The organism is Ferranicluibacter rubi, from assembly GCF_011603255.1.
Taxonomy (GTDB): Bacteria; Pseudomonadota; Alphaproteobacteria; order Rhizobiales; family Rhizobiaceae; genus Ferranicluibacter; species Ferranicluibacter rubi.
This window is the reverse complement of the sequence record NZ_JAANCM010000013.1, coordinates 113655-169520: the sequence shown is the minus strand read 5'-3', so window position 1 is coordinate 169520 and position 55866 is coordinate 113655. Positions and strand designations below refer to the sequence as shown.

Annotated in this window: 55 protein-coding genes and 1 pseudogene (2 of these 56 running past the window's edge); 22 read left to right on the top strand and 34 right to left on the bottom strand. The window is 62.8% G+C overall.

Annotated features, from left to right (window positions below):
• The 5 genes from G8E10_RS21680 to G8E10_RS21660 form a co-directional block, all read right to left on the bottom strand.
• Positions 1-980 carry the 5' portion of a carbon-nitrogen hydrolase family protein gene (locus G8E10_RS21680; RefSeq protein ID WP_167130631.1) on the bottom strand. Its footprint begins 10 nt before the window's first position, so 980 of the gene's 990 nt are visible here — the first part of the coding sequence; it begins with the start codon at positions 978-980; its stop codon lies off the left edge, out of view.
• A gap of 177 nt (positions 981-1157) precedes the next feature.
• Entirely contained in the window at positions 1158-1856 is a 699-nt protein-coding gene (locus G8E10_RS21675) for an alpha/beta fold hydrolase (RefSeq protein ID WP_167130630.1), read from the bottom strand.
• Positions 1857-1931: 75 nt separating this feature from the next.
• The gene (locus tag G8E10_RS21670; RefSeq protein ID WP_132447716.1) at positions 1932-2345 is read right to left on the bottom strand and encodes a GNAT family N-acetyltransferase; all 414 of its coding nucleotides are present in this window, start codon (positions 2343-2345) and stop codon (positions 1932-1934) included.
• A gap of 499 nt (positions 2346-2844) precedes the next feature.
• Positions 2845-4662 (bottom strand): methyl-accepting chemotaxis protein, encoded by a 1818-nt coding sequence (locus G8E10_RS26250; protein WP_110801751.1) that lies wholly within the window; start codon positions 4660-4662, stop codon positions 2845-2847.
• A 236-nt stretch (positions 4663-4898) separates the two neighbouring features.
• Positions 4899-5228, bottom strand: a complete 330-nt coding sequence (locus tag G8E10_RS21660; protein WP_167130629.1) for a hypothetical protein — start codon at positions 5226-5228, stop codon at positions 4899-4901.
• Between the two features lie 305 nt (positions 5229-5533).
• Here G8E10_RS21660 and G8E10_RS21655 point away from each other — a divergent pair, with 305 nt between their 5' ends.
• The gene (locus G8E10_RS21655) at positions 5534-5710 is read left to right on the top strand and encodes a hypothetical protein (protein WP_167130628.1); all 177 of its coding nucleotides are present in this window, start codon (positions 5534-5536) and stop codon (positions 5708-5710) included.
• A gap of 140 nt (positions 5711-5850) precedes the next feature.
• Here G8E10_RS21655 and eutC read toward each other — a convergent pair whose 3' ends face one another.
• Positions 5851-6642 carry an ethanolamine ammonia-lyase subunit EutC gene (eutC, locus tag G8E10_RS21650; protein WP_167130627.1) on the bottom strand — a complete coding sequence of 264 codons (792 nt, stop codon included), beginning with the start codon at positions 6640-6642 and terminating at the stop codon, positions 5851-5853.
• 1 nt (position 6643) lies between these two features.
• Positions 6644-8026, bottom strand: a complete 1383-nt coding sequence (locus G8E10_RS21645) for an ethanolamine ammonia-lyase subunit EutB (RefSeq protein WP_343289843.1) — start codon at positions 8024-8026, stop codon at positions 6644-6646.
• 352 nt (positions 8027-8378) lie between these two features.
• On the opposite strand from G8E10_RS21645, the gene G8E10_RS21640 reads away from it, so the two are divergent.
• Positions 8379-11084, top strand: coding sequence for a glycosyltransferase (locus tag G8E10_RS21640; protein ID WP_343289842.1), 2706 nt, complete (start codon positions 8379-8381; stop codon positions 11082-11084).
• Positions 11085-11214: 130 nt separating this feature from the next.
• Here G8E10_RS21640 and G8E10_RS21635 read toward each other — a convergent pair whose 3' ends face one another.
• The 6 genes from G8E10_RS21635 to G8E10_RS21610 are packed head-to-tail and all read right to left on the bottom strand — an operon-like array spanning position 11215 to position 17555.
• Positions 11215-11970: an ABC transporter ATP-binding protein gene (locus G8E10_RS21635; RefSeq protein ID WP_167130624.1), complete on the bottom strand. Its 756-nt coding sequence runs from the start codon at positions 11968-11970 to the stop codon at positions 11215-11217.
• Positions 11967-12800 (bottom strand): ABC transporter ATP-binding protein, encoded by an 834-nt coding sequence (locus G8E10_RS21630; RefSeq protein ID WP_110733810.1) that lies wholly within the window; start codon positions 12798-12800, stop codon positions 11967-11969. The genes G8E10_RS21635 and G8E10_RS21630 overlap by 4 nt, the downstream gene beginning before the upstream one ends.
• A complete protein-coding gene (locus G8E10_RS21625; RefSeq protein ID WP_167130623.1) occupies positions 12797-13726 on the bottom strand; it encodes an ABC transporter permease in 930 nt (309 codons plus the stop codon). Before G8E10_RS21625 ends, G8E10_RS21630 begins: the two co-directional genes overlap by 4 nt.
• Entirely contained in the window at positions 13723-14796 is a 1074-nt protein-coding gene (locus G8E10_RS21620; protein ID WP_165910703.1) for an ABC transporter permease, read from the bottom strand. Before G8E10_RS21620 ends, G8E10_RS21625 begins: the two co-directional genes overlap by 4 nt.
• Positions 14797-14805: 9 nt before the next feature.
• On the bottom strand, positions 14806-16449 hold the full coding sequence (locus G8E10_RS21615; protein ID WP_167130622.1) for an ABC transporter substrate-binding protein: 1644 nt from the start codon (positions 16447-16449) through the stop codon (positions 14806-14808).
• A 44-nt stretch (positions 16450-16493) separates the two neighbouring features.
• Complete coding sequence (locus tag G8E10_RS21610) at positions 16494-17555, bottom strand: dipeptidase (protein WP_132662728.1); 1062 nt, start codon at positions 17553-17555, stop codon at positions 16494-16496.
• A gap of 308 nt (positions 17556-17863) precedes the next feature.
• Here G8E10_RS21610 and G8E10_RS21605 point away from each other — a divergent pair, with 308 nt between their 5' ends.
• Positions 17864-19078 carry an alpha/beta hydrolase gene (locus G8E10_RS21605; protein WP_281517724.1) on the top strand — a complete coding sequence of 405 codons (1215 nt, stop codon included), beginning with the start codon at positions 17864-17866 and terminating at the stop codon, positions 19076-19078.
• A 108-nt stretch (positions 19079-19186) separates the two neighbouring features.
• Here G8E10_RS21605 and G8E10_RS21600 read toward each other — a convergent pair whose 3' ends face one another.
• From G8E10_RS21600 to G8E10_RS21590, 3 genes are all read right to left on the bottom strand, one after another.
• Complete coding sequence (locus G8E10_RS21600) at positions 19187-20230, bottom strand: Gfo/Idh/MocA family protein (protein WP_165916961.1); 1044 nt, start codon at positions 20228-20230, stop codon at positions 19187-19189.
• 8 nt (positions 20231-20238) lie between these two features.
• Positions 20239-21024, bottom strand: coding sequence for a ThuA domain-containing protein (locus G8E10_RS21595; RefSeq protein WP_167130621.1), 786 nt, complete (start codon positions 21022-21024; stop codon positions 20239-20241).
• A gap of 171 nt (positions 21025-21195) precedes the next feature.
• The gene (locus G8E10_RS21590) at positions 21196-21528 is read right to left on the bottom strand and encodes an SMR family transporter (protein ID WP_422038017.1); all 333 of its coding nucleotides are present in this window, start codon (positions 21526-21528) and stop codon (positions 21196-21198) included.
• 137 nt (positions 21529-21665) lie between these two features.
• Between G8E10_RS21590 and G8E10_RS21585 the strand changes: the two genes are divergently transcribed.
• From G8E10_RS21585 to G8E10_RS21570, 4 genes and pseudogenes are all read left to right on the top strand, one after another.
• Positions 21666-21920, top strand: coding sequence for a type II toxin-antitoxin system ParD family antitoxin (locus G8E10_RS21585; protein ID WP_132662726.1), 255 nt, complete (start codon positions 21666-21668; stop codon positions 21918-21920).
• Positions 21920-22213: pseudogene (locus G8E10_RS21580) on the top strand (type II toxin-antitoxin system RelE/ParE family toxin). Before G8E10_RS21585 ends, G8E10_RS21580 begins: the two are co-directional and overlap by 1 nt.
• Before the next feature lie 341 nt (positions 22214-22554).
• The gene (locus G8E10_RS21575; protein WP_167130648.1) at positions 22555-22950 is read left to right on the top strand and encodes a globin domain-containing protein; all 396 of its coding nucleotides are present in this window, start codon (positions 22555-22557) and stop codon (positions 22948-22950) included.
• Positions 22951-22953: 3 nt separating this feature from the next.
• Entirely contained in the window at positions 22954-23328 is a 375-nt protein-coding gene (locus G8E10_RS21570; RefSeq protein ID WP_167130620.1) for a DUF423 domain-containing protein, read from the top strand.
• An 86-nt stretch (positions 23329-23414) separates the two neighbouring features.
• Here G8E10_RS21570 and hmuQ read toward each other — a convergent pair whose 3' ends face one another.
• From hmuQ to G8E10_RS21550, 4 genes are all read right to left on the bottom strand, one after another.
• On the bottom strand, positions 23415-23729 hold the full coding sequence (gene hmuQ, locus G8E10_RS21565) for a heme-degrading protein HmuQ (protein ID WP_132662724.1): 315 nt from the start codon (positions 23727-23729) through the stop codon (positions 23415-23417).
• Between the two features lie 252 nt (positions 23730-23981).
• Complete coding sequence (locus G8E10_RS21560; protein WP_132662720.1) at positions 23982-24389, bottom strand: DUF2325 domain-containing protein; 408 nt, start codon at positions 24387-24389, stop codon at positions 23982-23984.
• Positions 24390-24542: 153 nt separating this feature from the next.
• Entirely contained in the window at positions 24543-25466 is a 924-nt protein-coding gene (locus G8E10_RS21555) for a cell envelope integrity TolA family protein (RefSeq protein ID WP_110801768.1), read from the bottom strand.
• A gap of 43 nt (positions 25467-25509) precedes the next feature.
• Positions 25510-25956, bottom strand: coding sequence for a hypothetical protein (locus G8E10_RS21550; protein WP_110801964.1), 447 nt, complete (start codon positions 25954-25956; stop codon positions 25510-25512).
• A gap of 174 nt (positions 25957-26130) precedes the next feature.
• Between G8E10_RS21550 and G8E10_RS21545 the strand changes: the two genes are divergently transcribed.
• The 6 genes from G8E10_RS21545 (at position 26131) to G8E10_RS21520 (ending at position 31094) form a co-directional block, all read left to right on the top strand.
• The gene (locus G8E10_RS21545) at positions 26131-27186 is read left to right on the top strand and encodes a hemin-degrading factor (RefSeq protein ID WP_110801769.1); all 1056 of its coding nucleotides are present in this window, start codon (positions 26131-26133) and stop codon (positions 27184-27186) included.
• Between the two features lie 11 nt (positions 27187-27197).
• The gene (locus tag G8E10_RS21540) at positions 27198-28118 is read left to right on the top strand and encodes a heme/hemin ABC transporter substrate-binding protein (RefSeq protein ID WP_281517723.1); all 921 of its coding nucleotides are present in this window, start codon (positions 27198-27200) and stop codon (positions 28116-28118) included.
• Positions 28105-29277, top strand: coding sequence for a FecCD family ABC transporter permease (locus G8E10_RS21535; protein ID WP_425530863.1), 1173 nt, complete (start codon positions 28105-28107; stop codon positions 29275-29277). The genes G8E10_RS21540 and G8E10_RS21535 overlap by 14 nt, the downstream gene beginning before the upstream one ends.
• A gap of 5 nt (positions 29278-29282) precedes the next feature.
• Positions 29283-30095 (top strand): heme ABC transporter ATP-binding protein, encoded by an 813-nt coding sequence (locus G8E10_RS21530; RefSeq protein ID WP_167130646.1) that lies wholly within the window; start codon positions 29283-29285, stop codon positions 30093-30095.
• A gap of 145 nt (positions 30096-30240) precedes the next feature.
• A complete protein-coding gene (locus tag G8E10_RS21525; RefSeq protein ID WP_167130618.1) occupies positions 30241-30600 on the top strand; it encodes a hypothetical protein in 360 nt (119 codons plus the stop codon).
• A gap of 71 nt (positions 30601-30671) precedes the next feature.
• Positions 30672-31094 (top strand): phage holin family protein, encoded by a 423-nt coding sequence (locus tag G8E10_RS21520; RefSeq protein ID WP_110801772.1) that lies wholly within the window; start codon positions 30672-30674, stop codon positions 31092-31094.
• A 75-nt stretch (positions 31095-31169) separates the two neighbouring features.
• Here the strand turns inward: G8E10_RS21520 and G8E10_RS21515 are convergent, their stop codons facing one another.
• The 3 genes from G8E10_RS21515 to G8E10_RS21505 all read right to left on the bottom strand — a co-directional run bounded on the left by G8E10_RS21515 (position 31170) and on the right by G8E10_RS21505 (position 33594).
• The gene (locus G8E10_RS21515) at positions 31170-32666 is read right to left on the bottom strand and encodes a sensor histidine kinase (protein WP_110801773.1); all 1497 of its coding nucleotides are present in this window, start codon (positions 32664-32666) and stop codon (positions 31170-31172) included.
• A 170-nt stretch (positions 32667-32836) separates the two neighbouring features.
• A complete protein-coding gene (locus G8E10_RS21510) occupies positions 32837-33391 on the bottom strand; it encodes an RNA polymerase sigma factor (protein ID WP_092985587.1) in 555 nt (184 codons plus the stop codon).
• 8 nt (positions 33392-33399) lie between these two features.
• Entirely contained in the window at positions 33400-33594 is a 195-nt protein-coding gene (locus tag G8E10_RS21505; RefSeq protein ID WP_092936330.1) for a NepR family anti-sigma factor, read from the bottom strand.
• A 140-nt stretch (positions 33595-33734) separates the two neighbouring features.
• On the opposite strand from G8E10_RS21505, the gene G8E10_RS21500 reads away from it, so the two are divergent.
• The gene (locus G8E10_RS21500) at positions 33735-34529 is read left to right on the top strand and encodes a response regulator (RefSeq protein WP_110801774.1); all 795 of its coding nucleotides are present in this window, start codon (positions 33735-33737) and stop codon (positions 34527-34529) included.
• A 178-nt stretch (positions 34530-34707) separates the two neighbouring features.
• Positions 34708-35739, top strand: a complete 1032-nt coding sequence (locus G8E10_RS21495) for an HWE histidine kinase domain-containing protein (RefSeq protein ID WP_343289841.1) — start codon at positions 34708-34710, stop codon at positions 35737-35739.
• 305 nt (positions 35740-36044) lie between these two features.
• Here the strand turns inward: G8E10_RS21495 and G8E10_RS21490 are convergent, their stop codons facing one another.
• The 9 genes from G8E10_RS21490 to G8E10_RS21450 all read right to left on the bottom strand — a co-directional run bounded on the left by G8E10_RS21490 (position 36045) and on the right by G8E10_RS21450 (position 46187).
• Positions 36045-37622: an FGGY-family carbohydrate kinase gene (locus G8E10_RS21490; RefSeq protein ID WP_167130617.1), complete on the bottom strand. Its 1578-nt coding sequence runs from the start codon at positions 37620-37622 to the stop codon at positions 36045-36047.
• Between the two features lie 115 nt (positions 37623-37737).
• The gene (locus tag G8E10_RS21485) at positions 37738-38427 is read right to left on the bottom strand and encodes an HAD family hydrolase (protein ID WP_167130616.1); all 690 of its coding nucleotides are present in this window, start codon (positions 38425-38427) and stop codon (positions 37738-37740) included.
• A gap of 7 nt (positions 38428-38434) precedes the next feature.
• A complete protein-coding gene (locus G8E10_RS21480) occupies positions 38435-39919 on the bottom strand; it encodes a mannitol dehydrogenase family protein (RefSeq protein ID WP_167130615.1) in 1485 nt (494 codons plus the stop codon).
• Positions 39920-39968: 49 nt separating this feature from the next.
• Positions 39969-40742 (bottom strand): L-iditol 2-dehydrogenase, encoded by a 774-nt coding sequence (locus tag G8E10_RS21475; protein WP_132447739.1) that lies wholly within the window; start codon positions 40740-40742, stop codon positions 39969-39971.
• The gene (locus tag G8E10_RS21470; RefSeq protein ID WP_110801779.1) at positions 40739-41740 is read right to left on the bottom strand and encodes an ABC transporter ATP-binding protein; all 1002 of its coding nucleotides are present in this window, start codon (positions 41738-41740) and stop codon (positions 40739-40741) included. Before G8E10_RS21470 ends, G8E10_RS21475 begins: the two co-directional genes overlap by 4 nt.
• Positions 41741-41785: 45 nt before the next feature.
• Positions 41786-42610 carry a carbohydrate ABC transporter permease gene (locus tag G8E10_RS21465; protein ID WP_110728447.1) on the bottom strand — a complete coding sequence of 275 codons (825 nt, stop codon included), beginning with the start codon at positions 42608-42610 and terminating at the stop codon, positions 41786-41788.
• 13 nt (positions 42611-42623) lie between these two features.
• The gene (locus G8E10_RS21460) at positions 42624-43496 is read right to left on the bottom strand and encodes a carbohydrate ABC transporter permease (protein ID WP_110733778.1); all 873 of its coding nucleotides are present in this window, start codon (positions 43494-43496) and stop codon (positions 42624-42626) included.
• Between the two features lie 265 nt (positions 43497-43761).
• Positions 43762-45084: an ABC transporter substrate-binding protein gene (locus G8E10_RS21455; RefSeq protein WP_110728449.1), complete on the bottom strand. Its 1323-nt coding sequence runs from the start codon at positions 45082-45084 to the stop codon at positions 43762-43764.
• A 149-nt stretch (positions 45085-45233) separates the two neighbouring features.
• A complete protein-coding gene (locus tag G8E10_RS21450; RefSeq protein WP_167130614.1) occupies positions 45234-46187 on the bottom strand; it encodes a sugar-binding transcriptional regulator in 954 nt (317 codons plus the stop codon).
• A 177-nt stretch (positions 46188-46364) separates the two neighbouring features.
• Here G8E10_RS21450 and G8E10_RS21445 point away from each other — a divergent pair, with 177 nt between their 5' ends.
• Together G8E10_RS21445 and preA are read left to right on the top strand one after the other, a co-directional pair.
• Positions 46365-47729 carry an NAD(P)-dependent oxidoreductase gene (locus tag G8E10_RS21445; RefSeq protein WP_167130613.1) on the top strand — a complete coding sequence of 455 codons (1365 nt, stop codon included), beginning with the start codon at positions 46365-46367 and terminating at the stop codon, positions 47727-47729.
• A gap of 12 nt (positions 47730-47741) precedes the next feature.
• Complete coding sequence (preA, locus tag G8E10_RS21440; protein ID WP_167130612.1) at positions 47742-49055, top strand: NAD-dependent dihydropyrimidine dehydrogenase subunit PreA; 1314 nt, start codon at positions 47742-47744, stop codon at positions 49053-49055.
• 78 nt (positions 49056-49133) lie between these two features.
• On the opposite strand, the gene mqo is transcribed toward preA, so the two are convergent.
• Positions 49134-50837 (bottom strand): malate dehydrogenase (quinone), encoded by a 1704-nt coding sequence (gene mqo, locus G8E10_RS21435; protein WP_167130611.1) that lies wholly within the window; start codon positions 50835-50837, stop codon positions 49134-49136.
• Between the two features lie 336 nt (positions 50838-51173).
• On the opposite strand from mqo, the gene G8E10_RS21430 reads away from it, so the two are divergent.
• Positions 51174-52868, top strand: coding sequence for an adenylate/guanylate cyclase domain-containing protein (locus G8E10_RS21430; protein WP_167130610.1), 1695 nt, complete (start codon positions 51174-51176; stop codon positions 52866-52868).
• Positions 52869-52890: 22 nt separating this feature from the next.
• Here the strand turns inward: G8E10_RS21430 and G8E10_RS21425 are convergent, their stop codons facing one another.
• The gene (locus tag G8E10_RS21425) at positions 52891-53556 is read right to left on the bottom strand and encodes a TetR family transcriptional regulator C-terminal domain-containing protein (protein WP_132662698.1); all 666 of its coding nucleotides are present in this window, start codon (positions 53554-53556) and stop codon (positions 52891-52893) included.
• Positions 53557-53829: 273 nt separating this feature from the next.
• Between G8E10_RS21425 and G8E10_RS21420 the strand changes: the two genes are divergently transcribed.
• The 4 genes in view from G8E10_RS21420 to hydA are tightly spaced (at most 38 nt apart) and all read left to right on the top strand, a layout consistent with a single transcriptional unit that may run on beyond the window.
• Positions 53830-55080: a Zn-dependent hydrolase gene (locus G8E10_RS21420; protein WP_167130609.1), complete on the top strand. Its 1251-nt coding sequence runs from the start codon at positions 53830-53832 to the stop codon at positions 55078-55080.
• Positions 55081-55118: 38 nt separating this feature from the next.
• A complete protein-coding gene (locus G8E10_RS21415; protein WP_165910708.1) occupies positions 55119-55331 on the top strand; it encodes an antitoxin MazE-like protein in 213 nt (70 codons plus the stop codon).
• Positions 55328-55708, top strand: coding sequence for a type II toxin-antitoxin system PemK/MazF family toxin (locus tag G8E10_RS21410; protein ID WP_167130608.1), 381 nt, complete (start codon positions 55328-55330; stop codon positions 55706-55708). The genes G8E10_RS21415 and G8E10_RS21410 overlap by 4 nt, the downstream gene beginning before the upstream one ends.
• Positions 55705-55866, top strand: partial view of a dihydropyrimidinase gene (gene hydA / locus G8E10_RS21405; protein ID WP_167130607.1) — the beginning only. It continues 1293 nt past the right edge of the window; only the first 162 of its 1455 coding nucleotides appear in the window; it begins with the start codon at positions 55705-55707; its stop codon lies off the right edge, out of view. The genes G8E10_RS21410 and hydA overlap by 4 nt, the downstream gene beginning before the upstream one ends.

Below are 55866 nucleotides of genomic sequence, written 5' to 3'. Positions count from 1 at the left end.
TTTCTGTCATCACTTCTCGGATCACCTTCTATGTGATGAGGAGTATAGAGATCGTTGCGAGCCTTTCGCCGCCACGGCCGCGCATGGCTCTCCGGGTTGGTTTTAATATCTGCAACGACGATAGCGGGTAACCCGTTCATAGGGCACTGCACCGCCCACTGCCCATTCGGCGAAGCGATGCCCGAGGGAGCGGCCGTGCTCTGAGGTGCAAGGGTAGAATAGCTGACCCAGTACGTATTACTCGCGGCATGCCCCAACACCTCAGCGGCAAATGCCAGAGCATTGGAAGGGCTTTCTCCTGCTGTCGAGAACAGGACACAATCGACATCAAGCTTCTCGTACTCGATGAATATCTCGGGATAGTGCGCTTCCATGCCGACCGCGCAGCCGAAACGGACGCCATCCACCTCAAAAGTCACAGGGGTCTTCCCAGGCGGGTACATGAACGAGATTTTCGTGTTGGATAGCAAGCGCTCATCGTAGCGCGTCACCAACTCCCCACGATCAGAAAGAACATATAGGCTGTTATGCGGCCGGTGCGGCGAGGTGAGTTGATGGACGGAACCGAATATCGTCCAAAGTCTAAGCTCGCTCGCAAGTCTCCTGGTCGCTTCCAGCTCCTTGTGCAAAGCCCCCCATTCGAAGCGCGTCCAATCAGAAGGCCCAATTTCCCCTGGGCTGGTTTCGGACATGATCCGTTTATGTGGCCAGCAGGTTGTTCCTTCGGGGAAATGTAAGAGGCGAGCCCCGGCCGTATGGGCTTCATGCATAAGGCGGCGCATCTCCGCTCCACTAGTATGGAGCGCCGCAATGTCACGAGGATCGTTGAACAGGGATGTTTGGGCTACCGCCATCCGTATTGAACGGATCGCAGGCGCGTCCGAAGGTTGCCGGACATGTTGAAGAGCTGCGGTGTAAGATTCGCCGGTTTTGGCTGCACGAGCACGCACGCGGCGTTTAAGATTTCCGTTTTGGGTCATGATCTGGCTTTCACGTCCCGGACGCAGTCCCCCAGCAACCCGCCCGGCACGATCGGACCAAGACAAGCGGCCAGAGACGAAAGTCCCTTTGCCTCCGTTCAAGACCATGCTGGGGAAGGTCTCGGAGGTTGGGCGCAGGCCACGCCGAAACAAAGATGTCCAGCGGCTCCTGATTCGTCAAGCTGCCTCCAAAACTTCGCAAATAATCGAATTGATCGCCTCCGGCTTTTCCATCGGTACGTAACGACCGCAATCCGGGATAATATGCAGGCGGCCGTGTTGCGCCATTTCTGCCTGTTTTCTGCTGGTTTTAAGCCCTGGTGCAACATCCTCCGATCCGGTGACAACCACCACTGGCCCCGGAAAATTCGAAAGAACATCATCTCGGCTTGGGCGCGTATGAAAAATCGTAACGCCCCGCGCCACGTCTTCCAGAGGCTGGCGCATGGTGATGCACCTCGCCCCCTCGACTATTCCAGGCGGAGTCTCGTTCGCGAATAGAGGCTTCCAAAATTCGCCCCACGCGGCCTCAAGTCCCTTTTGGTACAGCGTCTCAAGCGCCAAAGCATGGGACACGGGGTCTAATCGACACACGGCCTTGGTTCCGATTAGAACGAGGGCGGCGACGCGATCCGGCGCAAGAGCGGCAACTTCCAACGCGCAAGACCCGCCGACCGAACAGCCAACGACGACAAGGCGCTTGGCCGTCGTCAGCGCCAATACTTTTTCCGCCCAAGATTCAATACGGTCCCCGAATGAATAGAGAGTGGGGGCATAGGTTGCTCCCGGTAGGAGTTCCATCTGCTCGGCCCACATCGTTCCGTCCAGAGGGAGCGCATGCAGCAGCAACAGCTCCAGCTTAAGGTCAACCATCATCCACCCTATCGATCAATTCGCAAAACTCCCGAATTTTGCTCGATAGGCTACTCCGACTTTTGCAACGCTGCAAAATTAGGAGGTGTGCGACCGGAGAGAGATCAACCCAGCTGCCGTGTGACGGAAGCCACACTTCCGGTAGAGTGTCTCAAGGTGGGGCTCGAAGTCGACATGCAGCCAATGGGCGCCGCGTTGTCGAGACAGCGTTGTTGCATCCTGAATGAGCTGGCTTGCGATACCTTGTCTCCGGTGGTGAGGATGAACGCATGTATCGAGAATAAACGCATGGCCACCGCCGTCCCATGCGACATTTACAAATCCGATAATCCTATCTTCCTCGTACGCACATACATGAGCGAGGCTGCGTGAAAGTATAGTAGCAAGCGAGTGTGGTGCAGGACTGCCCCAAGCCGCTAACCAGAGCGTGTTCAAATCGCCGTAGGACGGATAAGGATCTATCCGATATTCCAAACCAGCACCTCCTTTCATATCTGTCTGCTTTATCCGAAGATTTTGTTCAATACGTAACTCGACTTCTTAACGCTACAAAATTAGAATTTTTGCGACAGCCCGTCCGCTTTGGGCCGGCGACGAGCAGCCATGAGTTCCAAGGGTTCATCGGCCGGTAGGCGAAAACGCCGATACGAGGCGTGAACAGACACATGCACAACCTCACTTTCCGATCAGATTATGCTTATTCCATAAATGGCCTGCGGGCGTTGGGCAGCTTGATCCTCAACATCTTGGGGGTTGATATCAAACCGTTGGATCGACTCGGCCATTTCCCTCTCATGCTCGGCATCCGACGTCCGTAGCGAGAGCAACCGATCAAACCCGACACCGAACCTACCAAGGCCTTCGATACCTGCTTCTCCTGCAAGAGCGTCGGTCTCGACCTTACCCCGGAGCATCGAGCCTCCGAAGTTCCGGACACAAAAAAACCGGCCGAGCGAACGCGGCCGGTTTTCGGGTTGAAGGGCTTTGAGCCTCAGGCGGCGTAGCGCTGGTGGGTGTTGGAGGAGCGGCCACCCAGGGTGAAGTGGGAGATCAGTTCGCGCAGGCGGGCGCTTTCGCTGGCGAGTGTGCTTCCGGCGGCGCTGGTTTCTTCCACCATGGCGGCGTTCTGCTGCGTTACCTGGTCCATCTGGTTGACGGCGATGTTGACCTCGGCAAGGCCGGTCGACTGCTCGCGGGCCGAGGTGGCGATGGCCTCCATGTGGCCGTTGATCTCGATCACATGCGCCTCGATCGTCTTCAGCACGTCGCCGGTGTCGCGCACCAGCTTGACGCCGCTTTCAACTTCGGCCGTGGAATTGCGAATGAGATCCTTGATTTCCTTGGCGGCCTTGGCCGACCGCTGCGCGAGTTCCCGGACTTCCTGCGCGACGACGGCGAAGCCGCGGCCGGCTTCGCCGGCCCGCGCCGCCTCGACGCCGGCGTTCAGCGCCAGCAGGTTGGTCTGGAAGGCGATTTCGTCGATCACGCCGATGATCGAGGAGATCTGGCTCGACGAATGTTCGATACGGCCCATGGCGGTCACGGCCTCGGCAACGACTTCGCCCGATCGGGACGCGCTCTTGTTGGCGTGCGACGCCACTTCGCGGGCCTCGTTGGTGCGCATGGAGGACTGACCGACATTCGCGGTGATCTGGTCGAGTGCGGCGGCCGTCTCCTCCAGCGAGGCCGCCTGCTGCTCGGTGCGGCGCGAGAGGTCGTTGGCGCTTTCGCTGACTTCGCGGGCTCCGTTGTCGATCTGGTCGGCAGCCAGGGCAACGGCGCCGAGCGTCTCGTCGAGCTGGGAGACGGCTGCATTCAGGTCGTGGCGGAGAGCTTCGAAATCCGGGGCGAAGGGTACGTCCAGACGGAAGGAGAGATCGCCGGCCGCCAGACGGCGCAGGCCGTCCGCAAGGCTCGATGTCGCCTGATCGAGACGCGCCTGCGCGGCACGTTCGGCCTCGGCCGAATGACGCTCGCGGTCGGCCTCGGCGGTGCGCCGCAGGGATTCGGCCTGGTTCTGGAGCTCCTTGTTGCTCACAGCTGCAGCCCGGAAGACTTCGACCGCGCTGGCCATCTGGCCGATTTCGTCGGAGCGCTGGGCGTAGGGAATCGCACTGTCGGTGTCGCCCTTGGCAAGGCCCGTCATCGCGGTGGTGATCGCGTGGATCGGGCTGGCGATCCCGCGCAGGATGTAGAGCGTCGAGGCGATGAGAAGAGTCGCGACGATGCCGATCAGGATGAAGGTCAGCACGGTTGCGTCGGCCGAGGTCGCATGCATGAGGTTGGTGGACTCGGTCACCTGCGTGGTGTTTTCAACGATCAGTTCGTCGAGACCCGTCTCTGCGGGTGTGATGATGCCACCCATGGATTCGAGCATGCCGTTGGCCTGCTGGAAATTGCCCACCTTGGCGAGCGCGATCATGTCATCGCCGGCCTTGCCGTAGGCGGCGAGGCTGTCCGTCACGCGCTGCAGAAGCGCGCGCTCGGAATCGGAACCGATGTAAGGCGTGTAGACCTCCACAGCACGCTGGATACGGAGGCGCGCTTCGCTCAGAAGCGCTTCAGCCTTTTTCGTCGCTTCCGGCGTCAAAGCCGCGAGATACTGGAAATAGCCGAGCCGCATGGACACGAGCTCGATGCGGATATCCTTGACGGCCGAGACGGCCGGAAACACGTCCGTGACGACATTGTCCGAAATCGCTCGCGTTTTTGACAGCGATTGCAGCGTCACGACGGAGAAAATCGCCGTGAGGACGGCGATGGCGGCGAAGATGCCGATAAGCGATGTACGGATGGATGGCCTTGTCACGAAACACCTATAATGGACGGACGCACATCCGCCCGGCCATCATGACCAGGGAAGCGCAACGGCACCGACCTACATCGCGGCGTTTCGCGGCAGTATGCTGTTCAACCCTTAAGTTTAGGTAACGCAGGATTTTCTAATATTAGAATTATCTGTTTTTCTGCAGCATCCTCCGAAGCATGCAAAGCCTGACCGCAGGAATGCACGAGAAGCGGCAAAACGATACTGAATACGTACACTCAGCGGTCCGATAGGCGGGTGGCCGTTTCCGCCTGCTTGCCGGCACCTGCAGCACCGACAATGGCGAGGTAGATCAGAGCGCCGACCAGGGTCAGCGGCCAGAATACGTAGGCAAGAATGGTCAGCGGCCAACTTGCATTGCGAAAGTCTCCGCTTTCGTAGAAGGCCATTGCGACGAGGGCCAGAACGACAAGACAGCCGAACCACATCCACGCCATCATCACATAGGAGACGTAGAGAAGCCCCCAGAGAGCCAGCGACATCAGAATGGCGGCAAGAAGCGCCATCAGGCGCAGCGTGGGTCGAAACCCGTATCGACGATGTCGCATGCCTTCAAACCTCCGGCCACGCGGATGAAACCGCCAGCGAAATATAAGTGAAGGCTATCACAGTGCACACGGCCGGCAACAGACGCAAGCCTTGTTTAAGTTAGTTTATGTTTACCTTAATCGGAGAAACGGCGGCAAAAGCTTGGGCAGCGCTGAGCCTTCGCATACAACCCGGCACATGCCGAAGACAGCACCTTCACGTTGCGATAAATGCGCTTGGCCACGACATCGTGCGCTTTAAGCTTGCGTCCTTGCCCGGCCTCCTATTATTTAAGTCAGCGTTGACGAACTTACCGGGAACACCGATGCCAGCCTGGATCTTCTCCTGCGAATTCTCTCTTCTCGGATGGGCCGCACGTCGGCCGGACGAGGTGTCACGTTTCGCCCCGACGCTACGCATCTTGGCGCTGGCTTTCGCCGTCTTCCTGTCGCTGGCCGCCTGGGCCCTCATCATCGCCGCTATCGTCTGGCTCATTCCCTGAGCATTGGATCCAAGGTCCGATCAGTGTCGAGGGATATTGAGTACGCCACGAAAGCTCGAATGCGCGCGGTGTCGCAGGCCACATTCGGGACGGTATGGTCATCGACATCGACGCTTGAAAGGCTACCCCGCCGGTAAGGATCAGCCTTCGGCAGCGGCGCCGATCAACGTTGCCTCTTCTTCCTTCAATGCAACGCCGCTCAACTGTCGGCGCAGGGACTCGTTCACGAGCCACATGGCCTTGCGGGCGGCAAGTGGCGGAACAAGGCCGCCCTCGCGAATGTTGGAAATACAGTTTCGCTCCGCATCCGAGCGTCCGGGCAACGGCCCATGCGTCAGGTAGACGCCGAGGCTATCGGCCGACGACAAACCCGGTCGCTCCCCGATCAGCACCAGCACGAGACGCGCCCGCAGAAGCGCGCCGATCTCGTCGCCGACGGCCACGCGCGCGTTCTGAACGAAGGTGACCGGACCGACCGTTAGGCCAGCGCTGTGCAGAAGCGGCAGGAGTGCAGCCAGAAACGGCACGGCATTCACATGCACCGCCGTGGCCGAAAGACCGTCGGCAACGACGATCCCGATATCGACACCCTCGGTCTGCAAGGCGTCCAGACGCTCACGATCGTCATCGGCAAGCCGGCGTCCGAGGTCGGGCCGCCGGAGATAGGTCATCCGGTCCGGTGCAGCACTGCGGACCGAGACGCTCCGATGGCCGATGGCCTCCAATGCGTTCGCCAGGGTCTCCACGTCGAAGTCCGCATGCACCGCATCGCGGGCGCGGGCATGCGCATAGGCAAACTTCAACACCTCTTCCGTCGGCATAGACGCACCGACGCGGCCGAGGCCCACACGAGCGTCCGTCAGCGCGGTCAGTGCCCTATTCCTGTTCTCCGGCAAACGGGCCGCATGGGCTGCTTGAAGATCCTTCGCCATATCAGGACGCCTCCAAAATGGTGAGCAAGGGATGGTCGAGCCCATGATGGGTCAGTTGACCGGCAGCGTCCGTCAGCCCCATGCGCTGCAGCCACGCCTCGAACTCCGGCGCGCGCTTGAGGCCGAGAACCTCGCGGATGTAGAGCTGGTCGTGGAACGAGGTCGACTGGTAGTTCAGCATGATATCATCAGCGCCGGGAACACCGATGACGAAGTTGACGCCGGCCGCCCCCAACAGCGTCAGGAGCACGTCCATATCGTCCTGGTCCGCTTCGGCGTGGTTGGTGTAGCAGATGTCGCAGCCCATCGGCACGCCGAGCAGCTTGCCGCAGAAATGATCCTCCAGCCCTGCCCGCACGATCTGCTTGCCGTCCGCCAGATATTCCGGGCCGATGAAACCCACGACCGTATTGACGATCAGGGGATCGAAGGCGCGGCAGACGGCATAGGCGCGGGCCTCGCAGGTCTGCTGGTCGACGCCGTGATGGCCACCGGCCGAGAGCGCGGACCCCTGCCCCGTCTCGAAATACATGACATTCTCACCGACGGTCCCGCGCTTGAGCGAAAGGGCGGCGTCGCGCCCTTCCCGCAGTACGTCGAGCGTCACGCCGAACGACTGGTTGGTCTTCTGCGTGCCGGCCACCGACTGGAACACCAGATCGACCGGCACGCCCCGCTCGATCATGCCGATCGACGAGGTCACATGCGTGAGGATGCAGGTCTGCGTGGGAATGTCGTAGCGGTGCACGATCTCGTCCAGCATGTGGTTGAGGTCGCTCAGCACCGCAATGTTGTCGGAAGCGGGATTGATGCCGATCACCGCATCGCCGCAGCCGTAAAGCAGCCCATCGACGATGCTGGCCGCAATACCGCGCTTGTCGTCATAGGGATGGTTCGGCTGCAGCCGCACCGCCATCGTGCCGGCCAAGCCGATCGTGTTGCGAAAGCGCGTGACGACGCGACATTTCCGGGCGACGAGAATAAGATCCTGGTTGCGCATCAACTTCGACACTGCCGCGACCATCTCGGGCGTCAGCCCGCGAGACAGCGCGGAGAGAACGGCGGGGCTCGCGACCGGCGTCAGCAACCAGTCCCGAAACTGCCCGACCGTCATGTGCGCAACCGGACGGAACGCGGTCGCGTCATGGCTGTCCATGATCAGCCGGGTAACATCATCGGCCTCGTAAGGAATAAGCGCCTCGGTGAGAAACTGCTTCAGCGGCACGTCGGCAAGGCACATGCGAGCGGCAACGCTTTCTTCCGCGCTCGACGCCGCGACCCCGGCCAGCACATCGCCGGAGCGCAGCGGCGTGGCCTTGGCCATCAGCTGCTTCAGGTCGGCAAAGGCCCACAGGGTTCCCCCGGCAATGATGCGATAGGTCACGCGTCGTCTCCGCTTCATGCATCCGGACGACGACCGCCGAGCGGCACTGCGCGTAACCCGGATCTCGCCATTCACTTCAGGACAGTCTGATACAGACCACGGTACGCCGAGCACCGCAAGGCGGAAATCGCTGCGGCGCACAATGCTTGCCGCACCGCAAGGAAAAATCACTTTCTTTGTTCAATGTGTTAGCCGTGACGGACCATAATTCGGGGCCGACGGAAGCCTGTCCTGCCATCGGAAAGCCTTGATATCCTTTGACAGTCAGTGCAGGTGCACTCTAAGAACACCGCATCGAACGGGCGCCCACGGCGCATATTTCATCTTTCAGATTTTCATTTCGAGGATATTCATGGCTGCCGGAAACTGGTTGGACCTCTTGAAAGGAACATCAAGCAAAAGCGCGACAGCGTCCCTCTTGCAAAGGGCGGATGCGGCGAACGCCGTCCACAATTGGACAGAAGCTGCGCGTCTCTATGAACAGGTCCTCAAGGCCGATCCAACGAAAGTTGCGATCTGGATCCAGCTCGGTCATTGCCGTAAGGAAATGGGCGACATCGACAGTGCCAGAAGCGCCTATGTGACCGCGAGCGAACTGGCGCCCGGTCAGTCTGAAGCCTACTTCCACCTCGCGCATATGCTCCGCTTTCGCGGCGACATGTGGGGTGGATACGAGAACTTCCTCAAAGCCTTCGAGGCCGACGGCAACCCGGAAGCCGAGAAGGAACTGGGCCTGATGCTCGGTTCGGAATATTCCTATCCGGAAACGATCCGGATGATCGACGAGGTCTTCACCACGGAAGACTATCTGGAGCTGAACGGCGATATCGCGTCGGCAGGCGTCGATCCACGGCTCCACTACATCCTGTTCGGCTGGAAGGAAAAGCGCTCTCCCTCCCATATCTTCGACCCGTGGTATTACGAGCGCCAGTACCGCAATTATTTGAAGCCCGGCACCATGCCGCTGCTCCACTACGTCAAGAACCGCAGCAAGGGCTTTCGCGGCAACGCGCTAAGCGAAAAGCGCTGGTTCACGGCAAAGGCGCCGGAAAGCGACGCGTGGGACGCTCTCTCACCGGCCATCCTCGGCAACAAGACGCGCGCCGTCGTCATCCTCCCGGTCTACAAGGGCTACGACGAAACGCTCGCCTCGGTCTATCATGCACTCGCAGCACGCGGCGATGCGGCCTACAGCCTCCTCGTCATCAACGACTGCGGACCTGACAAGAAGCTCAACACGGAACTGGCACGCCTCGGCGAAAAGGGCCTGTTCGACTATCACCTGAGCGAGAAGAACCGCGGCTTCGTCCAGACCTGCAACCACGCCATCGCAGATCTCTCGGGCGGCCTCGACGTGGTGCTCCTCAACTCCGACGCCTTCGTTTTCCCCGGCTGGTTCGAGCGGATGATCGCTCATGCCGACAAGGATCCGCGTGTCGCCACCATCACGCCGCTCTCCAACAATGCGACGCTTTGCAGCTACCCGCTGCGCGACAAGAACAACCTCCTGTCGCTCGAATGCACGCCGGCCGAAATGAACGACATCGCCGGACGCGCCAATGCGGGCGTCGCGGTGGAGGCACCGACCGGCGTCGGTTTCTGCTTCTACATGCGCCGCTCGGTCATCGAGGAGATCGGCGCTCTCGATCCCGTCGCCTTCAAGGTCGGCTATGGCGAAGAAAACGACTTCTGCATGCGCAGCCTGAATGCCGGATACAAAAATCTGCTCGCCTGCGACGTCTTCACCTTCCACGTCGGCTCCGTCTCCTTTTCCTCCTCCAAAGCGGAGAATTTCGATGCCGGACAAAAGGCCCTGCTGCGCAAGCATCCGAACTACCCGTCGCTCGTGCGCCATCACTTCGAAGCGGACCCGGCACTGACGGCCCGCCGCACGCTGGATCGTGCGCGGCTGATCGACATGGCCAAGGGCGCCGCGTTGATGGTCACCCACAACTGGGGCGGCGGCATCGACACATACCTGAAAGACAAGGCCGCCGAATTCTCCCTGCTCGGTACCAAGTCGCTGATGATGAAGGTCCATGATAACCACATGGTCTCCTTCTCGCAGGACGACATCTACGTGCCGAACCTCGTGGACATCGACATGCGCACGGAGATGGCCTTCGTGCTGCAGTTGCTCGCCGACCTTTCCCCGAGCCGCATCATGGTGAACTCGTTCGCCGGCCTGACCTGGGAATTCCACAGCGCCCTGCTCGCATCGCTCTCCGGCCTGAGCGCGGAAAAGACGCTGGTGCTGCATGATTACTCGGCCATCACCCACCACTACCAGCTGATCCGTCCCGACCAGATCTACGCCGGCCTACCGACCATGGCGGATCTGCGCCAGTGGGCGCTGATGAAGAACCCGCAGGCGACCGACCCCTGCGATCCCGACATCCGCCACGCCGCCTACAACGCGTTTCTGGTGGATGCCAAGGTCGAGTCACCCAGCAAGGCGTCGGCCGAGATCTTCCGGACCTTCTTCCCGAAGGCCGATATCCGCGTCGTCCCGCACGAGGAAACATGGGACGTCCTGCCCGATGTTCTGCCGCGTCGCCCGGACGGGCAGATCCGTATCAGCCTCATCGGCGCCATCGGCTCTCACAAGGGCAGTGATATCCTGCTGGCATTGGCCAACGACTCCCGCGACCGCTATCTTGGAATCGACTACAGTGTGGTCGGCTACACCAATAACGATGAAGCCCTCGCAAAGGCCGATGTGGAGATCACCGGGGCCTATACGACGAACGAGGAAGCCTTCATCGAGCTCGAGCGCATCCAGCCCGACATGATCTTCATCCCCAGCGTCTGGCCGGAAACCTTCTGCTATACGCTGTCGATCGCGCTGAAGACCGGTGTCCCCACGGTTGTCTTCGACCTCGGCGCACAGGCCGATCGTATCCGCGAGGCCGGCACGGGCCATATCCTCGACCCGAAGCTGATCAACAGCCCGACTGCCCTGTCGGACGCGCTTCTGGCGCTGGCGGAAACCAGATCGCAGCCCGCCACGACGGCGGCGGTTACGACAGAACCTGCCCGGAAGAGCGCGTCTCACTGAGATCGGCATCCCCGCGTGTCTGAAGAGACACGCGGGGATGCGTTTGCACGAAAAGCACGCAGACGCCGGCACGCCAAATAGGGCCACCGATCCCACACACCTCAAATGTCTTGATAGACGGCGCGTACCGTCAAGCCTGCGTCCGGACGAAGCCCTTGCTCGCGACCATCAGGTTGCGCGTATAGTCCGCTGTGATCCGGCCTTCGACGAGATCGGACGCACTCAGATGCTCCACGACCCTGCCGTTGCGCATGACGGCGAGCTGGTCGCACATATGCGTCACGACGCCGAGGTCGTGGCTGACCATCAGGAAGGTCAGGCCCCGGTCGCGCCGGATCTGCTCGAGCAGATTGAGCACCTCCGCCTGCACCGACGCATCGAGCGCCGATGTCGGCTCGTCCAGAAGCAGGATCGAGGGTTCGACGATCAGTGCCCGGGCAATCGCCACACGCTGCCGCTGCCCGCCGGAAAGCTGGTGCGAATAGCGGAACCGGAAGCCTGTCCCCAATCCCACCTCGTCCAGCGCCCGCGCGATGCGCGCTTCGGCGTCGGAAATGCCGTGGATCGCCAGCGGCTCCTGAAGCAGCCGGTCGATGGTCTGGCGCGGATGCAGCGAGCCGTAGGGGTCCTGAAAGACCATCTGGACGTCGCGATAGAAGGCTTTGTCGCGCCGGCGCGGCTCGAGCGTCTGGCCGTTGACCTCCAGCGTGCCGGAGGCAACCGGCGCAAGGCCCGCAATCGCCCGCAGCAGCGTCGACTTGCCGGAACCGGACTCGCCGACGAGACCATAGGACTGCCCCTTCTCGACCGCGATGCTGACGCTGTCGAGCGCCTTGAAATCCTCGTAGATGACCGTCACGTCGCGTGCGGAAACGGCAATGCTCATAGGGCCCACTCCGGCTTGCGGTCGAGGACGGGCAGCGGATGCCGGTCGTTGCCGATGTCCGGCATGCAGGACAGCAGCCCTTGCGTATAGGGATGGCGCGCATTGCGCAGATCGGCGGCTGCGATCTCCTCGACGATGCGGCCGGCATACATGACGATCACCCGGTCGCAAAAGGACGACACCAGCCGCAGATCATGGCTGACGAAGATCAGGCCCATGCCCCGCTCGGACACCAGCTTGTCGAGAATGGCGAGAACATCGAGCTGCACCGTTACGTCGAGGGCCGAGGTCGGCTCGTCGGCGATCAGCAGTTCCGGCTCGGCGATCAGCATCATCGCGATCATCGCGCGCTGCCCCATACCACCGGAAACCTCGTGCGGATGCAGGTCGAAGACGCGCGCAGCGTCGCGGATCTGCACGGCCTCCAGCATGGCGATCGCCCGTTCCTTGGCCTCGGAAGACCCGATCTTGCGATGCGTTCGCAGCGTTTCCACGATCTGGCGACCGATGGTCATGACAGGATTGAGCGAATATTTGGGGTCCTGCAGGATCATGGCGACACGGTTGCCGCGCAGGTCGCGCCTCTGGCGTGGCGACGCCTTGAGCAGATCGATGCCATCGAAGTTCAGCGTCTTTGCCGTGATCCGCGCATGCGGTGGCGTCAGGCCCATGATGGCACGTCCGGTCTGGGATTTGCCCGAGCCGCTCTCCCCGACGATGCCGAGGCGTTCGCGCCCGAGCGAAAACGTCACCCCGCGCACGGCCTCCACCAGCCCGGTCCGTGTGGGAAAGCTGACGCGCAGGTCCTCGACGGTCAGGAGCGGGCTCATTGTCCGGCCTCGCGCGGGTCGAGGGCGTCGCGAAGACCATCGCCCAGAAGGTTGAAGGCAAGGCTGACGAGCAGGATCGCAATGCCCGGCATGGTCGCCACCCACCACTGGTCGAGGATGAAACGACGGCCGGACGCAATCATTGCGCCCCATTCCGGCAGCGGCGGCTGAGCGCCGAGCCCGAGGAACCCGAGGCCAGCGGCCGTCAGAATGACGCCCGCCATATCGAGCGTGATGCGCACGATCAGCGACGACAGACACATGGGCATCACATGCAGCAACACGATGCGCAGGGGCGACGCCCCCATCAGCCGCACGGCAGCGATGTAGTCGGCATTGCGTACCGTCATGGTTTCGGCCCGTGCGATGCGCGCATAGGGCGGCCAGGAGGTGATGGCGATGGCGAGCACCGCGTTCTCGATCCCCGGCCCGAGGGCCGCCACGAGCGCGAGCGCCAGCACGAGCTTCGGGAAGGCGAGAAAGATATCCGTGATCCGCATCAGCACCGCATCGACCCAGCCCCCGGCATAGCCGGCGACAGCACCGACGATGAGTCCGGTCGGTGCGGCGATGACGGCGACGAGGATGATGACGAACAGCGTCAGTCGGGAACCGTGCAGAAGCCGCGACAGGATATCGCGCCCCTGTTCGTCCGTGCCGAGAAGATAACCGGGCGAGCCCGGCGGCAGCAAACGCGCGCCGGCGAGATTGCCGATGACGGGCGAATGGGGCGACAGCACGCCGGCAAAGATCGCCATGAGGATCAGCAACATGAGGATGCCGAGACCGACCAGCGCCAGCCGGTTGGCCGAAAACCGGCGCCAAGTCATGTAAGCCCGGCCGAGCCGCGCCTGCGTCCGCGATTGCGGCCGGTCGGAAAGAAGCCAGTCGCGCCGGCTCATGGGAACGGATGGTACAGCCGTCATCGCGCGCGCGTCCTCGGGTCGAGCGTCCGATAGAGAATATCGGACAGGATATTGATGGCGATGAAGATGGAGCCGATCACGATCGTGCCACCGAGCACGGCGTTCATGTCGGCATTCTGCAGCGAATTGGTGATGTAGAGCCCGATGCCCGGCCAGGCGAACACCGTCTCGGTGAGCACGGAGCCTTCCAGAAGGCTCGCATAAGACAGCGCGATGACGGTGACGAGCGGCACGGCGGCATTGCGCAGCGCATGGAACCAGATGATCCGCGTCTCCGAAAGTCCCTTTGCCCGGGCCGCGACGATGTATTCCTGCGACAATTCATTCAGCATGAAATTGCGCGTCATCCGGCTGATATAGGCGAGAGAGACATAGCCGAGCAGGCTTGCCGGCAGGATGATGTGGCGGAAGACGTCGCGGAACACGTCCCACTGCCCTTGCCAGAGCGAATCCAGCAGGAAAAGCCCGGTTCTGGGTGTGAAAGTATATTCGTACACGACATCGATGCGGCCGGGAAAGGCAACCCAGCGAAGCTGCGCATAGAACAAGAGCAGCGACAGGAGCGCCAGCCAGAAGATCGGCACGGAATAGCCGATCAGCCCGACGATGCGCACGGCCTGGTCGATCAGGCTGCCGCGCTTGACCGCCGCCAGAACCCCCAACGGCACGCCGATGAGGCTGCCGATCAGCGTTCCCAGCGTCGCAAGCTCGACGGTCGCCGGCAGGACGCGGCGGATGTCGGTCATGACCGGATTGGTGGTGAGCACCGACGTCCCGAAATTCCCCTGCAGCGCATCGCCGAGATAGCGAAAGAACTGCTGGTAGAGCGGCAGGTTCAGCCCCATCTCCTCGCGCACCCGCTCCACCACATGGGCGGGCGCCCGGTCGCCGAGAACGGCAAGCACGGGATCGATCGGAATCACCCGGCCGATAAAGAAGGTCACGGCGAGAAGGCCGAGATAGGTAGTGACGATGACCACGAGGAAGCGCGCGACGATCGCCGCCCGCCCCCGCGCCCGGGCGCCTTTCGAGCGCCCGGCCACCATCTGCGACGTTTCGGGAAGGGTCATGCGGTCGGCCTATTCCTTGGTGACGCCACCGAGGAAGGTCGTGTCGAAGCTCGGGCCGAGCTTGAAGTTCTGCACGTCCTTGCGCACGCCCGCCACTTCCGTCTGCTGGTAGATCATCGTGAAAGGACTGGTCTCAAGAAACTTCTGCTGGATGTCGCGATACATAGCAGCGCGCTTCTCACTGTCCTTCTCGGTCAGCGCCGCCTTCGCTTCTTCAGTCAGCGCCTTCGGCACGTCCCAAGCATTCCGCCAGGCGAGCGTCTTATTTTTCCCCTCGTCGGAATTGTCGTAATTGATCGTGAAGGTCTCAGCGTTCGAATTCGGGTCGAAATAATCCTGGCCCCACTGCCCAATATATATGTCGTGGGTCCTGGCTCGGAATTTCGTCAAGGTCTGCTTTCCGTCCCCTGGAATAATGTCGATCTTGATTCCAGCCTGCGCCGCTGTCTGCTGAAACGATTCCGCAATCCCCGTGATCGGCTGGATGCTGCGCACGTCCATGGTCACCGTGAAGCCATCGGGCAAACCAGCTTTTGCCAGCAGTTCCTTAGCCTTTGCGACGTCGAGCTTATAAGGCTTGGCATCGAGCTCACCCAGAACGCCCTTCGGCAGGAATGTCTGATGGACTTCTCCAACGCCCTTAATCAAAGTCGAGCCGATTGCGTCATAGTCGACAAGATACTTGAAGGCCTCAATGACCTCGGGCTTGGCCAGATTAGGATTCTTCTGGTTCTGGCTGATGAAATAGACAGTACCTTTCGGAGCGCTATCAAGCTTCAGGTCGGCGTTGCCGGAGATGGCATCGAGATCGTTCGGCTCGATGTTGCGGGCGATATCCACGTCACCATTCTCGAGCGCCAGCCGCTGGCCAGAGCTTTCCTTGAGATGGCGATAGATCACACGGGCAAGCTTCGGCTTCTCACCAAAATACGTATCATTACGCTCGAGCACGACGACTTCGTTCGCGCGCCATTCGCGCAGCTTGAACGGGCCGGAGCCAGCAAAATTGGTTTTCAGCCAGGCATTGCCGAAGTCATTGTCGTATTTGCTCTCTGCGCTGACCGTCACGGGAGCCACGTGTTCCAGCACCAGCTTCTTGTCCACGACGGAACCAACCGTCGCCGTCAGGCAATTCAGCACGAAGCTGGGCGCATAGGCCTTATCGACAGTGAACGAGAACGTGGTTGGATCGACCGCCTTGGCTTTCTCGGTAACATTCTCGCCATTCAGGCCGAACTGCGTGAGAATAAACGCGGGGCTCTTGTCCATCTTGATGACGCGTTCGATTGACCATGCCACGTCTTCGGCGGTGATCGGATTGCCCGAGGCAAACGTCATGCCCGGCTTCAGCTTGAACGTGTAGGTCAGGCCATCGTCGGAAACCGTCCAGCTCTCGGCAAGGTCACCCTTCACTTTCGACGTATCGGCAAGATCGAGCCGGACGAGCAGGCTGTAGGTGTTGGCGGTGATTTCGGCCGTCGAAAGCTCGAAGGCCTCGCCCGGATCCATGGAAATGATGTCGTCGATCGCCCAGGCCTGAACCAGCGTGTCCGCGGGCGTTGCGGCATAGGCGGGTGCGGCCGCCGTCATGATGAGGGCGATCGCCGCCCCTGCCGTCAACCGTCGCATCGTCGTGCCGAAAGTATGCATCATCGCTCTGTCCCCTTTGTCATTCTGGCCTTTGCGGCCGTTGATCGTCAGCCTTGGTCGGTCTCGTGCCAGACCTTGGAAAGAACACGCAGCCAGTTTTCCCGGCAGAGTTTTGTAAGATCGTCCTCACCATAACCGGCGCTCCGCAGAGCGGCAATGAGGTTCTGGTTTCCACCCGCATCCGAAATCTCGGCAGGAATCGTTGCCCCGTCGAAGTCCGATCCGAGCGCGACGCAGTCGATTCCCATACGCTCGACCATGTAGTCCACATGGCGCACCATGTCGGAGAGCGGCGTCGCCGCATTCTCCTGGCCGTCCGGGCGCAGCATGGTCGTGGCATAGTTGAGGCCGGCCAGTCCGCCGCTTTCGCGGATCGCGTCCATCTGTTTGTCGGTCAGGTTCCGGGCCACGGGCGTCAGCGCATGGGCGTTGGAATGGCTGGCGATCAGCGGTGCCGTGCTGGCCTTCGCCACATCCCAGAAGCCCTTCTCGGTGATATGCGCGAGATCGATGGCGATGCCGAGCCGGTCGCAGGCCCGCACGAGCGCGAAACCTGCATCCGTCAGGCCCGGACCGGTGTCCGGGTCCATCGGATAGGCGAACGGCACGCCGTGGCCGAAGATGTTGTGGCGGCTCCAAACGGGACCGAGCGACCGCAGGCCGGCCGCGTAGAACGTCTCGAGTGCCGCGAGATCGGCATCGATCGCCTCGCAGCCTTCCATATGCAGCACGGCTGCGAAAATACCGTCCGCCATCGCCTTGCGGATCTCTGCCGTCGTGCGGCAGAGGCGCCAGGCTTTCGCCTGATCGAGGCGCAACGCGATGGCCGCAAATTGCAGGGCGATCTCCAGCGAGGGGCCACGCTCCAGCGGCGCCGACATCGGCGTCACATAGTGTCCGTTCGCATCCGGCTGTTTAAGGATCAGGTCGCCCGAGGGAATGTAGATGGCGCAGAGGCCACCCGCGAGACCACCCTTGGCTGCGCGTGGGCCGTCGATATGCCCGGAGGGCGTGCCATCCCGGAATTCAGCAACAGGATCCTGCCCACCCCGTGCGTGGCTCCAGAGCCGCAAGAGCACATCATTATGCCCGTCGAAAACTGCCTGCATTATCGAAAAACCTTCTAAAACAGGACATTACTCATCACATGACGCGCTGGATGCCTGTCGGCAAAATGAATGCTAGACAATGCGGCGAAGGCTTGCAACGGCGAACTGCAAACAAAATGGGCAGTGCACAGGAGAGACCCGGCGTGGCATTCGGGTGACGGTATCCCAGCAATTTGCGATGGACCAAGAAACGGTTTTCCGTGGCGCTTCAAATCTGGCAAGTCTCGGGCGAACAGATGAAGGGTTCCGTCATGATGACAGAGCAGCGGACAGGACGTCCGGCACCGTCCCTCTCCAGAAGCCTGCGCATGGTGAGTCTCCTCGCTTTGGCGCTCAGCCTGTCGGCCTGCGCCGGCCGGCCTGTCGGCGTGCTGATCCCCTCGGGCACCGCCCCTGGCGCAACCGAGGTCGACATGCTCGTGGCGACGACCCGCGCACCCTCGCAGCAGGCCGGCGTTCTCTATGGCGGCGAGCGTGGTACGGAGCTTTCGGCGGCCGAGATCGTCGTCTCCATCCCGCCGGATAAAAATCGCAAGATCGGTCAGGTGCAATGGCCGAAGCGCCTGCCGGCCGATCCCTCGAAGGAATTCTCGACCGTCTCGGTGACGCCACTCGCCGAGCGCGCGGAGGTGGAGACATGGACGCGCGACTCGCTGCCGAAAAGCCGCCGCGTGCTGATCTTCGTCCACGGCTTCAACAATCGCTACGAGGACGCGGTCTATCGCTTCGCACAGATCGTGCACGACAGCCGCGCCGACGTGGCGCCGATCATCTTCACTTGGCCGTCACGCGCCAGCATCTTCGACTACAATTACGACAAGGAAAGCACCAACTACTCCCGCGACGCGCTGGAAGACCTGCTGCGCCGCACCGCCAATGACCCGCGCATCTCCGACGTGACGATCATGGCGCACTCAATGGGCTCCTGGGTCACCGTCGAGGCGCTGCGCCAGATGGCGATCCGCGACGGCCGCGTCGCGCCGAAGATCAACAACGTCATCCTCGCCTCCCCCGATCTCGACGTCGATGTGTTCGGCAAGCAGTGGGAGGCGATGGGGCCGAACAAGCCGAAATTCACCCTGTTCGTCTCACAGGACGACAGGGCGCTCTCCATCTCGCGCCGCATTTCCGGCAATGTGGAACGCCTCGGTCAGATCGACCCGACGCAGGAGCCCTACCGCACCAATCTCGAAAAGGCCGGCATCACCGTTCTCGATCTTACGGCGCTCCAGACCGGTGACCGCCTCAACCACGGCAAGTTCGCCGAAAGCCCGGAAATGGTCAAACTGCTCGGCAACCGCCTGATCGCCGGCCAAACCGTCACCGACAGCGATATCGGCCTCGGCGAACGCGTCGGCGCCGTGGCGCTCGGCACCGCGCAGACGGTGGGCAGCGCCGCCAGCATCGCGGTCAGCACCCCGATCCTGATCTTCGACCCGAAAACCCGCGAGAACTACCGCGGCCAGGTGGATCGCCTTGGAAGATCGGTCGGCGGCACGCTGGAGACGGCAACGGGGCAGTGATCCGTAGTATATGATAGCTGTTGCCTCCGGTCTTCGAGCCGGGGGCGACGTTCTTCTTTGCGCACATCCGTTAAAGCGTTGCAACCGAACGCCGGCCAAACGCTGCGCTCAAACAGCCATCTCCCGCCGTTCCCGCTCCGTCTCCAGCGCAAGGTCAAGCACCTTCTGCAGGTCGGCGGCGTGGCGGAAGCCGGGTTCGGCGGTCTTGCCGACCTTGATGGCGTCGATGAAGCGCTGGTAGTTGGTAAAGACGGTGCCGGGGTCGATAACCTTCCAGATGCCCTTTTCCACATCGTCGCCGAGGCAGGCGCGCAGCGTCGCGCCGTCGGGCGTGTGCACCACCTCCAGCGCGCCCTTGTCGCCATGCATCCGCAGGCGCAGCTCGTTCAGGTGGCCGACGGCCCAGCGGCTGGCATGGATGACTCCCATGGCGCCGTTGGTGAACTCGGCGGTCATGGTGAAGCTGTCGTTCGCATCGAGGTCGTACTCCCCGATCCGGTTGCCCGGCACCTTGTCGAAGGTCTTCAGCCGCGCGAAGACATGGTCGATCTCGGTGGCCGCGCCATAGCCGACGAAGTCGAGGATGTGGATGCCGACATCGCCGAGAACGCCATTCGAGCCATGCTTGGTCGAAAGCCGCCACAACCACTGCGACTCCGTCGCCCAATCGCCCCAGGCCTTGGACACGAGCCAGCTCTGAAGATAAGACGCCTCGATGTGGCGCACCTGCCCAATCTCGCCAGAGATCACCAGCTGCCGCGCCTTCTGCACGGCGGCGACGTTGCGATAGGTCAGGTTCACCATCGTCACGAGGCCGGATTTCTCCGCCGCCGTCGCCATCTCGTCAGCCTTGGCGAAGTTTTCCGCCAAAGGCTTCTCGCAAAGCACATGCTTACCGGCCGCCAGCAGCGCCAGTGTCGTTGCATGGTGCACGCGGTCCGGCGTCACGTTCGCCACGGCGTCGAATTCGCCCCAGGCGATCGCCTCGTCCAGCGACGTGAAGGTGGTGGGGATATCATGCCGCAGGGCGAAGGCGCGCACCCGGGCATGGTCGACATCGACGGCCGCGACCAGCACGGCGTCCGAGATCGTCTCGAAATTCATCGCATGCGTGTTCGCCATACCGCCGGTGCCGAGAATGAGGATCCGGATCGGCGCCATCACTTGTAGCCCTCTTCGCCGGCCTTGTGCAGACGCGGCCCACGCTCCACGATCGGCTCCAGCGCCCGCTCGACCGGAACGTTCGGCGCATCGTGGATCGATGTCAGCGCGCCCTGCGAATTGTAGGCCCAGCGAACGGCATTCTTCAGCACCGTCTTCACATTGGCATCGTAGTAGGTCGGGTAGGTCTCGTGGCCCGGACGGAAGTAGAAAATGTTGCCGGCACCGCGCCGCCAGGTCAGGCCGGAGCGGAACACCTCGCCGCCGGCAAACCAGGAGATGAAGACCGTTTCCAAAGGCTCCGGCACGGAGAACTGCTCGCCATACATTTCCTCGTTCTCAAGCACGAAATTGTCGTCGAGCCCCTCGGCGATCGGGTGGCGCGGATTGACGACCCAGACCCGCTCCCGCTCGCCTGCCTCGCGCCATTTCAGTGCGCAGGGCGTGCCCATCAGGCGCTTGAACGGCTTTGCGAAATGACCGGAGTGCAGCACGATCAGGCCCATGCCTTCCCAGACGCGTTTCGCTACGCGCTCGACGATCTCGTCCTCGACATCGCCATGAGCCTTGTGGCCCCACCAGAGAAGCACGTCGGTTTTCGCAAGACGCGCCTCGGAGAGACCGTGTTCCGGCTCCTGCAACGTGGCTGTCGTCGCTTCGATGTTCGGATGCTCGTTGAGGCCTGCGGCGATCGCGGTATGCATCCCGTTGGGGTAGACGCCTCCGACGATCGCATTCGTATGCTCGTGAATGTTCTCGCCCCAGACGACGGCACGAATAGTCATTATCATCTCCTGAAAACTCTGAAACAGCCCCAGCAAAAGCAAGGCCCAACGGCCGAAAAGGTTCCGGACACGCATCCGGGCGCTCCTCCAAAGCGCTTGCAGTGCTCAGCGATAGAACGAACATGAGCGGGGTGCAAGATGCGCGCATACGGCTCTCAGCAGACCCGACCTTCAGTGGAATGTGGATTTGGAAAACACGTTGATGACGATGACGCCCGCGATAATCAGCCCGAGCCCGAGCACGGCGGGAAGGTCGAGCCGCTGGCCGAAGGCGACGACACCGACGACCGAGATCAGCACGATGCCGAGGCCGCTCCAGATCGCATAGGCGATGCCGACGGGAATGGCGCGCAGCGTGTAGGACAGGCAGAAGAAGGCAATCGCATAGCAGCCGACCATCACCAGCGTCGGCCCGAGCCGCGTGAAGTGCTGGGCTGCCTGCATGGCCGAGGTGCCGAGCACCTCGAAGACGATGGCGACGATCAGAACGGCGTAGAGCATCAAAGGACTCAAGGCGACCTCCGCGCGGAGAAAGCCGATCTTGGGTCCAGCCGAATGCCCGGTCAAGACCACTGTTTCACGATCCGTCAGTTTGACAAAGTTTGCCATCGAGACGTATCCTGAACGAGAAGGAGACTCGAATGGCAACGATGAATGTGTCTCTACCGGACCCGATGAAAGAGTGGGTCGAAGCGCAAGCCAAGACCGGTAGGTATGCGAATGCAAGTGATTACGTTCGGGACCTTATCCGCAGGGATCAAACGCGCACGGACAAAATTGCCGAAATGCAACGCTTTGTCGATGACGGAATCGAGAGCGGTGTTGGGACCCGATCGAAAGACGACTTGTTTGCCGCAGCCGTTCGTCGTGCCAACGACGCCAGCAGACGCGCTTGATGCCGTTTAACCTCTCTGTCGAAGCGGAAGAGGATATCGTCGCAATCGCCGAACAAGGCGTCCGCGTCTTCGGCTCCTTGGTTGCCCGGCAATATCACGACGAGCTTTTTGCTGTGCTCGAACTCATAGCCTCGAACCCTCGAATGTCGCGTGAGCGCCACGAGATTTTTCCGCCTGTCAGGATCCATCCTTTCAAGGCTCATACCGTCGTCTATTAGGCCCGTGACGACGGGAGTATCTTCGTGATCCGTATTCGCCACGGGCATGAGGACTGGATCGGAGAAATTCTCTGACACTACGCAGCATGGCCGCAGACCCATCATGGACGATCCCGAAGTCGGGCTATCGATGCCTTTGACCTCTTCATTGGGAACGCGTTCCCGCTCGTTCAAAATACAGCTTGGCACGTCTCGACGGTTTAGGATCAGCAAGTTTGAACGCAGAATTTTTTGGGTCGATCGTCCATATCCCATCAAGAGCACCAGTGTCTCGACCACCGGATTCACCGTGAGAGCGCGAAGCAGCGACCAATTGAATCGGCTGGAGAATCTTCTCCTCTCTCCAAATCGGGTTTAAGACGCTCATCGCAGATATGAAGACGCCCCTGCCCCTGCCTGAGACCGGAATGCCCACCATGGAAGACGCCCGCACCACCACTCTTTACGACGCGATCGGCGGCGACGCCGCCGTGCGGACCCTGACGCGCCGATTTTACGAGATCATGGACGCGGCGCCGGAGGCTGCCGCATGCCGCGCCGTCCACCCGCCATCGCTCGCGGGCAGCGAGGCGAAGCTTTATGACTACCTCACGGGATGGCTCGGCGGGCCGCCGCTCTATACCGACAAGCACGGCCATCCGATGCTGCGCCGTCGTCATTTCGCAGCCTCCACCGGCCCGGAGGAAATCGAAGGTTGGCTCTTCTGTTTCGAGACGGCGCTCGAGGAAAGCGTCGATCATCCCGAGCTTCGCAGGATCATTCTGGAGCCGGTGACGAGGCTCGCCCATCACATGCACAACCGGGAGGGCTGAGAGATGTCCGAGCGCCTGCAATCCTTGCTAATGGCCGTGTTCCCCGTAGCCGCCGGCCTCCTCGGCCTTTCCGGCGTGGCGCTTGCCGCAGCGGCATCGCACGGCGCGGATCCCCGCCTCCTCGGCGGCGCCTCCGCAATGTGTCTCGCGCACGCCCCGGCGCTTCTGGCACTGGCAGGCCTCGGTTCCCGCCTTCGCCTCGCCCCTGCCGCAGGCGCGGCCATGGCGCTGGGGACAGCCATTTTCGCAGGCGATCTCGTGCTGCGGCATGTGGCGGGCCGCGGGCTTTTCCCCATGTCGGCGCCGCTCGGCGGCATGCTCATGATGCTCGGCTGGGCTTTGATTGCCGTCAGCGCCATCCTGCCGAAGAAGGCCTGAAAGCAAATCGGCCTTCACCGTCAGACGGCAAAGGCCAATGATGTCATGCACTTGGAGAAACTGCCGGAATCAATTCGGCAGGCTCTTCACGCACCGTCTACGACGGTGAAGCCTTCGAACTTCGGCGGACCCAGATAGAGCGCGCGATTTTCGCCGGCATTGCGGTGGGCCGCGCGAAAATTCTCGGATTTGGTCCAGGCGACGAAATCGTCGTGGCTGTTCCAAGTCGAAGACGAGACGAACAACGTGTAGCCTTCGTCCGCGACCGTCTCGCCCCGCAGCAGCCGGAATTCCTTGAAGCCCGGGTTCTCGGCCAGGCTGGAATCGCGATTCTTCCAGATCGCCTCGAAGGCCTCTTCCTGGCCGAGCGCAATCCGGAACCGGTTCATGGCAAAATACATCGCTTCACATTCCCTTCGTAACGGTCTCCGGCGCGTGAGGTTCGCCGCGCTGCGGGAAGCGAACGATAACGCCGCACGGCCCGGACGCAACCCCCTGATGACAGGAACGTGCCCGGCGCGGCAGGAACGGAACGACGTTGGCACCCGCCATCGGCGCCTCGCTCAAGGCGCGGAGCTCGGGAAGCGCCTCGGCCGGTTGAAGCCCCAGAAAAGCGAAGAGAGTATCGTCCTGCATGGAAAATCCGTTCCGCGTCAGTTCGCGCGCGAGCGTGCCGCCTGCATGTCGTGAAGCGCACGTTCGAGGCTGGACTTGCTGCCGTTGCGCAGCGGCACGAAGGCCTTACCGAACTTCTTGCAGCCGGTCTTCACCCGCAGGCAGGCATCGTGGCTGATACAGTCGATCGGGCAAAAGACGCAATCGACGGAGGGAAGAACGTTGTCGATCCGCGAAACGGCCTCGCGCAGGCCGCCATCGTGATGGATCAGCTCCGCACCGAAATTGCTGGCGATCTGGCGCAGATGCGCGACCTGACAATCCCGCCCGCCGACATAGAGGAAGCTGCGAACGTTCAGCGCTTCTTGCACGGCCGGCGCTGCAGGTGCCGGGGTGGTCGCCGAACGCTTCTGTTTTGTCCGCTGCTGCTGACGCTTGTCGCCCATGGTGGATCTCCGGGTTCCATCTGCAGGCACGTCTCGCGCCGCTTCTTCTGCAGCGACCCTAGTAAACTTGATAAAAAGAGTAAAGTTAAAACATGATCGTTTTTGTCATATTTTAACATCCGCTCTCGCAAGCGACATCGACAGCGTGAAGCCTCAGCGCGTGAAAGAGATCGGAGCGTTGAAAAGCCATGTCGATTTTCCGGATGCTTCCGGAATTTTCGGGGACCGCATACGGCGTGCGGCATCGAGCGCCGCAGAATCCAGCACAGGCGAGCCACTGCTTCTGGTCACCTTCAAGCCGCTCACGCTTCCATTGGCCGCAAGCACGAACTGTACCTGAACCACCCCTTTCACGCCGTTGCTCTCGGCGCGGGAAGGATAGCGAACGGCCCGCTGCAGCGCGCTGCGAACCTTGCCCTCGAAATTCGAGAACGACGCATCGCCCGCCGAACTGGCTCTCGTCCCCTTGCCAGCGGAGGTCGCAGCCGCCAGTTTCGAGCCATCTTCCCGGCCCTTGTTGGCGCCGGCTTCCGACTGGCCTTCCTTGCCGGATTTGACGGGCGCCGGCTTCTTCTTCGGCTTCTCGACCTCGGCCTTCTTCACAGGCGCGGGCTTGCGTGCCGGTGGCTTCTCCGCCACTTCCGGCGGCGTTTCGGGACGAGTCTCGGGAACCACCGTCGCAACGGGCGGCAGCGAGGCGACCACCTCGGGCTCCTCGGCGACGACAGGCGGCTCCGCATCTGCGGGAAGGATGACGTCGGCCTCGGTCGGAACCGTCTCCGGCACCACCTCGGAAACCGTCTCGGTCGGCGTCGGCGTCTCGCTCTCCGTCATCTCGGGTTCGAGCGCGGCAACGTCGTCGGGCGGCGTTTCAACCGGGGTGATCGTGTCGGAGATCGCGCCCGACTCGACGGTATCCTCGAAGGCGTTACCGAGAAGTGCGATCTGCATCTCTTCTCCGCCTTGCGTCGCGGCAAAGGGCGGCGGCGGCGCATCCGGCAGGAAGGCGATCGCCGCACCGGCATGGGCCGCTACCGAGACTGACAGGGCCAGAGCCCATTTCGCCGCTTTCTTCATCGCGCGTTCCAATCCTTCCTGACCTGGCGTCCGGCTTCCCGCCTCAGCCCTTCAGCCCGACGGGCGACTTCGAGCCGGTCCGCAGGCCCTGCATGCAGGCACTCTTCTCGATGCCCTCGCCGGTGCAGACCGGGGCGTCGTTGATCAGCAGGCTGCCGAGCGCATCGCACTTCGTTCCCGCCAGATCGAACTGCCGCACCTTGGTCTTGCCGGCCGGCAGGTCGCGGAAGTCGAGCACCGCCATCCGCTCGACGCGTCCCTTCTGATCGAACAGCACGAACTCGAACGAGACCTTGGACAGCGGCTGCGCCAGATCGTTACCTGCAACGAAGGTCAGCTTGCAGCCGCGCTCGGAGGTCGCAACATCGTTCAGCTCGACCGAAAGCCCGGCAGCGGCCGTTTCGGCGCCCTGTGCGAAGACAGGCGCGAACGATGTCATCAGCGCGAGCGAGGAAAGGGCAACGATGGACGACAAGGGGCGGCGGATCATGGTGCGGAACTCCGGGACGATGGTCTGGGCCGGCACGTCGTTCGCGAGGGAACGTTGCTGGCGTATTGCGTCCATATTAAAAGATGAGTTATGAAGTCAAGATAGAAGGCGTCCCGATGCCCGGAAAAGCAGCGTCTTCCGACCGAAAAATGCCGTTTAAGCAGGTAGTGAATCATGACCGAACCGAACCGTCCCTCTCCCGCAGACATCCGCGCCTACCGGGCTGAACACCCGAAAATGCGCGAGCGCGAGATCGCCGCACAGCTCGGCATTTCGGAAGCGGCCCTCGTTGCCGCTGAATGCGGGCTGACGGCGATCCGGATCGATTCGGACGCCAACCGCCTGCTGGAGTTCGCACCGCAGCTTGGCGAAGTCATGGCGCTGACCCGCAACGAAAGTGCCGTTCACGAGAAGATCGGCCTGTTCGAAACGCCGAAGACCGGCAAGGGCGCGTCCATCGTGCTCGGCGAGAACATCGACCTTCGTGTGTTCCCGGGCGCCTGGGCACATGCCTTCGCCGTGACCAAGACGGATGGCGAGGACGTTCGTCGCAGCCTGCAGTATTTCGACAGCCACGGCACCGCCGTCCACAAGGTACACCTGCGCCCGGCCTCCAATCTCGAAGCCTATCACCGCCTTGTGAAGGAATTTGCGCTGGAGGATCAGTCCCAGACCTTCATCGCAGAAGTGCCCGCGCCCGTCTCAGTGACCGAAACGGAAGCCGTCGATCTCGAAGGCCTGCGCGACGGCTGGAGCAGTATGACCGACACGCACCAGTTCCACGGCCTTCTGCGCAAGCTGAAGATCGAGCGCCGTGCCGCCCTGCACGCGATCGGCGATGACTACGCCTGGCAACTTGATGGCAGCGCCGTCGAGGCGATGATGCGCGGCTCGGCAGCAGTGGCCCTGCCGCTGATGTGCTTCGTCGGCAATCAGGGCATCATCCAGATTCATTCCGGCCCGGTCGAAAACATCAAGACCATGGGCCCCTGGCTCAACGTCATGGACCCCACCTTCCACCTGCATCTGCGCACGGACCAGCTCGCCGAGATCTGGGCGGTGCGCAAACCGACGGCCGATGGCCATGTGACCTCGCTGGAGGCGCTGGACGCCCGCGGCGAAATGGTCATCCAGTTCTTCGGCAAGCGCAAGGAAGGCGTTGCCGAACGCGAGGAATGGCGTTCCATCATGGAGGCTCTGCCGCGCCTCGATCTCACCGTCGCTGCCTGAAGGACCGTCTCATGACCCTGCGTTTCGACCGCCGGCTGCGCGCCAATCTTGCGCCTCTCAGTCTCGCTCTCCTCATCCTCGCAGCGCCTCTGGCCGCAGTCACACCGGCCGGGGCACAGGAGGCCAAGCCCATCGACACCTCCCGCCTGGTCTCCGTTGGCGGCGACGTGACGGAGATCATTTATGCGCTCGGCGAGGAGAAACGGCTGGTCGGGCGCGATTCCACCAGCATCTACCCCGAAGCGGCGACGAAGGTTCCCGATGTCGGCTACATGCGCCAGCTCTCGCCGGAAGGCATCATGGCGACGAACCCGACCGCCATCCTGGCCGTCGAAGGCAGCGGCCCGCCTGAGACGCTCGCCGTCCTGAAGAACGCCGCCATCCCCATGGAAACCGTACCGGAACGCTATGACGGTGCCGGCATCGTCGCCAAGATCGAGCGCGTCGGTGCCGTCCTCGGCGTGGAGGACAAGGCAAGCGCACTGGCCGCAACGGTCAAGGCCGACCTCGATGCAGCCGTGGCCGCCGCCGATGCCCGGCCGCACGCAGAGCGCAAGCGCGTACTCTTCATCCTTAGCATGCAGAGCGGCAAGATCATGGCCGCGGGCAAAGGCACGTCGGCCGATGCCATCGTCGAACTGTCGGGCGCCATCAACGCGACGGACACGTTTCAGGGCTACAAGCCTGTCACCGACGAAGCGATCATCGAGGCAAAGCCGGATCTTGTGCTGATGATGACGCGCGGCGGATCGCACAGCGCCTCCGACGAGGAGCTGTTCAAGCAGCCGGCGCTCGCGCTCACGCCCGCTGCTGCGAAGAAGAGCGTCATCCGCATGGACGGCCTCCACCTCCTCGGCTTCGGCCCCCGCACCGCCAGCGCCGTGCGCGAGTTGAACGGCGCGATCTACGGAAAAGCGAATGCATCCCAGTAACGCCGTCACGGGCGATATCATGGCCCCTGACCCGCAGCCGTCCCAGCGCCAGCAGACAGCTCCGGCACGGCGCCTCTCTCCTCTTGCCGGCATCCGGGCAGACTGGGCGGCGGGCGATCGCTCGCGCCTTGCGCGGCTGCTGATCGTGGCGCTCGTCGGCATCACCATCCTCGCCTTCGGCGCGTCGGTCATGACCGGTGCCGCCGATGCGTCGATCAGCAACCTCCTGCGCTGGCTCACCGGCACGGAAACCGCCGAGGCCGCGCTCAGCCTGCGCGACCGCATCATCATCCTCGACATCCGCCTGCCCCGCGCCGTCCTCGGCCTGCTGGTGGGGGCGGCGCTTGCCGTCTCCGGCGCCGTCATGCAGGGCCTGTTCCGCAATCCGCTGGCCGATCCCGGCCTCGTCGGCGTCTCCGCCGGTGCGGGTCTCGGGGCCGTGCTCACCATCGTGCTCGGCGCGTCTGTCTTCGGCCCGCTCTTCGCGCTGGTCGGGATCTATGCGCTTCCGGTCGCAGCCTTCCTCGGCGCCCTGCTGACGACCTTCCTCCTCTACCGGATCGCGACGCGGGGCGGGCAGACCTCGGTTGCCACCATGCTGCTGGCCGGCGTCGCGCTCGCAGCCCTTGCCGGCGCCGTCACGGGCGTGCTTATCTTCGTCGCCGACGACAAGCAGTTGCGCGATCTCACCTTCTGGGGCCTCGGCTCGCTCGCCGGCGCCAGCTGGGCGAAGATCGCCGGTGCCGCCCCCATCATCCTGCTCTCGCTCGCCGTCGTGCCGTTTCTCGCACGCGGCCTCAACGCCCTGACGCTCGGCGAAGCTGCGGCCTTCCACATGGGCGTTCCGGTCCAGCGCCTGAAGACGGTGGCCGTGGTCACCGTCGCCGCATCCACGGGCGCGGCCGTCGCGGTCAGCGGCGGCATCGGCTTCGTCGGCATCGTCGTGCCGCATGTACTGCGCCTGCTGATCGGCCCCGACAATCGCTATCTCCTGCCGGCCTCCGCCCTCCTCGGCGGCACGCTGCTGATCGTCGCCGACATGGTCGCCCGCACCATCGTGCCCCCGGCCGAACTGCCGATCGGCATCATCACCGCCTTTGCGGGCGCACCGTTCTTCCTCTGGATCCTGCTGCGCGGCCGCACGCAGATGGGCTTGTGACGCCGATGATCGAAGCGCTCAATGTGCATGTTCGCCTTGGCAGCAAGGCCGTCCTTCATGATGTCTGCCTCACCGCCCGGGCAGGCGAGCTGACCGCGATCGTCGGCCCCAACGGCTCCGGCAAGACGACGACGATGAAGGCGCTGGCTGGCGAGATCGCCTGCGACGGACGCGTGCTGATCGGCGACGACGACATCCGCAGCCTCAAGCCGTGGCAGCTGGCGACGAGGCGCGCCGTTCTCCCGCAAGCCAGCATCATCTCCTTTCCCTTCACGGTTCGCGAGATCGTGCGCATGGGCCTCACCGTCGGCGCGTCCACAACGCGCGCGAACGGCATGCCGGCCGATCCCGGTCTCGTGGATCGCATTACGCAGGATGCTCTCGAAGCCGTCGATCTTGGCGGTTTTGCCGGCCGGTTCTACCAGGAACTTTCCGGCGGCGAGCAGCAGCGCGTGCAGCTCGCACGCGCGCTCAGCCAGATCTGGGAACCGGTGCGCGACGGACGCCCGGCCTTCCTGCTCCTCGACGAGCCTGTCTCCAGCCTCGACATCCGCCACCAGCTGACCATCATGCGGCTGGCCGCCGACTATTGCCGGCGCGGCGGCGGCGTGGTCGCGATCATGCACGATCTCAACCTGACGGCCATGTTCGCCGATCACATCGTCATGATGAAGGACGGCCGCGTGGTCGAAGCAGGCCCTCCGGTATCCGTCCTGACCGACGAGATGGTGGAAACCGTCTTCGGCTGCCCGATGCGCGTCAGCGCCTTGCCCCCCGCCGGCATCCCCTTCGTCCTGCCGCAAACCGCCATCCTCTAGACGCCTTCCTTGGCTGCCTCATCCCGGCAAAGTGTGCCCTCAAGCCACCCTGCCGGGAACAAAACGCCGTTCTCCGCGTTTGCGGTGCACAAGGTCGGGCTGTTCCGACCGGCGTCGTAGAACCCGCGGCAACAAGGAGTAAATCATGTCTCTCGGTCTGTTTTCCAGCTCGTCCAGCCGCAAGCGTAAGCACCTCTTGGGTGGCGCTATCGAAGATCAGCTGAGCGATCTGCGCAGCGACATCGCATCGCTCGCCAATCTCGTCTCCAAGCGCGGCAGCAAGGCAAGCCACACCTTGTCCTCGCGCGCCAGTGACGTGCGCGGTCAGGCTGAAAACGGCCTGTCCGACGTCATGGACGGCGCAGAGCAGCTTCTCTCCGATCTCCGTCACCGTTACGCTTCCACGGAGCGTCAGGTTCGTCACACGGTGCGCGAACATCCCCTCGCCACCGTCGGCGCCATTGCAGCGCTCGGCATCGCCATCATCGCGTTGTCGCGCCGCTAAGGCACGGTTATCGGTTTTTGACGCCGTCCCTCCCCGAGGGGCGGCTTTTCAGGGTTTGAGGGAGAATTTGCATGGGGTCTTTGGCGGCACTACTGTCGGGCGTCGTACTCACTGACATTTCAACGATCGTCGCACGGACGAAACGCAACGCCATCTTCATGGCGATAGCCGGTGTCTTCTTTCTGACCGCCTACGTTTTCCTGCTCGTCGCAGGCACGATTGCGCTCGCCGATGCCTATGGCATGCTCCCGGCAACGCTGATCATGGGCGGCGTCTTCATCGCCATCGCCGTCATTCTGTTCATCATAATGTCAGCCATGGCCTCCGCTGAAAAGCGCCGCGCGGCCGAGCGTCGCCGCCAGTCGCAGCTGAAGACCAACGTCGCGGTCACCACAGCTCTGACCGTTTTCCGCCGTAAGCCCCTTGTGGCAGCGGGTGTCGCCATGGCCGTTGGTGCCCTCCTCGGCGTCACACGCGGACGCCACGACGACTGAGGCTCCAGCTTCCATATGCGAACATAAAAAAAGGCCCTCCGGGGCCTTTTTTTATGTTCGCAACATTGGCACGCTCTACAGAGGGAGCCGTACGAGGGCGGTCACGCCGGCGGCGAGATATTCCACCTTCACCGAACTGCCCATGACCTTGTCGAGGCTTCGCTCGATCAGGATGGAGCCAAAGCCGCGCCGGCTCGGCGCCTGCACCTTGGGACCACCGACTTCGGTCCAGGTCAGGTTGAGGATGCGCCCCGTCTCTTCCTGATGCCCTCGTGCCGTGATGACGATACGCCCATCGGGAACCGAGAGAGCACCGTATTTATAGGCGTTGGTCGCCAGCTCGTGCAGGACGAGGCCGAGGCCTACGGCCTGGTCCGGGCCGAGAAGAATCTCGTCTTTATGGATCTCGATCTGCGCCTCATAATCCCGCACATGCGGCGAAAGCTGCTTCTTAAGCAGCGCCGCCAGCCGGATCTCGCCCCATTCGTGGTCAGAGAGCAGGCCATGCGCCTCGGAGATCGCCTGAAGGCGTCCGGCAAAGGCCGTCATGAACTCCTGCGGATCGCTCGTCTGCCGCAGGGTCTGCCGGGCGAGCGACTGCAGCATGGCCAGCGTGTTCTTAACCCGGTGATTGAGCTCGCGCAGAAGCAGACGCGTCCGCTGCGTCGTGGACTGCTCGGCCGTAACGTCGATATTGACGCCGAGAAAGCTCTTCGGCTTGCCGGAGGCATCGCGCTCGTGCACACGCCCACGCCCCAGCACCCAGCGGCCCGTCGTCTCGACGCGAAACGTGCTGGCATATTCCGCATCTTCGGTCATTGCCGCGCGCAGATTGTCCAGCATGCCGGCCCGATCTTCCGGGTGAATGAAGCCGATGATGTCGCGCGCGCTCATCGTGGTCGCGGTCACACCGAACATCCGCGACATCGCGGCATTGCAGGTCACTTGTCCCGTTTCCGCGTCCCAGAGCCAGCTGCCGACATTGGCAGCCTCCAGCGCTTGTGCATGCCGCTTCTCGTCACGCGAGAGCACCTCGGCCCGCGCGGCGCGAGCGCGCGCATCCTCCTTGAAGCTCATCAGGCGCGATGCGATGCGCGCCAGACGCTGCAACTGCGCCGTCAGCGCCTCCGGCACATCGAGGCGCGGCGCGCGGTCGATGACGCAGACCATTCCCACCGCATGCCCCTCTACCAGCAGCGGCGCGCCGGCATAGAAGCGCACGCCATCCGCCACGCAAGGCTGGGTGGCGAACCGGGGATCGCTGGCCGCATCCCGCACGACAAAAGGTGCAAGCGGATGGGTCGCCACCGCATGCGCCCCGAAACAGGTAAAGGCATCGATCTCGGAGAGGTCGGTCCCGACACGGGCGATCACCCATTCGCGCCGGTCGTCGATGAGGGTCAGGAGCGCCACGGGTGCGTCGAAGATGCCGGCGGCGACCTCCACGATCTCCTGGAATTCGGCCGACATGCCAAGACGTCCCGGCTGAAGCGACCGCAGGGCGGCAAGCCTGCGTTGATCCAGAATGATCGCAGGGATATCTGGCAGCAAATCCGGTTTCGTCTCAGTCATCAACACTCGCCTGCGGCATCCCCAGGACCGAAGGGATGGTCGGCGGGGTTGAATCGGTTCGACCGGAATCTGCATGATCCTGCGCGCGACAGCAATGGTGAAAGGCGCAAGGTCAAAAAATCGGCGCGTCCGAAAACGCGCCGACAGACATTGGGTAGATGGTTAGGGCCTCAGGAAACGAATGCGCGGGACGTCAGCGGCGCGGATGTCGCATCCGGCCCATATTCGTTTTCGCCCGTCACCTGCAGAATATCCGACAGGCGCTGGCGGGCGCGGTTCACGCGGCTCTTGATGGTGCCGAGGGCGCAACCGCAGATCTCTGCCGCTTCCTCGTAGGAAAAGCCCGAAGCGCCGACGAGAATAATGGCTTCACGTTGGTCCGGCGGCAGCATATTCAGTGCGCGCTTGAAATCCTGCAGGTCCAGCGACCCATACTGCGACGGATGCTGGGCGAGCGACTCCGTGAAGAAACCGTCGCTGTCCTGCACCTCGCGGCCGCGCTTGCGCATCTGGCTGTAAAGCTCGTTGCGCAGGATCGTGAACAGCCAAGCCTTCATGTTGGTGCCCATCTCGAAGTGATCCTGCTTCGCCCAGGCCTTCATGATCGTATCCTGCACCAGATCGTCGGCGCGATCGTGGCGACCGATCAGCGACATGGCGAAAGCGCGCAGGCTCGGCAGGGCGGCCAGCATTTCGCGCTTGAAACTGGGTTCTTCAGCCGACATTTTGGTACTCATTTCGCACCGTCCGGAACGTGACGACGCTCGACGGCGTCGAGTTGCTCAAGGAGATCCAGAAAACGATCGGGAATGGCTTCCTCCTGCACGGAAACATACAGCGCGCGTAACTTCGTTGCGATCTGCGCATGTGGATTGTCGGACCGGACCGGCTCGCCGGCTCCGGAACTTGCCCCAGTTTTATCGGTCATGAATACGAAATACCTCGCGTGGTGATCGGACCCTAAATGCATGACGGAAAAATTTGTTCCCGCAACGGAACCTTTTTTTTGGATCAACGTTCCCATAACTGTCATGGCCAAGATTTCGGCCGGATTGAGGGAGTTTTTGAATGTCATTGTCTACCCGGATCGCTCCGTTCCTACCCTATCTGCGCCGGTATTCCCGCGCCCTGACGGGGTCCCAGACCTCAGGCGATGCCTATGTCGCCGCTGTCCTGGAGGCGCTGATCTCGGATATGTCGATTTTCCCGGAAGCAAGCAGCGACCGCGTCGCGCTATTCCAGCTTTACACCAAGCTGTTCGGGTCCTCCTCGGTCCTGATTCCCGAGCCCGTTTCGCCCTTCGCGTGGGAAAAGCGCGCCTCCATCAATCTCGCATCCGTGTCTCCCCTCGCCCGGCAGGCTTTCCTGCTGGTATCCGTCGAAGGCTTCCGCACCAGCGAAGCCGCTGAGGTTCTCGGAACGTCGGAAAGCGGCATGGCGCAGCTGATCGAGCGGGCATCCGAGGAAATCTCCCGTCAGGTCGCAACCGACATCATGATCATCGAGGACGAACCGCTGATCGCGATCGATATCGAGCAGATGGTTGAAAGCCTCGGCCACCGCGTCACGGGTATCGCCCGCACGCGCGACGAGGCCATCGCCCTCTTCAATGCGACGCAGCCGAGCATGGTGCTGGCCGATATCCAGCTGGCCGATGGCAGCTCGGGCATCGACGCAGTGAACGAGATCCTGCGCAGCGCAGCCATTCCCGTCATCTTCATCACCGCCTTCCCGGAACGCCTCCTGACAGGCGAGCGTCCCGAGCCGACCTTCCTCGTGACGAAGCCGTTCAATCCCGACATGGTCAAGGCGCTCATCAGCCAGGCTCTGTTCTTCAACGAATCGACCCAGGCAGCTGCCTGAGGACCCGTAGCATATGCTTGCACAGCCTCTTCGAGCCGCGCCCTTCCGGGCGCGGCTTTTCGCATCGGTCGTTCAAGCCGGCATCGTCGCAACATCATAACAATGATGGAACGGACCCGGCTTTGCCTCGTTAACGCGTCAGCCGCCCCGTATTGTAGTGAATGAAGAGGCATCCCGCGTGACCAGCGCAAGCAGTTCAACATCTCCAGCCGGCAAGATCAACGCCGCCGAAGCTGGAGAGAGTATCGGACTGCTCGACCGCGTCGTGAAGAAAACCGGCGCAGGTTACATCTTCCAGTCCGAAGCTCTCGACGTTCTTCTTTCCGGCAATCTGCCCGACCGACTGAGCGGCCTTCTCTCCGAAAACGGCGACATCGGCGTTCTCGGCGATGAGGACGGCAACCGGTTGCTGGCTCTGAAGAGAACCGTCTTCGAGACCGCCGAAGACGACTGCATGGAGGTCGAACTTCCCTCCCCCGCAGGCCTGATGACCTTCCGGATCGATCTGGAGCGGATCACCGCACACGGCACGGATGGCATTCTCTCGGTCATCACCGACATATCGGAAACCCGTCACCGGGAGCGCGTTCTGAAGACCCTTCTTCGCGAACTCAGCCACCGGTCCAAGAACCTGCTCGCCATCATTCAGGGTATCGCCACCCAGACGGCGCGTCAGGCGCTTTCGCTCGAAAGTTTCATGGTCAAGTTCCGTGGGCGCATCCAGTCGCTGGCCTATTCGCAGGATCTCGTGACCGACTCCAGCTGGCGGGGCGCGTTCCTTTTCGCGCTGGCCGAAAAGCAGTTCGCCGCCTATTGGTCGGAACCCCGCATGCCGATCGTTGCCACCGGCATCAATGCGCATCTTTCGCCCAATGCCGCGCTCCACATCGGCCTCGCGCTGCACGAGCTCATCGTCAATTCCGCCTCGCACGGCGCCATCGCCGCCGGCGTGAATTCGCTGACGCTCGACTGTTTCGAGACGGTTTTCAACGACAAGCCCGCTCTTGAGCTCGCCTGGATCGAACATCTTCCGGAGGCGGACCACACGCGTGACCACGATGAGCCGAGCTTCGCCCGGACCGTGCTCGAACGCGTCGTGCCCATCGCCGTGGCCGGAAAGGCCCTCTATATCACCTCTGCCGACCGGATCGAATATCACCTGACGATCCCCGCGCATGAATACGAGATCCTCACCCCCGTCGAGGATTAGACGGGCCTTCATACGATCTGGATATCGCAACTGTGCTTTCGATGACGTAGCGGCGCGGCGATGTGATTTTTCTGAAGCTGAAAAAGAAACAGCCAGTGCCGGGGGGAGGCACTGGCTGTATTCGACAACTCACCGAGGGGGCATGTGAGTTGGAAGCCGGATATTCTTGGGTGGTTCTCATTGGGGGCGATGAGAACCATGGTCCGGACATCCAATAAACACGCCGTCCAGACATTGGTTCCCCGGCTCCACATCTTTTTTGAAAATTTTCTGCGACGCCGGAAAAGCACGCGCTGGTGAGGCTTTCAGTCGGCCTCCAGCTCTGCCCGGTGGCGGTACAGGCTGAGGAATTTTTCGTAGTCGCGGTCGTAGATAGCCTTCATCGCCGGGTCGGGCTGGCGCGCGAAACCGCCCGGGCTCATCGCCATGCCGGCGTCCGCCAGATCCGCGTGGACGCCGCCAGCAACGGAGGCCACCATCGCCGTTCCCAGGAGCACCGCATCCGTGGTTTCCGGCACAACGACACGGCATCCCGTCGCATCGCTGTAGAGGTCCATGAGCAGCGGGTTGCGCACATGACCACCGGTCACATGCAGCGTATCCACGTGATAGCCGGCATCCTTCATCATCGCGAGGATATGGCGCACGCCGAGCGCGATGGCGACGCAGGTCCGCCAGTAGAGCCGGCAGAGGGCGTCGAAAGAACTGTCGAGCGTGAGACCGGAGATGACCCCGCGCGCATGCGGGTCGGCAAGCGGCGAGCGGTTGCCGTGAAAATCCGGCAGCACGTGCAGCCGCGCAGCGAAGTCCGTGCCGTAGGCCGCACGCAGTTCCTGGATGCGGAGCACGATCCGCGCATGGATTTCCGCGTCCGGCTCGCCGCCGGCACTGTGGCTGCGCACCACATGGTCGAGCAAAGCCCCGGTCGCCGACTGCCCGCCTTCGATCAGCCATTGCCCGGGAAAACCGGCCTCGTAATAGGGGCCCCACATGCCGAAGCCGGGGCGCATCTCGCGGGAGAACGCGACAACGCAGCTCGACGTACCCGCAATGAGCGCCAGTTGCCGCTCCAACACCTCCGGCCGGTTCGCGAACTGGCCGAGCACGCCGATCGCCCCGGCATAGGCATCGATGAGACCGGTCGCGACCCGGCAGGCCTCGTGAAGCCCGAGATCGGCCGCCGCCTCCGCCGTGAGCACGCCGATCGGGGACCCGACCGGCGAAGCCTCGGCCTGAAGGCTGCCGCGCTCCAGAAGATCGTCGAGGCCGATCGCATCGAGAAAATCCGGCTGCCAGCCGCCGGCATGGCTCAGATAATTCCACTTCGCCGTCAGCGTGCAGCGCGACCGCATGGTGCTGCCCGTCGCCCGCCATGACATGAAATCCGCGAGATCGAAGAGATAGCCGATCCGCTCCCACTGCTCCGGCAGGGTCTGCTTCAGCCAGAGGAGCTTCGGCATCTGCATTTCCGGCGACATGACGCTGCCGGAATGCTGGAGCACCGGATGCTTCGTCGCGGTGCACACGTCCGCCTGCGCCAGCGCACGGTGGTCGAGCCAGACGATCGTATCCCAGCGCGGATCGCCCTTGCGGTTGACCGACAGCGGCGCACCGTCATGATCGCGCACGACGAGCGAGCATGTCGCATCGAAGCCGATGGCGGAGATGGCCTCGGCCGGAACGCCCGCCTTGGCACGCGCCGTCTTCACCGCAATGCAGACGGCCGACCAGATATTCTCGGAATCATGCTCGGCGTGGTTCTCCTCAGGTCGGTTCATGAGGATCGGATAATCCGCCCGCGCCAGAAGGCTACCGGCGGCATCGAAGATCCCCGCCCGCGCGCTGCCAGTGCCGATATCCACTGCGACGATCAGATCGCCCATGTCGCACCCGTCATGTCACGCATGGTCGGCCAGGCTCCGGACAACGAACAGGCGCCCGGCGCTGTCCGAGGGCTCGCCGGTTTCGCAAGGTCGATGCTGGAAGCGATGCGGTGCGTCAGCCTGGGTGTCCATCCCGCTTTTGTTCTTTGGCCACAAGATGGATGAGTTCGCGCATATCGTCAAACACCGCATCCGGCTGAAGCGCGCGAATGGCACCGAGATGCCGCTCGGTGCGGGCATGCGAGGCGCCCGTGAAGGCGAAGACGCGCATGCCGGCAGCTTTCGCCGCGACGATGCCGGCCGGGCTATCCTCGATGACGATGCACTTGTCCGTCGCCACGCCCATTACCCCGGCTGCATGCAGGAAGAGGTCGGGGGCCGGCTTGCCGTTGGTGACCATGGTCGCGCTGAAGATATGCGGGTCCAGCCGGTCGATGAGCCCGGTGATGGTCAGCGACAGGCGGATGCGCTCCATCTGGCTCGACGACGCGACGCAGCGCGGCACATCCAGATGGTCGAGAACACCGGCGATCCCGGCGATCGGCTGCAGCTCCGTTTCGAACCGGTGATAAAGGTCGCGCCGCATGTCTTCGAGAAATGGCTCGTCCACCTGCAGCCCGAAGTCGTCGTGCAGGATCTTCGTCATCGTCATCAGGCTCTTGCCGAGAAACCGCTCGGTGGCCTCGTCGGCGTCCATCTCGACGCCGGCGGTGCGCAGCACCCGCACCAGCACATCGATCGACAAGGGCTCGCTGTCGACCAGCACGCCATCGCAATCGAAGATGACAAGTTCGGGTGCGGCCATGATGATCTTACTCCGTCAGTTTTCCGTCGAGATACAGCTGCAGCGTCTGGCGCGTGCCCTGCTCCCATAGCGTCTTTAAGGCATGAGTAAAACGCTTGGCGAAAAGTTCCGACTGCGCGACCTCGCCGAAGATGTCCGAAAGCGCCAGAAACGCCATCGGATCGTCCTTCGCGTTCACCGCCGCTTCATGCAGCCGGTCGGCACTGGCGTCGTTGAAGGTGACGGCCGCACCGCTGTCGGTCGTGCCCGCAAAGTAGCGGCACCAGAGGGCGGAGACCAGCGCGAGCCCGACGACGTCGAGACCCTGGCGCAGGCGATCGCCCGTCGAGGGCAGGATGAACTTCGGCTGACGGTTCGACCCATCCTGCGCGAGACGGGGAATGGTATCGCCGATCTTCGGGTTGAAGAGACGCGTCTCGACCTGCTTGTAATAGGCCTTGAGATCGGTCTCCGGCACGGGCGGCACGATCGGGATGATCTCGTCATGCTCGAGCTTTTCGAGGAACGCCTGGATGATCGGCTCCTCCATCGCATCATGCACGAAGTGAATGTCGAGCAGCGCCGCGGGATAGGCGATCGCCGCATGTCCGCCATTGAGAATGCGGATCTTCATGAGCTCGTAGGGCGCGACGTCGGCCACGAACTGGACGCCGACCGTTTCGAGCGCGGGCCGGCCGGCGGGAAAATGATCCTCCAGCACCCACTGCTTGAACTCCTCGCAGAACACCGGCCAGGCATCGTCGATGCCATAATCATCGGCGGCGATCCCGATTTCGCGCGGACCCGTCGCCGGCGTGATCCGGTCGACCATGCCGTTCGGGAAGGCGACATTGGCGTCGATCCAGTCGGCAAGCCCTGCGTCCGACAGGCGGGCAAGACCGGAGACGGCGGCATGCGTGACTTCGCCATTGCCGGGAATGTTGTCGCAGGACATGACCGTGAAGGGCTGAATGCCCTTCTCCCGCCGCGCCTTGAGCCCGGCGATAACAAGGCCGAACACCGTTTTCGGTGCATCCGGGTTTTCCGCGTCGGCGACAATGGCCGGATGCTGCGGGTTGAAGTGGCCGGATGCCGGATCGATGAAGTAACCGCCTTCGGTGATGGTCAACGAGACGATGCGGATCGCGGGATCGGCAAGCCGCGCGATGGTGTCGGTCGGGTTGCCCGGCGCGAGGTAGTCGATCATCGGGCCGGTGACGCGGGCAGCGGACCTGTTGTTGTCCTGCTCGACCACGGTGGTCAGATAATCCTGACCGGCCAGCTTGTCGCGCATGGCGGCATCCGACGGTAGCACACCCGCACCGACGATCGCCCAGTCGAGATCGCGGCCCGTGTTGAACAGATCGTCGAGATAGACGGCCTGATGGGCGCGGTGGAAATTGCCGACGCCGAAATGGACGATCCCGGCGCTCAGCGCGGATCGCTCGAAAGCCGGAACGGTCGCCGTGGCCTTGATGGCGTCGAGGTTTGCAAGCGAAAGCTTGGTGGTCATGGTGTTACCCTTTTCGGAAAGCGGCTTGGAAGTTGAGCGGGCCTCGGCCTCAGCTCATCCAGTTTCCGCCGTCGACATTGTAGGTCTGGGAGACGATGTAGTCGCTGTCCTTTGACGCGAGGAACACGGCCATGCCGGTCAGGTCCTGCGCGGTTCCCATGCGCCCGAAAGGCACTTCCGCGCCGACGAGCTTCTTCTTTTCGCCGAGCGGCCGGTTCTCGTATTTCGCGAACATCGCGTCCACACCGTCCCAGTGCTCGCCGTCCACGACGCCGGGGGCGATCGCGTTGACGTTGATCCCGTGCGGGATGAGGTTGAGGCCCGCCGACTGGGTCAGGCTGATGACCGCCGCCTTGGTCGCGCAATAGACCGCAACCAGCGCTTCGCCGCGCCGTCCGGCCTGGCTCGCCATATTGATGATCTTGCCGCCGCGCCCCTGCGCGATCATCTGCTTCGCGGCCGCCTGCAGCGTAAAGAGCGCGCCGGAAACGTTGATCGCAAACAGCCGGTCGTAGCTCTCGCGGGTGATCTCGGTGATCGGCGCAAGGTCGAACAGAGCCGCATTGTTGACAAGGATGTCGAGCCCGCCGGCCTTCTCGACGACGGTCGCAATCGCCGCATCGATGGAGGCCTGCTGCGTCACGTCCATTTCCACAGGATAGGCCTGCGGCCCCAGCTCGGCTGCCGTCTCGGTGGCGCGCGCGAGGTTGATGTCGGCAATCGCGACCGTTGCACCCTCGGCAATGTAGGCTTCCGCGAATGCGCGGCCGATGCCCCGGGCCGAACCCGTGATCAGCGCGCTTTTTCCTTCAAGACGTTTCATCGGATCGCCATGCCCTTCTCGTTGAACTTATGGATGCGCGCCTCGTCGGGCGTGAGATAGACGGTGTCGCCGTGGTGCACGGGCACATCGCCCGCGATGCGCGCGGTCACCTGACCGATGCCTTCGACCTGAATATGGAGGAACGTGTCGGCGCCGAGATGTTCGGCGACGCTGACCTTGCCCGTCCACGTGCCGCTCTCGCGCGAGAGCTTGAGGTGCTCGGGCCGCACGCCGATCGTGTGGGCGTCGTAGCCGCTTGCAAAGGTGCCGGTCGCGAAGTTCATGCGGGGCGAGCCGATGAAGCCGGCGACGAAGAGGTTGTTCGGCTTGTGGTAGAGATCGAGCGGCGAGCCGACCTGCTCGATATTGCCGGCGTTCAGCACCACGATCTTGTCGGCCATGGTCATGGCCTCCACCTGGTCATGGGTGACGTAGATCATCGTGGTCTTCAGCTGGTTGTGCAGTTCGCTGATTTCCAGCCGCATCGTGCCGCGCAGCGCCGCATCGAGGTTGGAGAGCGGCTCGTCGAAGAGGAAGGCGGAGGGCTCGCGCACGATGGCCCGGCCGATGGCGACGCGCTGGCGCTGACCGCCCGAAAGCTGGCCCGGCCGGCGGTCGAGATAGTCGGTGAGATTGAGGACGCGGGCGGCCTCGGTCACCTTCTTGTCGACTGCAGCCTGCTCCATCTTCGCCATCTTCAGCGGGAAGGCGATATTATTGCGCACCGTCATGTGCGGATAGAGCGCGTAGGACTGGAACACCATGGCGAGGCCGCGCTTGGCGGGCGCCTCATTGGTGACGTCGCGGCCGTCGATCTCGATATGGCCGGAGGTTGCGTCCTCGAGCCCTGCGATGATCCGCAGCAGCGTGGACTTGCCGCAGCCCGACGGCCCGACGAAGACCACGAACTCGCCGTCCTTGATTTCGAGATCGATGCCCGGAATGACCGTCGTGGCGGCGAAACTCTTCGAGACGTTCTTCAGACGTATATTGCCCATGGTGCGCGCTCCCGCTCGTCTTGTCGTTATATCTTTGTTGAACTGCTACTTCACGGCGCCGAATGTCAGGCCGCGCACAAGCTGCTTCTGGCTGAACCAGCCCATGATCAGGATCGGCGCGATGGCGAGCGTCGAGGCTGCCGAAAGCTTTGCCCAGAACAGGCCCTGAGGCGACGAGAACGAGGCGATGAAGGCCGTCAGCGGTGCTGCGTTCGTGGTCGTCAGGCGGATCGTCCAGAAGGCTTCGTTCCAGGCGAGGATGATGTTGAGCAGCATGGTGGAGGCGATGCCCGGCACCGCCATCGGGGTCAGGACGTAGACGATCTCGCCCCACAGCGACGCCCCGTCCATGCGGGCGGCTTCGAGGATCTCGCCCGGAATTTCCCGGAAGTAGGTGTAGAGCATCCAGACGACGATCGGCAGGTTGATCATGGTCAGCATGATGGTGAGACCGAACCGGCTGTCGAGCAGGCCGAAGTCGCGGAACAGAAGGTAGATCGGCACCATGACGGCGGCCGCCGGCATCATCTTGGTGGAGAGCATCCACATCAGGACGTCCTTGGTCCGCGGCGTCGGCGAAAACGCCATCGCCCAAGCGGCAGGCACCGAGATCAGCAGCGCCAGAAACGTCGAGCCGACAGAGATGATCACCGAGTTCAGGAAGAACTTGAAGTAGTTGCTCTGCGCCTGCACGGCCGCATAGCTCTCGACGGTGCCGGATGGGATCAGGTTGAAGCCCTGGATCGCCTCGGTCTCGGATTTGAACGAGGTGATGATCGTGTAGAGGATCGGGAAGAAGATCACCAGAGCCACGATCCAGGCGAGCACGGTGAAGAAGACGGTCCTGCGGGTTGAAACGGCGCGTGCCATGGTCTTGATCTCCCTACTTGTCGAGGTTCTTGCCAACGGCGCGCATCAGGAAGAAGGCGACGATGTTGGCGAGGATGACGGCGATGATGCCCCCGGCGGATGCACCGCCGACGTCGTAGCCGAGAAGGGCCGTGCGATAGATCAGGAACGGCAGGTTGGTCGAGGCATAGCCCGGGCCGCCATTGGTGGTGACGAGGATTTCCGCGTAGACGCCGAGCAGAAAGATCGTCTGGATGAGAATGACGACGGTGATCGAGCGGGCGAGATGCGGCACGGTCAGGTAGATGAACCGGTTGAAGAAGTTCGCCCCGTCCATCTCGGCCGCTTCCTTCTGCTCGCCATCGAGCGATTGCAGGGCTGTGAGCAGGATAAGCGTCGCGAACGGCAGCCACTGCCAGGCGACGATGATGACGATGGAGAGCAGCGGATACTGGCCGAACCAGTCGACCGGCTGCACACCGAAGAAGCGGCTGATATCGGCAAACACCCCGTATTGCGGGTGCATGATCATGTTCTTCCAGACGAGTGCGGCCACCGGCGGCATGACGAAGAACGGGGAGATGACCAGGATACGCACGATCCCCTGCCCCCAGACCGGCTGGTCGAGCATCAACGCGATCGCGATGCCGCCGATAACGGTGATGGCGAGAACGCCGACGACGATCACCAGCGTATTCCAGATCGACTGGAAGAAGGCGGGATCGCTGTAGAAATACTGATAGTTGAACAGGCCGGCGAAGCTGACATTGCCCGGATTGAGCAGATTGTAATTCTGGAACGAGAACCAGAGCGTCATTGCCAGCGGCACGATCATCCAGATCAGCAGCAGCCCGACGGACGGCGCCATCATGATCCGGGCAAGGCCTCGGGTATTCTGCGTTGCCATGGATAGACCCTCCCTCTGGTGTCGCCGGCTCTGACTTCCGCGAAGTTGGAAGGGGCGGCTTTTTGTTGTGTGGGTTGTGTGGTGCGGTGCGCGGGGCTGGCCCCTCATCCGCCTGCCGGCACCTTCTCCCCGCTTGGGCGGGGCGAAGGGCACTCGGAGTTACCGTGTGGCACGTCCCCTCTCCCCGCGAGCGGGGAGAGGGCTAGGGTGAGGGGCGACCCACGCATAACGCGTGAGGGGCAGCCCCACCCGTCAAGCTACAAGCTTACTTGATATACCCGCCACGCGTCATTTCGCGCGTCGTTGCCGTCTGTGCCTGCGCCAGCGCATCGTCCACCGACATCTGGCCGGCAAGCGCTGCCGAGAACAGCTGGCCGACCGTTGTGCCGAGGCTCTGGAACTCCGGAATGGCCACGAACTGGACACCGACATAAGGAACCGGCTTCGTCGAAGGGTTCTTCGGATCGGCCGCGTTTATGCTCTCGAGCGTCATCTTGGCGAAGGGAGCCGCCTTCTGGTAGTCGGCATTGGCGTAGAGCGAGGAGCGCGTGCCCGGGGGAACGTTGGCCCAGCCTTCCTTGGCAGCGACGAGGTCGAGATAGTGCTTGCTGGTTGCCCAGGAAACGAACTTCTCGGCCGCTTCGGCCTTCTGCGTGCCGGCGGGGATGGCGAGGTTCCAGGCCCAGAGCCAGTTGCCGCGCTTGCCGAGGCCCGTATCGGGCGCCAGTGCGAAGCCGACCTTGTCGGCGACGGTGGAGTCCTTCGGGTTGGTCACGAAGGATGCCGCGACCGTGGCGTCGATCCACATGCCGCACTTGCCCTGCTGGAACAGCGCCAGGTTCTCGTTGAAGCCGTTGGACGAAGCACCCTGCGGGCCGGCATCGTTCATCAGCTTGACGTACATCTCAAGCGTGTTCTTCCACTCGGGCTGGTCGAACTGCGGCTTCCAGTTCTCGTCGAACCAGCGTGCGCCGAAGGCGTTCGAGGTCGCCGTCAGGAACGCCATGTTCTCGCCCCAGCCGGCCTTGCCGCGAAGGCAGATGCCGTTGATGCCGTTGGCGCGGTCGGTCATCTTGCGGGCTGCGTCGTTGATGAAGTCCCAGGTCGGCGCGTCGGGCATGGTGAGCCCGGCCTTCTCGATCAGGTCCTTGCGGTACATGACCATGGAGCTTTCGCCGTAGAACGGTGCGGCATAGAGCTTGCCGTCGGCCGTGAGGCCCGAGCGGATGGCCGGCAGCAGGTCGTCGACATCGTAGTCGGCACCGAGATTGTCGAGCGGCAGGAGCCAGTTCTGCTTGGCCCAGATCGGAACCTCGTAGGTGCCGATGGTCAGGACGTCGTACTGGCCGCCCTTCGTGGCGATGTCGGTCGTGACGCGTTCCCGCAGGACGTTTTCTTCCAGCGTCACCCATTCGAGCTGGATGTCGGGATTGGCCTTGGTGAAATCGTCGGTGAGTGTCTGCATCCGGACCATGTCGCCATTGTTCACCGTTGCGATGGTGAGGGTCTCGGCCTGAGCCAGACCGCCGGAAACGGCTGCAATGACGAGTGCCGAGCAAGCGCCCAGCAGAGATGTCTTCAAATTCATGATCTTCCTCCCAGAAGAGTAATGAGCATTTGCCTCGCTCACGGGCAATTACTCATTTTCAGGGTGGACTTGTCAATCGCATTCGATGCTGCAGCGCCGAACACACCGTTAAGTCATCGGAAGGACTGACAATTTTTTGACATATTTGCTCAGGGAACGAGCAGATATTCGGCCGTTTCCTCGTCGGTGATCACGCCGTTGATGAGTCCGCCGCGCAACGCCGCACGCAATGCAAGGTACTTGCGACGGCCCTTGGCCATGCCGATCAGGGTCGCCGTCTCGCGCGATGGCAGGGGCACGCTGGCCACCCGCTTGTTGATGTCGCCGGATATGAGCTGCCCGTCGCCATCGAACATCCAGCCGCAGATCTCGCCCGCCGCTCCCTGCTCCACCAGTTGCGCCATCTCGTCATGGGCGAGGAACCCGTCCTGGCAGAGGGGTGCATCGGTTCCGACTTCGCCGATGCCGACAAAGGCGATATCCGCCTGCGTGCCGAGGCTGAGCGCCGATTGCACGAGGATCTGCTTGTGCAGCACCTCGCGCTCTTCGGCCGAGGACACGATGACCGGCAAGGGCATGGGAAAATGCCGCGCCTTCACCGCGTCGGCCATGGAAAAGATAACGTTGTAATAGGCCGCCGACCCGTCGACGCCGATATTGCCGGTGAGCGAGACGATGCGGTGCTGCGGACAATCCATCGCCGGCAGCTGGTCGATGGCCGCCTTCAGCGTCCGCCCGGTCCCGATCGCCATGATGATCGGATCACTCGATTTCAGCCAGCGCTCGATCTCGGCCGCCCCCGCCTCGGCGATCCCGACAGTGGTGGAGGACGAGGTCGGATCGCTCGGCACCACCTCCGCCTGCCGCAACCCGTAGCGTTCCTTCAGCCGCAGGCCAAGCTCCATGCAGGCGGCGATCGGGTGGTCGAGCCGGACCTTGATCAGGCGCTCGGCCATGGCAAGCGACACGAGGCGCTGGGCCGACTGGCGCGAAATACCCATCTGTCCGGCGATCTCGTCCTGCGTCCGTCCGGCGACATAATAGAGCCAGCCGGCGCGTGCCGCATCGTCGAGCCGTGCATTCGCTTCCGGTCTGCGTGCCATGTCATGCCTCTCCCAAGGTCCAGCGGGAACCCGAAGTGCTGACACCTTTTGGCCAGACCTGTCAATCGACCCGTCCGCTCAGGGAATACCGAAGGGCGGCTCGAAATTTTACCTTTTGATCAAGAAATTTTCCATGTTAGCCTTCGCTGATCGTGCGGTTGCCATTGGGAGGAAAACATGGGAACGACGGACTCCGGAATGATCGGCGGGCGGCTGACGCCCGGCCAATATGAGGCGAATTTCGCGGATCTGCATCCGCGCCTGGACGAGCACGAGGCGCTCGTCGCATCCGACCGCTGCTACTTCTGCTACGACGCGCCCTGCATGACGGCCTGTCCCACCTCCATCGACATTCCCCTCTTCATCCGGCAGATCGCGACGGGCAATCCGATCGGCTCGGCCAAGACGATCTTCGACCAGAACATTCTCGGCGGCATATGCGCCCGGGTCTGTCCCACCGAAACGCTGTGCGAGGAGGCCTGCGTCCGCATGGAGGCGGAGGGTCGCCCGGTCGCGATCGGCCGGCTCCAGCGCTTCGCCACCGACATCGCCATGGCCGAAGGCCGCCAGTTCTATGAGCGCGCCCCTTCGACCGGCAAGACCGTGGCCGTCGTCGGCGCAGGCCCCGCGGGCCTTGCCTGCGCCCATCGCCTCGCCGTCAACGGCCATGACGTCGTGGTCTACGACGCCCGCGAAAAGGCCGGCGGTCTGAACGAATACGGTATCGCCACCTACAAAGCGACGGACGACTTCGCACAGAAGGAGGTGGATTACGTGCTTGCCATCGGCGGCATCGAGATCCGAAACCGTCAAATGCTCGGTCGCGACATCACGCTCGCCGATCTCCTCGCTCGTCATGATGCCGTCTTTCTCGGCATGGGCCTCACCGGCGTCAACGCGCTGCGCATGGAAGGCGAAGCGGCCGAAGGCGTCGGGGATGCCATCGACTTCATCGCGGCCCTGCGGCAATCCACAGGCAAAACCGACATCCCCGTCGGTCGCCGCGTTGTCGTCATCGGCGGCGGCATGACCGCGATCGATGCGGCGGTGCAGGCAAAGCTGCTGGGCGCCGAGGAGGTGACCATCTGCTACCGCCGCGGACGCGAGCACATGAATGCGTCGCCTTACGAGCAGGATCTCGCCACGTCGCGCGGCGTCACCATCCGCCACGGGCTGCAACCGCGGCGCATCCTCGTCCGCGAAGACGGCAAGGTCGCCGGCATCGAACTCGACTACACCAACGATGTAGACGGACGTCTGGTCGCCACCGGTGAGACCGGCATTCTTGCGGCCGACCAGATCCTGAAGGCTATCGGCCAGACCCTGGAGGCCGATCCACTTGGCATCGTCGCCCTTCAGTCCGGCCGCATCGTCGTGGATGCGGATGGGCGGACCTCGCTTGATCGCGTCTGGGCCGGCGGGGACTGTCGCCTCGGCGGTGAGGACCTCACCGTGTCGGCCGTTGCTCAAGGCCGCGACGCGGCTGAATCGATCCACCGCACGCTGATGGCCGAGCGCCACCCAGCTGTCGCCGTTGCTTGAGGGAGATGGACCATGGCTGATCTGCGCAACACTTTCGTCGGCATCAAATCCCCCAACCCCTTCTGGCTCGCCTCGGCACCGCCGACCGACAAGGCCTACAATGTCGAGCGGGCCTTCAAGGCCGGCTGGGGCGGCGTCGTCTGGAAGACGCTCGGTGAGGACGGCCCACCGGTCGTCAACGTCAACGGCCCGCGCTACGGCGCGATCTGGGGCGCCGACCGGCGGCTCCTCGGTCTCAACAATATCGAACTGATCACCGATCGCGACCTTTACACCAACCTGCGGGAGATGAAGCAGGTCAAGATGAACTGGCCCGACCGCGCCCTGATCGCCTCGATCATGGTGCCCTGCGAGGAGGAAAGCTGGAAGGCGATCCTGCCGCTTGTGGAGGAGACCGGTGCCGACGGCATCGAGCTCAATTTCGGCTGTCCCCACGGAATGTCGGAGCGCGGCATGGGCGCCGCCGTCGGCCAGGTGCCCGCCTATATCGAGATGGTGGTGCGCTGGTGCAAGCAGTACACCCGCATGCCGGTCATCACCAAGCTGACGCCGAACATCACCGACATCCGCCACCCCGCCCGCGCCGCAAAGGCCGGCGGCACCGACGCCGTGTCGCTGATTAACACCATCAACTCGATCACCTCGGTCAACCTCGACACCTTCGCGCCCGAGCCCTCGATCGACGGCAAGGGCAGCCATGGCGGCTATTGCGGCCCGGCGGTCAAACCAATCGCGCTCAACATGGTCGCCGAGATCGCCCGCGATCCCGAAACCCACGGCCTGCCGATTTCCGGCATCGGCGGCATCACCACATGGCGCGATGCGGCGGAGTTTCTCGTGCTCGGCGCAGGCAACGTGCAGGTCTGCACCGCCGCCATGACCTACGGCTTCAAGATCGTCCAGGAGATGATCACGGGGCTTTCGACCTGGATGGACGCCAAGGGCCACCGGACGCTCAACGACATCACCGGCCGGGCCATTCCCAACGTCTCGGACTGGCAGTATCTCAACCTCAACTATGTCGCCAAGGCCCGGATCGATCAGGATGCCTGCATCAAATGCGGCCGCTGCCACATCGCGTGCGAGGACACCTCGCATCAGGCGATTACGCAGTATGTCGATGGTGTCAGGCATTTCGAGGTGATGGAAGACGAATGCGTCGGCTGCAATCTCTGCGTCAACGTCTGTCCCGTGCAGGACTGCATCACCATGTTCGCCCTGCCCCCGGGCACGCTGGACGAGCGCACCGGCAAGGTGGTCGATCCCGCTTATGCGAACTGGACCACGCACCCGAACAACCCGATGTCACGGCAGGCAGCGGAATAACGAGAGCGCGTCGAACGGATCGTCGCGCTCCAATCATGACCTGCCGCGCGAAACGTCGGCAGGTCTAAGGTCGATAAACTAGAGCGCCATATCCGGTACACGGCGCACGTCGCCGGCCGGAAGAGCGGAAGGCGTCGTTGCGCCGATGGCCGGCGGTGCGATGGCGAGCTGAAGGCGTTCGCTCGTCGCGGCCCAGGCCAGCGCGAGCGCCTGCGGGTCGTCGTTGAGCTTCTTGCCGTAGCTTGGCACCATCGCCTGCACCCTTGCCTGCCATTCCGGCGTCGCCAGACGCTCGGCAAAGACCTTCTTCAGCACGTCCAGCATGATCGGCGCTGCCGTCGAGGCCCCCGGGGATGCCCCCAGAAGAGCCGTGATCGTACCATCTTGCGAGGCAACGATTTCCGTGCCGAGCTTCAGGACGCCGCCCTTCTCAGGATCGCGCTTGATGATCTGCACGCGCTGCCCGGCCTGCCACAAGCGCCAGTCTTCACCCTTGGCCTGCGGGAAATACTCGCGCAGGGCAGCAAGGCGATCCTCGTCGGACATCAGCAGCTGACCGGCGAGATACTGGACGAGACTGAACTCGTTCATGCCCACCTGCAGCATCGGCCAGATATTGTCGAGCGTCACCGAGGCCGGAAGATCGAAGTAGGAACCGTCCTTCAGGAACTTGGTCGAGAAGGTCGCGAAAGGTCCGAACAGCACGACCTGCTTGCCATCCAGCATGCGCGTGTCGAGATGCGGCACCGACATGGGCGGCGCACCGACCGACGCCTGACCGTAGGCCTTCGCCAGATGACGGTTGACGATTTCGGGTTTCTCGCAGACGAGGAACGACCCACCGACGGGGAAGCCGGCATAATCGGCAGCTTCGGGAATGCCCGACATCTGCAGCAGCGGCAAAGCACCGCCGCCGGCCCCGAGGAAGACGAATTTCGCGTTGATCACGCCCTTCTGGGCGCCGGTCCGCGTGTCGGTGTAGCTCACCCGCCAGGTGCCGTCCTCGTTGCGGGTGATCTCCTGCACCTCGCTCGAGGCCGTCAGGCTGAACGTCGGCTGTGTCTTCAGATGCGTCACGTACTGGCGGGTGATCTCGCCGAAGTTCACGTCGGTGCCGAGCGGCGACCACGTGGCGGCCAGCGTCTGCGACCGATCGCGGCCTTCCATCATGATCGGAACCCATGTCGCGATCTCGTCATGGTCGCGCGAGAACTTCATGCCGGAGAACAGCGCGCTGGCCTTCAGCGCCTCGAAGCGCTTCTCCAGGAATTCCGTGTTGTCGTCGCCCCAGACGAAGCTCATATGCGGCGTCGAGTTGATGAAGGAGCGCGGGTCCTTCAGAACGCCACGATCGACCTGATGCGCGAGGAACTGGCGGGAGACCTGGAAGGATTCGTTGATGCCGACGGCGCGGCTGATATCGACGTTTCCGTTCACATCCTTGGGGGTGTAATTGAGTTCTGCGAGCGCGGAATGCCCGGTGCCGGCATTGTTCCAGCCGTTGGAGCTCTCAAGCGCCACATCGTCCAGCCGCTCGATCATCTCGATCGACCACGACGGCTCCAGCTCGTTGATCAGCACGCCGAGCGTGGCGCTCATGATACCGCCGCCGACGAGAAGCACGTCCACCGTCTTTTCGGGCGCAAGAGCCCAGCTGGGAAGCGAGGACAAGGTGAGAGCGGCCGCACCGGTTGCAGCGGATCCAAGAAGTTGCCGACGACTTATGGCCAGATGCTGCGAAGTTCCCGAACGCGGAGCGCCGCTATTCTTTTCACCGGCCATGTCAACCTCACGTCTTGTTAGTCCCCCCGGGATCGCCGTATAAGGGAAACGTTTTTTGGTGACAAGGCAATTTGTCGCAGCGGAAAATCAGGCAAGATCCGTCCATTCCGGGATTTCACGGTGGTCCTTGCTCACAGGCAAGACCAGGATGGATCCAACCACCGACGGATCTCTCGTTCCATTTTAGATCCCGTGCACCTTTCATCGAGGGACAGGTCATACGGCGTTTGCAAACCGCTGACCTCGCTTGAAGCCCGCGTCGCAATTCGTGCGTTGCTCCGCGTCGGAATCTGGCCGATAAGCATGCTGTGATCAACCGTTGGGACCGGAGCCCGCTTGAAACGCGATCGTTCGAAGCTGCGCAAGCGCCTGCATATCTGGACCGGCGTGTGCCTGGGTCTGTTTCTGCTCACGCACTTCCTCAACCACGCCCTCGGTCTCATCTCGATCGACGCCATGGAACGCGGCCGGGATCTCTTCAATCAGATCTGGCGCAGCCTGCCGGGAACCATCGCCCTTTACGGGTCGCTTGCCGTCCATTTCGTGCTGGCGCTCGATGGCCTGCGGCGGCGACAGACGCTGCGTATGCCGATGCGCGAGGCACTGAAGATCGGGCTGGGGCTCGCTCTGCCCTTCCTGCTGATCAGCCACGTCACCGTCACCCGCATCGACTGGATGCTGTCCGGCTACTCCGCCGATTATCGCGATGTCCTGCCGCGCATCTGGTCGAGAACCAGCAACACCGTCTGGCAGTCCGCGGCGCTGATCATCGCCTGGGCGCATGGCTGTCTCGGTTTCTGGTTCTGGATGCGCGGCCGGGACTGGTATCCGCGCATGGCGCTGACGCTCTATACCCTTGCGCTTCTGGTCCCGGTGCTGTCGCTGCTTGGCTTCATGGTCGCCGCCCGCACCCTCGGGCCCGCAATGCCGTCGAATGCCTGGTTCATGTCGGGCCGCACCGATCCCGCACGTCTGGCCGAGATCCGACAGGCCATCTTCTATACCCTTGCGGCCTGCATCGGCTTCACGCTGCTCTGGCGGTCCTTCCCCATCCGCGGCAAGGTGCGGATCCGCTATCCCGATGGCAAGGTGCTGTCGGTCGCGCGCGGCTTCTCCGTGCTGGAGGCCAGCCGCTCTGCCGGCATACCCCACCTTTCCGTCTGCGGCGGACGCGGCCGCTGTTCCACCTGTCGCGTCCGCGTCACGGAAGGGCTGGAAGGATTGCCGCCGCCGAGCGAGGGCGAGCGCCAGACGCTGATCCGCATTCGCGCCGGCGAAAATGTTCGCCTCGGCTGCCAGCTTCGGCCGAACCATGACGTGGCCATCGCTCCTGTGCTTGGCGCGGACAATGTCGGCGTGCGCCCGCAGATCGGCGAGGACGTCGCCGCCGGTCGCGAACGCCGCATTGCCGTGCTGTTCTGCGACCTGCGCGATTTTACACTGCTAACCCAGCAGCAACTGCCGTTCGATACGGTCTTCCTGCTCAATCGCTACTTCGAGACGATCGGCGAGGCCGTCGAGGGTGCCGGCGGCGTGATCGACAAATTCATCGGCGATGGCGTGCTGGCGATCTTCGGCCTCACCGGCCGGATCGAGGACGCCTGCGCCAATGCGCTGGAAGCCACGGCGCGCATCGCCCGCGGCATGGAGACGCTCAACCGCAACTTCACCAGCGAACTCGACAAGCCCCTGCGCATCGCCATGGGCATGCATGCGGGCCCGGCGATCATCGGCCATATCGGCTACGGCCGCGCCTCGTCCCTGACGGCCGTCGGCGATACCATCAACGCGGCAAGCCGTCTCGAAGGGTTCGCCAAGGAATATGACGCCCAGCTCGCCGTCTCCGCCGACGTCATTCGCTATGCCGGACTGACTCTGGACGACCGCGAAAGCTACGACATCGCCATTCGCGGCCGCAAGGGCACATTGGAAACGCTGATCGTCGAGAATGCCGAGGAGATCGGCACGCTGCTTGCCGCCGCCCGCGCCAGAAAGGCGGCCGTGGCGCAAGCCGCACGCACCGGCGCCTGATCAGACTTTCCGCGAAAAGATCTCAGGTCGCAGGTCCACCGTTGGCAGGCCCGCCCACCGCGAGACCATTGACGAAAAGCAGTTCCAGAAACCGGGCCGCATCCTCGAAACGCCCCTCGCCCGCCCGATCCGTGCCGAGCACCGCCCGCACCTGCACGTCGAAGTCGGCATAGTGCTGCGTCGTCGCCCAGATGGCGAAGATCAGGTGATAGGGGTCGCACTTGGCGATCTTGCCGGCCTTGGCCCAGGCGCGGATGACCTTCGCCTTTTCGTCCACCAGAGATTTCAGCGGCCCCATCAGCGCGTCCTCGATCCGCGGCGCACCCTGCAGGACTTCATTGGCGAAAAGCCGGCTCTCGCGCGGAAAATCGCGCGCCATTTCGAGCTTGCGCCGGATGTAGCTGCGGATCTCGGTCACTGGATTGCCCTCCGCATCGAATTCGCGCAGCGGATCGAGCCAACTGTCGAGCACCCGCTCGATCAGTGCCCGGTGCATCGCCTCCTTGGTGCGGAAGTAGTAGAGCAGGTTCGGCTTCGACATGCCTGCGACCTCGGCGATCTGGTCGATGGTGCTGCCGCGAAAGCCGTTGGTCGCAAAGACCTCCAGCGCCGCTTCCAGAATCACCTCTTCCTTCTCTTCCTGGATCCGCGTGCGCCGTTGCGTTCTCGCTGCTCTTGGCAATGCCATCCCACGCCCCCTTCGCCGGCCTTCCGACCGCCATGTCCGTCACGTCGTTTGCAGCTTTTTCGTTTTTTTGCTTTTCCGTCTTGAGTGCTGCAACGGAAGTTGTAATGTTTACCAACCGGTTAAATTATCAGTCACTTCAATGACAAACGCAACGACTGATACGAGGGCGAACAAAAAGAATGCCCCATTCGACCGGCGGGAACAATGCAATCGAACGTCAGGCCCGATCGCGCCATTGCGCATCGTCGCGTTCGAACGAAGAGGGATGAAGCCATGGCAGCACCAGGCGAGAATATGCGTGTCGATGCCGACCGTCTTTGGGACAGTCTCATGCAGATGGCGGAGATCGGCCCGGGCATTGCCGGCGGCAACAATCGCCAGACGCTGACCGATGCGGATGCCGAAGGCCGCAGCCTGTTTGCGACCTGGTGTCGCGACGCCGGCATGACCATGGGCGTCGATGCCATGGGAACCATGTTTGCGACCCGTCCCGGCACCGACCCGGATGCCTTGCCCGTCTATGTCGGCTCGCATCTCGACACCCAGCCGACCGGCGGAAAATACGACGGTGTGCTCGGCGTGCTCGCGGGACTGGAAGTCGTGCGCACCATGAACGACCTTGGCCTAAAGACCAAGCACCCCGTGGTCATCACCAACTGGGCAAACGAGGAAGGCGCGCGCTTTGCCCCCGCCATGCTGGCCTCCGGTGTTTTCGCTGGCGTCCACACGCTCGACTATGCCTATAGCCGTAAGGATCCAGACGGAAAGACCTATGGCGACGAGCTGAAGCGGATCGGCTGGCTGGGCGAGGAAGAGATGGGCGCGCGCAAGATGCACGCCTATTTCGAATATCACATCGAGCAGGGTCCCATTCTGGAAGCGGAAAACAAGGCGATCGGCGTGGTCACCCACTGCCAGGGTCTCTGGTGGCTGGAATTCACGCTGACGGGCCGCGAGGCACACACGGGCTCGACGCCCATGGCACTGCGCGTCAATGCAGGCCTCGCCATGTCGCGCATTGTGGAGATGGTACAGACTGTGGCCATGGGCGAACAGCCGGGCGCGGTCGGCGGCGTCGGCCAGGTCTTCTTCTCCCCGAACTCGCGCAACGTCCTCCCCGGCAAGGTCGTCTTCACCGTCGATATCCGCACGCCCGACCAGGCGAAACTCGACCGCATGCGCGCAACGATCGAGGCGGAGGCCGCCCGGATCTGCGAAGATCTCGGCGTCGGCTACGCGGTCGAGGCCGTCGGCCATTTCGACCCCATCACCTTCGACCCGACGCTGGTCTCGACGGTGCGGACCGCCGCCGAAAAGCTCGGCCTCAGCCACATGGACATCATATCCGGCGCCGGCCACGACGCCTGCTGGGCGGCCAAGGTCGCGCCTGCAACGATGATCATGTGCCCCTGCGTCGGCGGTCTCAGCCACAACGAGGCGGAGGAGATTTCCAAGGACTGGGCCAGCGCCGGCTGCGATGTGCTGTTTCATGCCGTGGTGGAGACGGCGGAGATTGTGGAGTAACATAGAACGACAGGATGAGGACCGCACAGGAGACGGCGATGGGACGTCCAAGAGAATTGTCACAAGAAGAGCGGGCGGACCTGATGAGGCGAGGCTATCGTCCGGTCGAGATCTGGGTTCCCGTTACCGATGATATGGCGTTTCAGGAGCAGCTTCAGCAGGAGGCACAACGGATCGCAGCCTCCGATGAGGAAGACGAAATCATGGACTGGATCGCGGCGGTCGGGCCGGTGGACTGGGACGAGCCATGAAACTTAGCCGGGGAGATGTCGTGATTGCGGTTTTTCCCGCTGAACTTGGAAAACCCAGACCTGCCGTGATCATGCAGGCAGATGCCTTCATCGAGCCTTTGAGCAGCATTCTTGCATGTCCGATTACAACATATCTGATCGACGCACCCGTGCTTCGGCCCATCGTCGCGCCGACCGCTGAAAACGGTTTGCAGCACGTCTCTCAAGTTATGGTCGAAAAAATCTCGCCTCTGAAAAAGGAGGTCATTCGCCAACGAATCGGCCAGCTTGGGCCCGCGGATATGACAAGACTCGAAATCGCTCTGACCTTGGCCGTTGGCCTACCTTATCCCGCTCCCCCGACGAGCGAAAAGAAACAACAAGGGGAACATCCATGACCACCATCATCAAGAACGGCACCATCGTCACCGCCGATCTCACTTACACCGCGGACATCCGCATCGAGAACGGCCTCATAGCCGAGATCGGACAGAACCTGACGGGTGGCGACACGCTGGACGCGACGGGGTGCTACGTCATGCCCGGCGGTATCGAT

Coding starts and splice junctions, on each gene's coding strand:
- G8E10_RS21630 (WP_110733810.1), bottom strand. CDS start 12,800: ATGAGCCCGCTCCTGACCGTCGAGGACCTGCGCGTCAGCTTTCCCACA.
- G8E10_RS21490 (WP_167130617.1), bottom strand. CDS start 37,622: ATGGGCGATCTGATCGTCGCAGTGGATATCGGCACTGGCAGCGCGCGG.
- G8E10_RS21450 (WP_167130614.1), bottom strand. CDS start 46,187: ATGGCACGCAGACCGGAAGCGAATGCACGGCTCGACGATGCGGCACGC.
- hmuQ (WP_132662724.1), bottom strand. CDS start 23,729: ATGTATTTTGCCATGAACCGGTTCCGGATTGCGCTCGGCCAGGAAGAG.
- G8E10_RS21615 (WP_167130622.1), bottom strand. CDS start 16,449: ATGATGCATACTTTCGGCACGACGATGCGACGGTTGACGGCAGGGGCG.
- G8E10_RS21465 (WP_110728447.1), bottom strand. CDS start 42,610: ATGGCACGCGCCGTTTCAACCCGCAGGACCGTCTTCTTCACCGTGCTC.
- G8E10_RS21515 (WP_110801773.1), bottom strand. CDS start 32,666: ATGACTGAGACGAAACCGGATTTGCTGCCAGATATCCCTGCGATCATT.
- G8E10_RS21610 (WP_132662728.1), bottom strand. CDS start 17,555: ATGCAGGCAGTTTTCGACGGGCATAATGATGTGCTCTTGCGGCTCTGG.
- G8E10_RS21445 (WP_167130613.1), top strand. CDS start 46,365: ATGGGAACGACGGACTCCGGAATGATCGGCGGGCGGCTGACGCCCGGC.
- G8E10_RS21460 (WP_110733778.1), bottom strand. CDS start 43,496: ATGGCAACGCAGAATACCCGAGGCCTTGCCCGGATCATGATGGCGCCG.
- G8E10_RS21595 (WP_167130621.1), bottom strand. CDS start 21,024: ATGACTATTCGTGCCGTCGTCTGGGGCGAGAACATTCACGAGCATACG.
- preA (WP_167130612.1), top strand. CDS start 47,742: ATGGCTGATCTGCGCAACACTTTCGTCGGCATCAAATCCCCCAACCCC.
- G8E10_RS21585 (WP_132662726.1), top strand. CDS start 21,666: ATGGCAACGATGAATGTGTCTCTACCGGACCCGATGAAAGAGTGGGTC.
- G8E10_RS21670 (WP_132447716.1), bottom strand. CDS start 2,345: ATGAAAGGAGGTGCTGGTTTGGAATATCGGATAGATCCTTATCCGTCC.
- G8E10_RS21660 (WP_167130629.1), bottom strand. CDS start 5,228: ATGCGACATCGTCGATACGGGTTTCGACCCACGCTGCGCCTGATGGCG.
- G8E10_RS21425 (WP_132662698.1), bottom strand. CDS start 53,556: ATGGCATTGCCAAGAGCAGCGAGAACGCAACGGCGCACGCGGATCCAG.
- G8E10_RS21540 (WP_281517723.1), top strand. CDS start 27,198: ATGACCCTGCGTTTCGACCGCCGGCTGCGCGCCAATCTTGCGCCTCTC.
- G8E10_RS21415 (WP_165910708.1), top strand. CDS start 55,119: ATGGGACGTCCAAGAGAATTGTCACAAGAAGAGCGGGCGGACCTGATG.
- G8E10_RS21575 (WP_167130648.1), top strand. CDS start 22,555: ATGGAAGACGCCCGCACCACCACTCTTTACGACGCGATCGGCGGCGAC.
- G8E10_RS21420 (WP_167130609.1), top strand. CDS start 53,830: ATGGCAGCACCAGGCGAGAATATGCGTGTCGATGCCGACCGTCTTTGG.
- G8E10_RS21550 (WP_110801964.1), bottom strand. CDS start 25,956: ATGATCCGCCGCCCCTTGTCGTCCATCGTTGCCCTTTCCTCGCTCGCG.
- G8E10_RS21625 (WP_167130623.1), bottom strand. CDS start 13,726: ATGACGGCTGTACCATCCGTTCCCATGAGCCGGCGCGACTGGCTTCTT.
- G8E10_RS21520 (WP_110801772.1), top strand. CDS start 30,672: ATGGGGTCTTTGGCGGCACTACTGTCGGGCGTCGTACTCACTGACATT.
- G8E10_RS21605 (WP_281517724.1), top strand. CDS start 17,864: ATGGTGAGTCTCCTCGCTTTGGCGCTCAGCCTGTCGGCCTGCGCCGGC.
- G8E10_RS21655 (WP_167130628.1), top strand. CDS start 5,534: ATGCCAGCCTGGATCTTCTCCTGCGAATTCTCTCTTCTCGGATGGGCC.
- G8E10_RS21475 (WP_132447739.1), bottom strand. CDS start 40,742: ATGAAACGTCTTGAAGGAAAAAGCGCGCTGATCACGGGTTCGGCCCGG.
- G8E10_RS21620 (WP_165910703.1), bottom strand. CDS start 14,796: ATGACCCTTCCCGAAACGTCGCAGATGGTGGCCGGGCGCTCGAAAGGC.
- G8E10_RS21410 (WP_167130608.1), top strand. CDS start 55,328: ATGAAACTTAGCCGGGGAGATGTCGTGATTGCGGTTTTTCCCGCTGAA.
- G8E10_RS21675 (WP_167130630.1), bottom strand. CDS start 1,856: ATGATGGTTGACCTTAAGCTGGAGCTGTTGCTGCTGCATGCGCTCCCT.
- G8E10_RS21635 (WP_167130624.1), bottom strand. CDS start 11,970: ATGAGCATTGCCGTTTCCGCACGCGACGTGACGGTCATCTACGAGGAT.
- G8E10_RS21560 (WP_132662720.1), bottom strand. CDS start 24,389: ATGGGCGACAAGCGTCAGCAGCAGCGGACAAAACAGAAGCGTTCGGCG.
- G8E10_RS21505 (WP_092936330.1), bottom strand. CDS start 33,594: ATGACCGATAAAACTGGGGCAAGTTCCGGAGCCGGCGAGCCGGTCCGG.
- mqo (WP_167130611.1), bottom strand. CDS start 50,837: ATGGCCGGTGAAAAGAATAGCGGCGCTCCGCGTTCGGGAACTTCGCAG.
- eutC (WP_167130627.1), bottom strand. CDS start 6,642: ATGGCGAAGGATCTTCAAGCAGCCCATGCGGCCCGTTTGCCGGAGAAC.
- G8E10_RS21570 (WP_167130620.1), top strand. CDS start 22,954: ATGTCCGAGCGCCTGCAATCCTTGCTAATGGCCGTGTTCCCCGTAGCC.
- G8E10_RS21455 (WP_110728449.1), bottom strand. CDS start 45,084: ATGAATTTGAAGACATCTCTGCTGGGCGCTTGCTCGGCACTCGTCATT.
- G8E10_RS21555 (WP_110801768.1), bottom strand. CDS start 25,466: ATGAAGAAAGCGGCGAAATGGGCTCTGGCCCTGTCAGTCTCGGTAGCG.
- G8E10_RS21510 (WP_092985587.1), bottom strand. CDS start 33,391: ATGTCGGCTGAAGAACCCAGTTTCAAGCGCGAAATGCTGGCCGCCCTG.
- G8E10_RS21640 (WP_343289842.1), top strand. CDS start 8,379: ATGGCTGCCGGAAACTGGTTGGACCTCTTGAAAGGAACATCAAGCAAA.
- G8E10_RS21480 (WP_167130615.1), bottom strand. CDS start 39,919: ATGACCACCAAGCTTTCGCTTGCAAACCTCGACGCCATCAAGGCCACG.
- G8E10_RS21545 (WP_110801769.1), top strand. CDS start 26,131: ATGACCGAACCGAACCGTCCCTCTCCCGCAGACATCCGCGCCTACCGG.
- G8E10_RS21525 (WP_167130618.1), top strand. CDS start 30,241: ATGTCTCTCGGTCTGTTTTCCAGCTCGTCCAGCCGCAAGCGTAAGCAC.
- G8E10_RS21530 (WP_167130646.1), top strand. CDS start 29,283: ATGATCGAAGCGCTCAATGTGCATGTTCGCCTTGGCAGCAAGGCCGTC.
- G8E10_RS21470 (WP_110801779.1), bottom strand. CDS start 41,740: ATGGGCAATATACGTCTGAAGAACGTCTCGAAGAGTTTCGCCGCCACG.
- G8E10_RS21535 (WP_425530863.1), top strand. CDS start 28,105: ATGCATCCCAGTAACGCCGTCACGGGCGATATCATGGCCCCTGACCCG.
- G8E10_RS21485 (WP_167130616.1), bottom strand. CDS start 38,427: ATGGCCGCACCCGAACTTGTCATCTTCGATTGCGATGGCGTGCTGGTC.
- G8E10_RS21500 (WP_110801774.1), top strand. CDS start 33,735: ATGTCATTGTCTACCCGGATCGCTCCGTTCCTACCCTATCTGCGCCGG.